48 protein-coding genes and 3 pseudogenes (1 of these 51 cut by a window edge) are annotated in these 47,066 nt (G+C 67.0%); 21 read left to right on the top strand and 30 right to left on the bottom strand.

Annotated elements, in window-relative coordinates:
- Positions 1-78: 78 nt before the first annotated feature.
- The gene (locus tag ACFPJ1_RS09860) at positions 79-615 is read right to left on the bottom strand and encodes a hypothetical protein (protein WP_380103153.1); all 537 of its coding nucleotides are present in this window, start codon (positions 613-615) and stop codon (positions 79-81) included.
- Positions 616-630: 15 nt separating this feature from the next.
- Positions 631-1,818, bottom strand: a complete 1,188-nt coding sequence (locus ACFPJ1_RS09855) for a hypothetical protein (protein WP_380103152.1) — start codon at positions 1,816-1,818, stop codon at positions 631-633.
- Positions 1,819-1,988: 170 nt separating this feature from the next.
- Here ACFPJ1_RS09855 and ACFPJ1_RS09850 point away from each other — a divergent pair, with 170 nt between their 5' ends.
- Together ACFPJ1_RS09850 and ACFPJ1_RS09845 are read left to right on the top strand one after the other, a co-directional pair.
- Entirely contained in the window at positions 1,989-2,252 is a 264-nt protein-coding gene (locus tag ACFPJ1_RS09850; RefSeq protein ID WP_380103151.1) for a hypothetical protein, read from the top strand.
- The gene (locus ACFPJ1_RS09845) at positions 2,240-3,400 is read left to right on the top strand and encodes a TolB-like translocation protein (RefSeq protein ID WP_380103150.1); all 1,161 of its coding nucleotides are present in this window, start codon (positions 2,240-2,242) and stop codon (positions 3,398-3,400) included. The genes ACFPJ1_RS09850 and ACFPJ1_RS09845 overlap by 13 nt, the downstream gene beginning before the upstream one ends.
- 251 nt (positions 3,401-3,651) lie before the next feature.
- Here the strand turns inward: ACFPJ1_RS09845 and ACFPJ1_RS09840 are convergent, their stop codons facing one another.
- Entirely contained in the window at positions 3,652-4,317 is a 666-nt protein-coding gene (locus tag ACFPJ1_RS09840) for a hypothetical protein (RefSeq protein ID WP_380103149.1), read from the bottom strand.
- A 225-nt stretch (positions 4,318-4,542) separates the two neighbouring features.
- On the opposite strand from ACFPJ1_RS09840, the gene ACFPJ1_RS09835 reads away from it, so the two are divergent.
- The 3 genes and pseudogenes from ACFPJ1_RS09835 to ACFPJ1_RS09825 all read left to right on the top strand — a co-directional run bounded on the left by ACFPJ1_RS09835 (position 4,543) and on the right by ACFPJ1_RS09825 (position 7,325).
- Positions 4,543-5,841, top strand: a complete 1,299-nt coding sequence (locus tag ACFPJ1_RS09835; RefSeq protein WP_465261068.1) for an IS701 family transposase — start codon at positions 4,543-4,545, stop codon at positions 5,839-5,841.
- Between the two features lie 652 nt (positions 5,842-6,493).
- Positions 6,494-6,682, top strand: a pseudogene (locus ACFPJ1_RS09830) (hypothetical protein); the annotation flags it as partial.
- A 19-nt stretch (positions 6,683-6,701) separates the two neighbouring features.
- Positions 6,702-7,325, top strand: a complete 624-nt coding sequence (locus ACFPJ1_RS09825) for a diacylglycerol/lipid kinase family protein (RefSeq protein ID WP_380103148.1) — start codon at positions 6,702-6,704, stop codon at positions 7,323-7,325.
- A 165-nt stretch (positions 7,326-7,490) separates the two neighbouring features.
- Here the strand turns inward: ACFPJ1_RS09825 and ACFPJ1_RS09820 are convergent, their stop codons facing one another.
- The 8 genes from ACFPJ1_RS09820 to ACFPJ1_RS09785 form a co-directional block, all read right to left on the bottom strand.
- Positions 7,491-8,153, bottom strand: a complete 663-nt coding sequence (locus ACFPJ1_RS09820) for a phosphatase PAP2 family protein (RefSeq protein WP_380103147.1) — start codon at positions 8,151-8,153, stop codon at positions 7,491-7,493.
- A 467-nt stretch (positions 8,154-8,620) separates the two neighbouring features.
- Positions 8,621-9,307 (bottom strand): AMP-binding protein, encoded by a 687-nt coding sequence (locus tag ACFPJ1_RS09815; protein WP_380103146.1) that lies wholly within the window; start codon positions 9,305-9,307, stop codon positions 8,621-8,623.
- 13 nt (positions 9,308-9,320) lie between these two features.
- Complete coding sequence (locus ACFPJ1_RS09810; protein ID WP_380103145.1) at positions 9,321-9,677, bottom strand: DoxX family protein; 357 nt, start codon at positions 9,675-9,677, stop codon at positions 9,321-9,323.
- Entirely contained in the window at positions 9,674-9,877 is a 204-nt protein-coding gene (locus ACFPJ1_RS09805; RefSeq protein WP_380103144.1) for a hypothetical protein, read from the bottom strand. Before ACFPJ1_RS09805 ends, ACFPJ1_RS09810 begins: the two co-directional genes overlap by 4 nt.
- A 115-nt stretch (positions 9,878-9,992) precedes the next feature.
- A complete protein-coding gene (locus ACFPJ1_RS09800) occupies positions 9,993-10,439 on the bottom strand; it encodes a hypothetical protein (RefSeq protein WP_380103143.1) in 447 nt (148 codons plus the stop codon).
- A gap of 576 nt (positions 10,440-11,015) precedes the next feature.
- Complete coding sequence (locus ACFPJ1_RS09795; protein ID WP_380103142.1) at positions 11,016-11,897, bottom strand: CorA family divalent cation transporter; 882 nt, start codon at positions 11,895-11,897, stop codon at positions 11,016-11,018.
- Between the two features lie 9 nt (positions 11,898-11,906).
- Positions 11,907-12,251 carry a TetR/AcrR family transcriptional regulator C-terminal ligand-binding domain-containing protein gene (locus tag ACFPJ1_RS09790; protein WP_380103141.1) on the bottom strand — a complete coding sequence of 115 codons (345 nt, stop codon included), beginning with the start codon at positions 12,249-12,251 and terminating at the stop codon, positions 11,907-11,909.
- A 90-nt stretch (positions 12,252-12,341) separates the two neighbouring features.
- On the bottom strand, positions 12,342-13,613 hold the full coding sequence (locus ACFPJ1_RS09785; protein WP_380103140.1) for a PucR family transcriptional regulator: 1,272 nt from the start codon (positions 13,611-13,613) through the stop codon (positions 12,342-12,344).
- 181 nt (positions 13,614-13,794) lie between these two features.
- On the opposite strand from ACFPJ1_RS09785, the gene ACFPJ1_RS09780 reads away from it, so the two are divergent.
- From ACFPJ1_RS09780 to ACFPJ1_RS09760, 5 genes are read left to right on the top strand one after another with little or no spacing between them, the layout of a single operon-like run.
- Positions 13,795-15,267: a class I adenylate-forming enzyme family protein gene (locus tag ACFPJ1_RS09780; protein ID WP_380103139.1), complete on the top strand. Its 1,473-nt coding sequence runs from the start codon at positions 13,795-13,797 to the stop codon at positions 15,265-15,267.
- 18 nt (positions 15,268-15,285) lie between these two features.
- A complete protein-coding gene (locus ACFPJ1_RS09775) occupies positions 15,286-15,789 on the top strand; it encodes a DUF3556 domain-containing protein (protein WP_380103138.1) in 504 nt (167 codons plus the stop codon).
- A complete protein-coding gene (locus ACFPJ1_RS09770) occupies positions 15,786-17,474 on the top strand; it encodes a PHA/PHB synthase family protein (RefSeq protein WP_380103137.1) in 1,689 nt (562 codons plus the stop codon). The genes ACFPJ1_RS09775 and ACFPJ1_RS09770 overlap by 4 nt, the downstream gene beginning before the upstream one ends.
- Before the next feature lie 36 nt (positions 17,475-17,510).
- Positions 17,511-18,317 carry a poly(3-hydroxyalkanoate) depolymerase gene (gene phaZ / locus ACFPJ1_RS09765; RefSeq protein ID WP_380103136.1) on the top strand — a complete coding sequence of 269 codons (807 nt, stop codon included), beginning with the start codon at positions 17,511-17,513 and terminating at the stop codon, positions 18,315-18,317.
- Between the two features lie 10 nt (positions 18,318-18,327).
- The gene (locus ACFPJ1_RS09760) at positions 18,328-19,500 is read left to right on the top strand and encodes an acyl-CoA dehydrogenase family protein (RefSeq protein ID WP_380103135.1); all 1,173 of its coding nucleotides are present in this window, start codon (positions 18,328-18,330) and stop codon (positions 19,498-19,500) included.
- A 556-nt stretch (positions 19,501-20,056) separates the two neighbouring features.
- Here the strand turns inward: ACFPJ1_RS09760 and ACFPJ1_RS09755 are convergent.
- Positions 20,057-21,088, bottom strand: a complete 1,032-nt coding sequence (locus ACFPJ1_RS09755) for a phosphotransferase family protein (RefSeq protein WP_380103134.1) — start codon at positions 21,086-21,088, stop codon at positions 20,057-20,059.
- A 389-nt stretch (positions 21,089-21,477) separates the two neighbouring features.
- On the opposite strand from ACFPJ1_RS09755, the gene ACFPJ1_RS09750 reads away from it, so the two are divergent.
- From ACFPJ1_RS09750 to ACFPJ1_RS09735, 4 genes and pseudogenes are all read left to right on the top strand, one after another.
- A complete protein-coding gene (locus tag ACFPJ1_RS09750) occupies positions 21,478-22,350 on the top strand; it encodes an SDR family NAD(P)-dependent oxidoreductase (protein ID WP_380103133.1) in 873 nt (290 codons plus the stop codon).
- Between the two features lie 19 nt (positions 22,351-22,369).
- The gene (locus ACFPJ1_RS09745) at positions 22,370-22,843 is read left to right on the top strand and encodes a MerR family transcriptional regulator (RefSeq protein ID WP_380103131.1); all 474 of its coding nucleotides are present in this window, start codon (positions 22,370-22,372) and stop codon (positions 22,841-22,843) included.
- 219 nt (positions 22,844-23,062) lie between these two features.
- On the top strand, positions 23,063-23,455 hold the full coding sequence (locus ACFPJ1_RS09740) for a VOC family protein (RefSeq protein ID WP_380103130.1): 393 nt from the start codon (positions 23,063-23,065) through the stop codon (positions 23,453-23,455).
- Between the two features lie 201 nt (positions 23,456-23,656).
- Positions 23,657-24,091: pseudogene (locus ACFPJ1_RS09735) on the top strand (hypothetical protein); the annotation flags it as partial.
- Between the two features lie 794 nt (positions 24,092-24,885).
- Here ACFPJ1_RS09735 and ACFPJ1_RS09730 read toward each other — a convergent pair.
- Positions 24,886-25,197 carry a hypothetical protein gene (locus ACFPJ1_RS09730; RefSeq protein ID WP_380103128.1) on the bottom strand — a complete coding sequence of 104 codons (312 nt, stop codon included), beginning with the start codon at positions 25,195-25,197 and terminating at the stop codon, positions 24,886-24,888.
- A gap of 97 nt (positions 25,198-25,294) precedes the next feature.
- Here ACFPJ1_RS09730 and ACFPJ1_RS09725 point away from each other — a divergent pair, with 97 nt between their 5' ends.
- Positions 25,295-26,734: a M28 family metallopeptidase gene (locus tag ACFPJ1_RS09725; RefSeq protein ID WP_380103127.1), complete on the top strand. Its 1,440-nt coding sequence runs from the start codon at positions 25,295-25,297 to the stop codon at positions 26,732-26,734.
- 167 nt (positions 26,735-26,901) lie between these two features.
- Here ACFPJ1_RS09725 and ACFPJ1_RS09720 read toward each other — a convergent pair whose 3' ends face one another.
- The 3 genes and pseudogenes from ACFPJ1_RS09720 to ACFPJ1_RS09710 form a co-directional block, all read right to left on the bottom strand.
- Positions 26,902-27,417, bottom strand: coding sequence for a TraR/DksA family transcriptional regulator (locus ACFPJ1_RS09720; RefSeq protein WP_380103126.1), 516 nt, complete (start codon positions 27,415-27,417; stop codon positions 26,902-26,904).
- A gap of 538 nt (positions 27,418-27,955) precedes the next feature.
- Positions 27,956-28,153, bottom strand: a complete 198-nt coding sequence (locus ACFPJ1_RS09715; RefSeq protein WP_380103125.1) for a hypothetical protein — start codon at positions 28,151-28,153, stop codon at positions 27,956-27,958.
- Positions 28,154-28,723: 570 nt separating this feature from the next.
- Positions 28,724-30,094: pseudogene (locus ACFPJ1_RS09710) on the bottom strand (IS1634 family transposase).
- 258 nt (positions 30,095-30,352) lie between these two features.
- Here ACFPJ1_RS09710 and ACFPJ1_RS09705 point away from each other — a divergent pair.
- Positions 30,353-31,426, top strand: a complete 1,074-nt coding sequence (locus ACFPJ1_RS09705) for a hypothetical protein (protein ID WP_380103124.1) — start codon at positions 30,353-30,355, stop codon at positions 31,424-31,426.
- 760 nt (positions 31,427-32,186) lie between these two features.
- On the opposite strand, the gene ACFPJ1_RS09700 is transcribed toward ACFPJ1_RS09705, so the two are convergent.
- Entirely contained in the window at positions 32,187-32,516 is a 330-nt protein-coding gene (locus ACFPJ1_RS09700) for an MDR/zinc-dependent alcohol dehydrogenase-like family protein (RefSeq protein ID WP_380103155.1), read from the bottom strand.
- Positions 32,414-32,827, bottom strand: coding sequence for a hypothetical protein (locus tag ACFPJ1_RS09695; protein ID WP_380103157.1), 414 nt, complete (start codon positions 32,825-32,827; stop codon positions 32,414-32,416). The genes ACFPJ1_RS09700 and ACFPJ1_RS09695 overlap by 103 nt, the downstream gene beginning before the upstream one ends.
- Positions 32,828-33,129: 302 nt before the next feature.
- Between ACFPJ1_RS09695 and ACFPJ1_RS09690 the strand changes: the two genes are divergently transcribed.
- From ACFPJ1_RS09690 to ACFPJ1_RS09675, 4 genes are all read left to right on the top strand, one after another.
- Positions 33,130-33,672, top strand: coding sequence for an adenylate kinase family protein (locus ACFPJ1_RS09690; RefSeq protein ID WP_380103122.1), 543 nt, complete (start codon positions 33,130-33,132; stop codon positions 33,670-33,672).
- A 545-nt stretch (positions 33,673-34,217) separates the two neighbouring features.
- Positions 34,218-35,351 (top strand): glutathione-independent formaldehyde dehydrogenase, encoded by a 1,134-nt coding sequence (locus ACFPJ1_RS09685; protein ID WP_380103154.1) that lies wholly within the window; start codon positions 34,218-34,220, stop codon positions 35,349-35,351.
- Positions 35,352-35,505: 154 nt separating this feature from the next.
- Positions 35,506-36,648: a site-2 protease family protein gene (locus ACFPJ1_RS09680; protein WP_380103121.1), complete on the top strand. Its 1,143-nt coding sequence runs from the start codon at positions 35,506-35,508 to the stop codon at positions 36,646-36,648.
- On the top strand, positions 36,648-37,133 hold the full coding sequence (locus tag ACFPJ1_RS09675) for a phosphate-starvation-inducible PsiE family protein (RefSeq protein WP_380103120.1): 486 nt from the start codon (positions 36,648-36,650) through the stop codon (positions 37,131-37,133). Before ACFPJ1_RS09680 ends, ACFPJ1_RS09675 begins: the two co-directional genes overlap by 1 nt.
- Here ACFPJ1_RS09675 and ACFPJ1_RS09670 read toward each other — a convergent pair.
- From ACFPJ1_RS09670 to ACFPJ1_RS09625, 10 genes are all read right to left on the bottom strand, one after another.
- The gene (locus tag ACFPJ1_RS09670; RefSeq protein ID WP_380103119.1) at positions 37,114-37,317 is read right to left on the bottom strand and encodes a YebC/PmpR family DNA-binding transcriptional regulator; all 204 of its coding nucleotides are present in this window, start codon (positions 37,315-37,317) and stop codon (positions 37,114-37,116) included. The two genes, ACFPJ1_RS09675 and ACFPJ1_RS09670, sit on opposite strands and share 20 nt — an antisense overlap.
- A 156-nt stretch (positions 37,318-37,473) precedes the next feature.
- Positions 37,474-37,635: a DUF1918 domain-containing protein gene (locus ACFPJ1_RS09665; protein WP_380103117.1), complete on the bottom strand. Its 162-nt coding sequence runs from the start codon at positions 37,633-37,635 to the stop codon at positions 37,474-37,476.
- 52 nt (positions 37,636-37,687) lie between these two features.
- A complete protein-coding gene (locus ACFPJ1_RS09660) occupies positions 37,688-38,140 on the bottom strand; it encodes an Hsp20/alpha crystallin family protein (RefSeq protein WP_380103116.1) in 453 nt (150 codons plus the stop codon).
- 207 nt (positions 38,141-38,347) lie between these two features.
- A complete protein-coding gene (locus tag ACFPJ1_RS09655) occupies positions 38,348-38,557 on the bottom strand; it encodes a UBP-type zinc finger domain-containing protein (RefSeq protein WP_380103115.1) in 210 nt (69 codons plus the stop codon).
- A gap of 334 nt (positions 38,558-38,891) precedes the next feature.
- Positions 38,892-40,046 carry a baeRF10 domain-containing protein gene (locus ACFPJ1_RS09650; RefSeq protein ID WP_380103114.1) on the bottom strand — a complete coding sequence of 385 codons (1,155 nt, stop codon included), beginning with the start codon at positions 40,044-40,046 and terminating at the stop codon, positions 38,892-38,894.
- A 606-nt stretch (positions 40,047-40,652) separates the two neighbouring features.
- On the bottom strand, positions 40,653-41,978 hold the full coding sequence (locus tag ACFPJ1_RS09645) for an NAD(P)/FAD-dependent oxidoreductase (protein WP_380103112.1): 1,326 nt from the start codon (positions 41,976-41,978) through the stop codon (positions 40,653-40,655).
- A gap of 216 nt (positions 41,979-42,194) precedes the next feature.
- On the bottom strand, positions 42,195-42,473 hold the full coding sequence (locus ACFPJ1_RS09640; RefSeq protein ID WP_380103111.1) for a thioredoxin family protein: 279 nt from the start codon (positions 42,471-42,473) through the stop codon (positions 42,195-42,197).
- A 15-nt stretch (positions 42,474-42,488) separates the two neighbouring features.
- Entirely contained in the window at positions 42,489-43,418 is a 930-nt protein-coding gene (locus ACFPJ1_RS09635; RefSeq protein ID WP_380103110.1) for a DnaJ C-terminal domain-containing protein, read from the bottom strand.
- Positions 43,419-43,422: 4 nt separating this feature from the next.
- Positions 43,423-43,737 (bottom strand): Hsp70 family protein, encoded by a 315-nt coding sequence (locus ACFPJ1_RS09630; protein ID WP_380103109.1) that lies wholly within the window; start codon positions 43,735-43,737, stop codon positions 43,423-43,425.
- Positions 43,738-43,857: 120 nt separating this feature from the next.
- A complete protein-coding gene (locus tag ACFPJ1_RS09625) occupies positions 43,858-44,313 on the bottom strand; it encodes an Hsp20/alpha crystallin family protein (RefSeq protein ID WP_380103108.1) in 456 nt (151 codons plus the stop codon).
- A 329-nt stretch (positions 44,314-44,642) separates the two neighbouring features.
- Between ACFPJ1_RS09625 and ACFPJ1_RS09620 the strand changes: the two genes are divergently transcribed.
- Positions 44,643-46,517, top strand: coding sequence for a glycoside hydrolase family 15 protein (locus tag ACFPJ1_RS09620; protein WP_380103107.1), 1,875 nt, complete (start codon positions 44,643-44,645; stop codon positions 46,515-46,517).
- A gap of 158 nt (positions 46,518-46,675) precedes the next feature.
- On the opposite strand, the gene ACFPJ1_RS09615 is transcribed toward ACFPJ1_RS09620, so the two are convergent.
- Together ACFPJ1_RS09615 and ACFPJ1_RS09610 are read right to left on the bottom strand one after the other, a co-directional pair.
- A complete protein-coding gene (locus ACFPJ1_RS09615) occupies positions 46,676-46,882 on the bottom strand; it encodes a cyclic nucleotide-binding domain-containing protein (protein ID WP_380103106.1) in 207 nt (68 codons plus the stop codon).
- Positions 46,879-47,066, bottom strand: the 3' portion of a protein-coding gene (locus tag ACFPJ1_RS09610; protein ID WP_380103105.1) for a UBP-type zinc finger domain-containing protein. Its footprint extends 76 nt past the window's final position; only the last 188 of its 264 coding nucleotides appear in the window; its start codon lies off the right edge, out of view; it ends in the stop codon at positions 46,879-46,881. The genes ACFPJ1_RS09615 and ACFPJ1_RS09610 overlap by 4 nt, the downstream gene beginning before the upstream one ends.

Below are 47,066 nucleotides of genomic sequence, written 5' to 3'. Positions count from 1 at the left end.
CGAGCGGTGGCCGCCTCGCGTCCGGGACCGCCGCGCCGCCAGATCACGAACTACGGCTGCCGTACTAGCCACCCGGCACTAAGCCACAGCCCCGTTCCGAAGGTCCACGCGCACTTCTGAGCTGTCCATCTGGGAGATCAACACGCTTTCACTCTCCCAGCGCACATCGGTGACGACCTCCAGATTCACCCGCCAATCAATCTCACCACTACTGCGCACAGCGAAGAGTCCGACTTCAGCGAGAACAATTAGCCTATCCAGATAAGAAATGAGCCTGAAACAGTCGAATCTCGAATCGAGGCCAATCTCACGATCGATGGTCATATTGGGCGAGATTCGATACAAGTGCGAGTTGCAGCCAACCCAGCGCGCTCCGCCCCATTCGCTACCAAAGATCGTGGGGGACTCAAATTCTGAATCCATTTGAATCCCTACAGTTGGCTCCCGGCCGCCCTCCCCGGCATCATCCGCAGACGAGAACACGTACACGGGACCCGAGCCGGATCCGTACTCGTTCGCGATCTCCAGGTCGGCGGACGATCCGGCACGCGCTTCTCCGGAACTCGACCAGACCGAACACTCCATTGCACTGCTACCGAATGAGATCGTGAACATCGGCACGACCATCACCTACTTTCGGTATCTTGAGTTCGACCCGTACAACTGCCCGGTGATCAGTCTATTGCCATCCCAGATCGTCTCCGTCTTGAGCATACCATCGGGTCCCTTCAGGAGGCCCTCTCTCACAATGCGCCCATTGTCCTGAGTCCGCACCACAGAGCCGGGGTCATTGAACACCTCGTCCAGATGCTTCGAGAAGATCGCACGTCCTGCGGCGCTATCTCCAATCCCAATCCGGTTCAATTGGCTGGCCATGTCGCCGCTTCGTTGAATGTTGTGAGCAGTCCCAGTGGCATTCCCGAAGAAGTACTCCAGTTTAGTGCCGATTTCAGGGCTTGCGGCTTTGGCCGCGTCATCGGCTAGCTTGGCGGCGGCCTTTTCGGACAGAGTGACCGCCGCTCGATCGGCAACCTTGACGCCAATGCCAACTGTCCCCGTGGGGACGATTGCCGAGCCGAACCAGCGGCCGGCTTCATAGGCGGTGCTGTCGGTGTTCGCACCGAATTTCGAGGCCACGTTGTGGTAGATCTGGCTGTCCGCCGTGCCCGTTGCCTGGCGGATGCCATTGAGAGGGCTCACCTGCTCGCCTGTCTCGATAATTCCCTGTACTGTACCGGCGCCGATGTTCTTCCAGTTTTCCACGAGCTGCTGGTTGTGCTCTTCGTCAGACGTCGTGATCGGCAGATGGAATGCGTACGGATCGCCACCCAAGCCGTCGGAACTGTCATTGATGTGGCCGTCGAGTTCGATGCGGCTGACTGGGTTGCCGCCGCCGAACATGTAGCGGTTGGTGTTCCATGGGTGCGTGCCGAGCCCGATGTCTTTGAGTGCGCTGTCATACATGTCGCGGGTGAGGAACCGGTTGAGGCCATACATGGCTGGACAAACGATCCGGCTTTGGGGATCGGTCGCGGATGCCTCGGCAGACGTCATCGACGACGCCGTGTGGCAGGTCGACGGCACCGAGGTCGCCCGCGGCCTCGATGCATTCGTGACCCTCGAGCCCGGTGAGCCGACGATCACCTTGCGAGTCGGCAGGGCCAGAGTCAGTGCAACGGTCGTCGCGACATCCCCGACAGACGAATCGGAGCCGCCAGCCGGATAGCGACCTTCAAGCTCTCCCCAGTAGACGGCGAGCGGATACCGCACGCGACGCAAGGCGGCGGATGCGCGACAGCAGCACATGGCTTTACGCATTGTTTTCAACGAGAACCGATGGGTGACGATGCTCAGAGCTGAGAACTGCTGGACAGCAAAAGCGCAGGTCAGAGGCTAGTTTCGACAGATTATGGCATTTGGCCAGTGTTCTGGCTGGTAATCAGCGGTTACGGGGTTGGCCTCAGATTTCGTGGGGTCGAGCTCGACGCATGTGGATGGTCCAGGACTTCGCGGCCGGACTCATCGATGGCGTCGAACTCGGTCCCGGCATCGATCACGGCGTACAGATCACGGAGATCATCTGCGCCATCGAGGACTCGATCAACACAGGACGAACCGTGGACCTGAGCGACACGAGCGGTGATTTCATGGTGGTGTGGAGCACGATCAAGGAGAGGTCCTCGAAGTCGGGAAGGCTTCGAGACGTGGGCGCCGAAGGGCCGGATGGATTCTGGTCCTGGTGGCGCTGCTGACCCTGATCGTCCTCCGCGCCTCGACGGATCGTCCGCAACATCAGGCCGCGCCGAGTCCCACCCCGTCCGATCTGATCAACACAACCCCGGACGGACGGTCGGCGCGGGTGTGGCCGACGGCGCCCGGCGCGTGTGGAGCGGACACGCTGCTGCCTATCGTGTCGAGTGCGCCACCCGCGGAGCACACCGGGATCCAGGTGCTCCTGGGTGGAGACCGGCTACGACTCGTCGACTTCGACAGCGGCCGCGCGACGACCTTGCCTGACGCAGTCGTCCGCCCAGGCGAGTACGCCGCTGTCCTGGCCGGTGATCCGGTCACGGCGTACGCGACAACCGGGTCGTGCAGCGAGACGGCTCCCTACGCGATGTTGCGCATCAGCGTCGATCACCGGGTGAGTGTCATCCGCCCACTCGGTCCCACCGAGGGGGTGCTGACCGATCGCAATCGGGTCTGGATCGCTTCCTTCGCCAGTGACATCGACAACCCCTACGCGACGATCGCTCCGGTCGCCGGCGGGCAGCGGGTGCGGCTGCCGCTCGGCTTCTACGCATCCGCAATCGTGGGCGAGACGATCGTCGGGCTGATGCAGCCCGATCCGTCGATCTCACCGACGTGGCTTGCGCTCGTCGATGCACGGACCGGTCGGTTGCAGGCCAAGCTCGAACAACACGTGGCGCCGCTCGCGGCCGGGGCAGGCCAAGTCTTCTGGACCAGCGGCTGTCAGGACGACGCGTCACCGTGCACGCTCCACCGCCGGTCGATCGCCGGCGGGGAGACCCTCGGATCCCCCCTTCCACGCCCCGCCTGCTGCGGTGTCGTCAGCCCTGACGGTACGAGGGTTGCCTTCCTGATCGAACGGGCATCGACAGAGTCACGGTTCGACGGCCACCCGCTCCCGCCCATGGACATCGCGATCATGCAACTCGACACCGGCCGGCTGAGCATCATGCCGGGGATCGAACTGCCCGCCAAGTCGCAACCCGGGCTGGCCTTCGCCGGCCGTGGTGACTGGTTGGTGACCGCCCTCGACGCGGGATCCCGTACTCGGCTCCTCGCCTGGCGGCCCGGACTGCGGCAGCCGTACGAGACGAACGCGCTTCCGGGCCTTGTCCATGACCCGCCGACGCTCGTTGTCACCAGCCACTGACCACCTCGTCGTCGTGGTCGCGACGCCCTCTCCCACCCGGCGCACCCTGTAACAGCGCACCTGACGCCCGGCGACGCACGCAACCCCACCAGACCAAACCGAGTCACCCGTTCAGCCTCAAGCGTGTGGTTAAGGTGCGTGTCCCCCCTCGGACACCGACCTTAACCACATGCGTGGTTGGGTTCATGGAGACCTCGGCCATCCGTTCTCGGTGGTCGAAGGTGATCGCGAGATCGAGGGCCTTGTAGAGATCAGCAAGGTCGCCTCGATCCGCTCGATCGAGTACTCATGTCACCGAGTTCAGCGACCATCTCGCGGACTTCATTCGCACTGAATCGTTCTGTGACCTCGATCGCATCCATTCCAGCCTGGGCGGCACGTTTCTCAGCGACTGCGGCGTTGTCCTGACTCGTCAGCTGCTCCGGGTCCCAGCCAGCCTCGAGCGCCCGCTGCAGCCGCGCCATTTCGGCCTCCGCCGCGCCGATCCGACGCCTGAAGGCAGCCTCCGCCACCTCGGCCGGATCCGGCCCTTCCTGAGACCCGACCAGCGCCGCGACGGTGCTCTCCAGATTCCGCGGGCTGAACAGCCCACCGATCCACCGGTTCACCTCATTGGCCAGGTGATCCTCCCGCAGATAGACAGTCGGAGGATGATCTAGCAGTTCCCGGGCGCCGGGAACCAGGGTTCGTGCGGCGCAGCGATAGAACGTCGCATGAGAACGCTTGGCGCCTTCCATCTTGCGACCACATTCTGCGTGCCTGATCGCGCCGCGGAACAGGTAGGTCGCCGCCGCCACCACTCGCGTCCGATTCGGCGACGACCGGCCGGCACGGCTGGCGCCCGCGCGGGCCCGCAGTTCCAGCTGCACTCGCGTGAACTCTTCTATCGAAGACGATCGCCGGGTGGGCAGGCTCACGTGAGCGCACGACCTTGGACTGCGCTGACCGCCTGAATCGCACGGACCGTCATCGCCCACGTTCTAACCCAAGGTGAAGCCCACGTTGGCACCAGCACCAGAGCCCGCTTCATCGGCAACCTAGTACTCCAGCCGTAGTTCGTGATGTGGCGGTGTGGCGGTCCGGGACGTAGCGCAGCCACCGGTTGATGATCTCGGGTTGTGTGGACTCAAGACGGTCGCGCGGTGGCTGCGTGCCATAGCGTAGACCCTGATCGTTGGCAGCGTGGTTTCGACGAGCTGGCAGGGCGGATCGCGTGCCGGTTCGCGCGGGTCGAACCGCGTCGGCGGGTCGGGTTGTTCCTGCTGGGGTTGCTGGCTGGGCTGCCGCGGGTGAACTGCTGGACGATCGCCGAGCACGCTGGTGAGGTGTCCCCGGACGGCATGCAGCACCTGCTGTCTCGCGCGGCCTGGGACGCCGACGCGGTGCGTGACGATCTGCGGAGTTATGTCGTCGATCACCTGGCCGATCCCGACGCGGTGCTGGTGGTGGATGAGACCGGCGACCTGAAGAAAGGCACTCACACCGTTGGGGTGCAGCGTCAATACACCGGGACCGCGGGCCGGATCGAGAACGCCCAGGTCGGGGTCTACCTGGTGTATGCCGCCAAGGGTGGGCATGCGTTCATTGACCGGGCGTTGTACTTGCCGAAGTCGTGGACCGCAGACCCGGACAGGTGCCGTGCCGCGGGGGTTCCCGACGACATCAGGTTCGCCACCAAGCCCGCGCTCGCAGCCGAGATGATCACCCGCGCGCTGGACGCCGGTGTCCCGGCCTCATGGGTGGCTGGCGACGAGGTCTACGGCGCAGACTCCAAGCTGCGCTCAGGTCTGCACGAGCGCCGGATCGGTTACGTGCTTGCGGTGGCCTGCGACCACCAGATCACCACCCCGGCCGGCAAACACCAGGCCAAAGCGCTGGGCCGCCGGTTGCCGTCACGCGCGTGGAACCGGCTCAGTGCCGGTGTCGGCGCGAAGGGTCATCGCTGGTACGACTGGGCGCTGATCGACATCACCGACCCCGAGGTTCCCGGCGATCACGCGTTGCTGGTCCGCCGCTCGATCAGCACCGGTGAACTGGCGTTCTACCGCTGCTACACACCCACCCCAGTACCGCTGGCGACCCTTGTCGCCGTGGCCGGGCGCCGGTGGACGATCGAGGAGTCTTTCCAAGCAGGTAAGGGATTGACTGGCCTGGACGAGCACCAGGTCCGTCGCTGGACGTCGTGGCACCGGTGGACCATCCTCGCGATGCTCGCCCACGCTTTCCTCGCTGTCACCGCGGCAACCGCACGAGCCGACACCACTGCGCCGCCTGGGCTCATCGCGTTGACCGCGAACGAAGTCAGGCACCTGTTCACCAACCTGCTCGACCACGCCCGCCGCGACCTCGCATACCTGCTGCACTGGTCACGGTGGCGACGCCGCCACCAAGCCCGAGCCCGCGACTGCCACCACCGCCGTCAAGCAGTCCAACTCGCCTGATCACGAACTACGGCTGGAGTACTAGTTGCCAAAGATGTGACACCGACGCGACTCGCGGCTACTACCTACCTTCGGCCCGACGAAATCGTAGAGCTTTCGCGGGCACGAAGTACGAGCCGACCGGCTCAGGACGCTAGGCGCAACTCGAACTCGATCGCGGTGAACTCGACTCACCTGGCCCGCCGCCACACCGGAAGCAGTAGGCGCGCGAGTCGGAATCGACAGCCAGCCCCGCACGGCCAAACCAGGCAGCCCTCTGATCGAATTTCCCACTTCAACAATTCCATACCGAAGACTCAATCTGATTCCGCCGCTAGCCTGACCACGACATTCTTTGGGCCCGCTACTTCGCACCACCACAACGCACCCGGGTGCGAAGGCACCGGCGATGTCGGCTGACTGTGTTGCGATGAACTGATCTCGGGGCACTACCAGTCGATTGCAGGATGTCGTCTGCGGAACGGTTTTGGGGTTGTCGTTCCAGGTCTCGGCCCAGCTGCGAATATCGGCGGCGAGCTCTTTGACGGTGCGGTGGGCTGAGCGTTGCACTGCACCACTGGTTACGCCGTCTTCGGCGTGGAAGTGGGGGCCGGCATCCCGTCATCGATGGCAGGTGATTTGCGACTGGCACGCTTACCGTCGTTGCACAAGAATGTTGGGGATGGTGTCGGAGTTGCCGCGTCCTGGCTGGCGGTCCTCGGATCCCCCGCAACGGCCGGTGTGGTTTATCAACCCGAGATCTGGCGGGGGCACTGCCGCACGCGCTGCGGTTGCCGAGCGGGCACGCGACCGAGGGATTGAGACCGTCATCTTTGCGCCGGGCCAGAGCCTGGAAGCGCTGGCCCGGGAAGCTGTGGCCGATGGTGCGGACGCGCTGGGGGTTGCCGGTGGCGACGGGGTCGATGGCGGTTGTGGCCGCGGCGGCCGCCGCGCATGGGCTTCCGTTCGTGTGCGTGCCGGCCGGGACGCGCAACCACTTCGCTCTCGATCTCGGAGTGGATCCTCACGATGTGCTCGGCGCGCTCGAGGCGTTCGCTGGCGGGATCGAGCGCCTGATCGACGTGGCGGACGTGAATGGTCGCCTGTTTCTCAACAACGTCTCGCTCGGTATCTACGGCGACGCCGTCCGCAGTCCCGGCTACCGCGATGCCAAGATGCGGACGCTCCTGGAGACCGCCGAGAAGGTGCTCGGCCCACGCGCAGAGGTGCCTGCGCTGCGCCTGGTCGACGATATGGGGCGCGAGCACCAGCATCTCGCGGTTGTGCTCGTGTCGAACAACCCCTACACGCTCGATCGCCCGGTGCCCGTCCGGCCCTCGACAGCGGCCGACTCGGGATCATCGTTCTCGACGCACCCAGCGCTGCCCCGCACCCCCCGCGGGCTGCCCCCCACACTCCAGGGCGAGCGTGGAGCGCACCACGTCTGGACGTCAGCGCGCTGCCACCGGTACACGCAGGGATTGATGGCGAGGCGATCGATCTAAGCCCGCCGCTGCAGTTCACTATCCGGCCCAGGGCTCTGCGAGTCCGAATCTCGCCCCGCCTTTGAGGCATGCCACCATCGGCGCCGTTGTCGCCTCCCAGGCAAACGCGTCCGCTGCCAGAGGGCTGATACGCCGAGGAGGTGCAGGCTCCGTTAGGGCTGCCGGTTACGCACGTTTCGCAGTTCGGTCTTGCAGTCGGTAGATGCGGTCGCATCCTGCAGCGACTGTCGCTGCGGTTCCGGCCCCCACGATGGAACCGATGATCACGTCACCCGGATAGTGCACGCCGGTGTGGACTCGCGAGTAGGCGACGCCGCCCGCCAGCAACCGGATCGGCACGGCCAGCCCCGGCAGGTGACGGCCGACCGCGTAGGCGAACGCGAACGCCGACGCGGCGTGGCCGGACGGGAACGAGTCGGATTCCGGCATCGGTACACGGCGAGCCGCAAACATGGCGTAGTCGGCGCGATCCGGGCGCCGCCGCTGGGCAAGCGGCTTGATGCCGAGATTGACGGTCGCCGAGGTAACTCCGATCGCCAGCACGCCCTCCAGCGCCGCGCGGCGTCCACGCCTGCCACCGAGCCCGGCGATCACGGCGGCGATACCAAGCCATAGCCGCGAGTAGTTCGCAGCGTTCGAGAGCCGGCGAACGGGGTCGTCCAGCTCCGGGGTGGGGGTATCCGCCACAGCCTCATACACGGCCCGGTCCACGGCCGCCAGTTCACCCAACGCCGCGACCCACACGGATTCGGCGCCCCGCCGCGCCTCAACCCGCCGCGCCAGCGCGTCCGCGACGCTTTGTTGCTGTGTGTCTGCGTGGGAGGACATGGGGAGGAGCCTTCGATTCAGTGGTGGCCGGACACGAGGTGCAGCCCAGCACCAAGGCTAGACCAAGGCTAGACCGGACCTGGCGGTCAGCGCCTACGGCCACCCCCAGCCGAGGCGGCGCCGCCGAACGCAAGCCCCGTCGCGGCACCCCGCCGCTCAGTCGGCGACAGGCGCCGATCAGCTCGAGCCCGAGCCTCTCGTCCAGGCCGAGGACCCCGTGCAGTGCAGCCTGGTCGAGGAGATCGCCTCGCAGCGGTGTGTGAGGCCAACCATCCTCCGATCGCGTTGGGTAGCCGGCCGCGGCCAGCCTGGGGTGGCACGGTCGGCTATGCACTGCCACCGCGAACTTGCCCAAATGAGTCGCGGGACCTTCTGCCGTACTCGCTAGCCAGTGGCTGGGCGCGGCCGTCCTGCGCCGGGTAGAAGAGCACCGGCGAGACAGAGACAGGATGCCGGCGAACACGTCGTTATGGCCGCGTCAGCCTCACCGGGGCTGGCCTGCGAGTCGTCGGTGTCGGCAAGGACGGCAGCAGCGCGGGTGGCGTGGATCGTGTCCCTGTCCGCTCGCCGCTGAGGACCCTGGCGGCGTTGATCAGGGCCCGCGCGGTGACCGCCTGGTTGCGGTTGAGGCCGCCGTGCGTGAGTTCGGCGGCCGTCGGCTTGCCGGTGGCGCCGAAGGTGTAGAGGATCACTGCGATGTCGTCGTCGGAGCGGCTGACCGGGTCGGTCGCGGGCGGCGTCGCCGCCAGCGCGGCCTGGAAGTCCCAGTCTCCGGGCGCGACCGCCAGGCAGTCGCCTGCGGCCTTCGCACCTGCCTCCGCCTCGGCGGCACGGTCATGCCAGGCAAGTAGCAGTTTGGCGCCGGAGTCGCGGAGGTAGTACTCCACCTCGCGCTCGGTAAGCAGCGGGTTCATTGGCACGACGACCCCGCCGGCCCGGAGGATGCCATAGTACGAGATCGCGAACTGCAGGTTCGGGAGCATCAGCCCGACGCGGTCGCCGGGCTCCAGTCCGTTGCCGCGCAGCAGCGTGACCATCCGGGACGCGGCGTCGTCCAGGGCCGCGTATGTCAGCACGTGGTCATCCATCCGGACGGCCGGGTGGTCTGGGTACATCGAGGCGGACTCGGTGAGGTTCTGGCTGAAGTTGGTCATGTCGGCCTCGTCGTCAGATCTTGCCGAAGGCGAGCCACAGATAGGCCACGAGCAGCACGGTGACGACGAGCGCTGGTGCCAGCTCGGCTACGCCGTCGTGCTGGCGCAGGTGCGCGCCGAGGGCTCCAACCATGAGAAGCAGCAAACCCGCCGCGGCGAGCACACCGAGCGGGGGTATCGCGAGGCCGAGCAGGACTCCTGCGGCACCCGCGACCTCCAGGACCCCGATGCGCTGGTAGGCACCGACACTGAAACCGACATGCGCGGCCCGGGCCTGCATCGACGGTACGGCTCGGATCTTGCTTGCGCCCAGCACCGCAAAGGCGACAGCGATGAGCGCGGCCAAGGAAACAAGGAGCGGGGTAGTCATGGCCGCACCTCCGACTTCCAGGGAACGGTGAATGCGTCGACAAACGCGTTGCCAGCTGCTTGGTCGACCTCGTCCCGGTCCAGATCCGGCTTCTCGAACTCCAGCCAGGCGAGCCCATACACCTTGACCGCCGACGCGTCCTGGGCGCGGTACCGGATTGTGTCGCGCAGCAGGTCCGGGGTCATCACATCACTAGTCATTGCAAACCTCCGTTAGGTGATGCCGTGCGGGCAAGGCGTCAATCATTCCCGCCCGCGGCGGCATGAGTGCTGTAAGGAGAACTGGGACTCCGTGGCCACCAGTTCGATTGAGGGACTACGAGTTGTCTGCGGCCTTGGCGAGCTTGTCGGCGTAGGCGCGGGCGTCGATGGCGCCGAGCATCGCCAGCTGCGCGCTCTCGACCGCCCAGTCGGCGAAATCGAGGGCTTTGGCCGCGTCGGCTTCTGCCCAGTCCGCGTCGTCATCGGCGACCTTGGCGTCCACCTGGCGGGTCCGCTTGTCGATGTTCGCCTTGACGTCGCTCATCTTGGCCGCGGCGTCAGCCTTCAGCTGCGCCCACTTCGCCCGAGCGCTGTCGGCGGCCTGCGATGCCTCCTGCCGTGCGTTCTCGCCTGACTGGTCAAGGTTGGCTTGAGCTCGATCGATCCGCTGCCTGAGTTGTGCGTCGGACTCGGTCGCGGCAGCCTGTACCGCCGACCTGGCCGTCGCGGCCCGCTGCTGCAAATCATCCAGCCGCGCGGAGAAGTCCGTGTGCTGCGTCATGAGTTACCACCTTCGTTGGATTCTGGGCCCTATGAGGACCTCTTGTAATGCTTCGCCAGTACTGACGATATCGTCAGTTATGACAGTTTGGCTAGTTGAGACGGCGAAGATGTGACGAAATCGTCAATCCGTGCGGCTGGCGCGTGCCGTGCGCCAGCCCTCGCTTCCATCGGGGCGATGTGGACGACGACCTGCGGTGTGCTGGTGTCGCGCCGGCATCAAGCGATCAGGCCTCAGGCAAGCGAGATGACTCGTGATCGCAGAAATGAACCGCGGCGACCTCGGCCACCTCGGCCTGCGCCAGCCCGCGCCCACGGTGACCGTTCATGGCGTTGTCCCACACCAGCCAGTCGCTGACCCGTCACCAGGCCGGCTCCGCCAGCTGGGCCGTGTCTTCGGGGGCGAGCTCATCGCCGAGCAGGACTGTGGCGCTGCATAGGCTGCACATGATGGGCCGTGCGCGGTGAGGCTGGCAGTTCTCGCAAGTGCCAGCGCATCGACCACGACGCTGGGCTGATCCGGGTGCGACTTGCGGCGTGGCAGCGTCGAAGGTCACCCGGTGTCGCATGATCGGCGTCATGTGCCGCTGATCCGTCGAGCGGTCAGCACCGTGAGGCCGACGAGTGCGAGCGGCGCGACGATGCCGAGGACCGCGAAGGCCGCCGCAGATCCGATGTGGTCGGTCATCCAGCCGAAGTTCATCCCGAAGAACCCGGAGCTGACGGTGAGTGGCAGGAAGATCACCGTCACCAGTGTGAGCCGTTCGCTGATCACTGCGGAATATCGGTCGAGTGTGTCGCCAAGCAATGAGTAGACCTGTGCCGCGGCGGCCGCGCTCGCCTCGAAGATCACTCCGGACTGCCGTAACCGGCGTCGGCCGGCGCGACTCAGGGCATCGGCCAGAGTGTCGTCCACGGTGCACATGACGTGGTGCGCGTTCCATAGCTGCTGGAGCGCGAAGAGGCGGTGCCGCAGCCCGGAGACTGTACGCCGTTGCGCGTCGGCGGCGAGACCGATCGAGCGCTGATCGAGCCGGTTCGCCTCCGCGGAGAGGTCCTGGACGGCGGCGGCGGCCTGGTGGGCCAGCATCGAGAGCACTGCGAGCATCGCTTCCGCCGGCCCGCGGCGTACCCGGGACACCGCCTCGCGCATTACCGGCATGAGCGACTCGGGGCACACCGCCACCAGCCCGCGCCTGCCGACGTGCAGGTGCACCTCCTGGCTGGTGTAGTCCTCAGCCGTAGCGAAAGCGATCACCGAGATCCGTCGACCGGCCGCCTGCGCGACCGGCCGGCGATGCGACGAGGCCAGTGCTTGTTCGGCGGTGGCGGCGTCGGCGCCTACCCAGGTGGCCGCCGTGATCACCTCCCGGAGCGCGGAAGGGGGCACCACCACGCAGACTCCGCCCGCTGGTGCGATCCCGTACCGCTTGACTGTCGTGCCGTCGATAACCTCCACCGCTGTAACCTACGATCTGTCGGCTGCTCGATGGCTGCCTACCGTGTAGCGGAACACGCTGACCCCCGGACGGCTGACTGCCCGTGGCGTCGGTGAGTAGGCCCGCCAAGCGATGTCGACGACCGCGTCGACGGTCCTGTCGTCGAGCGGATGTCCGACGAGGAACCGCTGGTAGAACAGCGGCCCGATGGCGGCCATGGCGAACCTCTTGGCCGTGACGTCGGGACGCAACAGTCCGCGCTCGGTCGCCTCGGTCACCGCCGGGCGAAGCCCGTCGATCATCGGCGAATCTCGAGTTATCAGCCGGACCCGGCCTTTCCTCCAGGTCGAGTCGAACTCGAGAGGAACTGCCATGATCACCTATCTCCTTCCGTTCGTCGGAGTGTTCTCGCTTTCTGTTCCGTTGGTGGGTGCGCGACTGCTTGTACAAGGTTACGAATGACCTCAGTGACCGGTGGCGAGGACCGAGCTGCCGAGCCACCGGCAAGCGACAAGCGCGAGCTCCAGCTCCAGACGCTCGTGGTCCAATGATCTTCCGCGTTCATCGACGGCCCGATCGATCCGGTACTTGACCGTGTTCTTGTGCAGGTGGACACGCTCCGCGGTCGCGGTGTAGCTCCCCTTCTCGGCGAGGAACACCTGCAGCGTCTCACGCAGCCGGGCGGCGTTCTCGGTATCGGCGGCAAGTTCCCCGAGGGCCTTCGCAACCAGCCGTCGGGTGCCGTCGAGGTCGGCGACGAGCATCGCGGCCGCCCGCACCTCGGCATCGACGAACGACGTCATCCGCCTCGCGCGATCCTGAGCAGCCACCGCAACCCGCTGCGCCTGAGTCGCTTCCACATGGGTCACTCGGAAGCCCGCTGCACCAGCCGCCGGCGATCCGGTAGCGACCCTCAGCTCGCCAACCGCGTCGTCATACTCCAGGCGCTCCAGGTCGTGGACCTCGACGGCGCGTCCCAACGGCACCCAGCCCCAGCCGGTCGATCGGTCCCTCGGCACGAACAGCGGTTGCCCGGCGCCGCCTGCCGCCTTGGTGAGCTGTTGCAACAGGCGCTCTAGCCGACGTAGTTCGGCGTCCGCGGGCGATCGCGCCGTGCTCCAGAGCACCACACCGAGATGGTTCTGCCGCAGCCTGTACCCGAGAGCGCTTTCCGCCGCCACGAGGTCGGTCCTGTCGCCCCGCAGCAACTCATCGAGCATCGCCGCCCGCACCGTGTTGCGGTTGGCCAGCCAGCGAACACGTTCCGACTCGTACGCCGTGACGACCTGCTCAGATATCCGGTCGATGTACTGGAAGGTCTGGTCCACCAGCAGCCGTCCGGCGGCGAAGGCGATACGTGGGTCGGGCTCCGTTGCGGCGATCTCGTCGAAGGCCCAGTCCAGGACCTGCTGCTGGCCGAGCCGGTAAGCGCGGACGAGTGCGGTGAGGGAGACTCCTCGTTGAGCCAGTCGACGCGCGTACTCCTCAGCCGCTGACGGAGCGGAGATCTCGTCGATCGCGATCTCGTAGCGCAGGATGTGAGCGATCGTCTCGATATTGCTCTCGATGCTTGCCGCCAGCAACTCGAGCTGCAACGCGTCGCCCTGGAGCTCGGTGATCGACGCGGCCAGCACCTTGTGCAGTGTCTGGGTCAACGCCGGCAGTTCGGCCCCCATCTCGGTGGCCACCTTGGCGACCCGCGCCAAGGCGTCGGCATGCAGCTCGTCAGAGGCCACGGCCCCTCCCCTCTTGTGCTCCGATTGTGCGCCGGGTACGGCCCCATGTCAGCCCGGGAACACGAACCCGGGCCGGAGCTTCGTGTTCCGCGCACAGTGCCGGCCATGCCGTCCGTCCTTACGGTCAGTGGTATTGACCTCGCCCCGTGATCCCACGCTTCCAGACCTGTTCGGAGTAGCCATGACCATGAGAGACCTCGACTATCTTCCCTGGCGTTGGCCGTCGTCGTACGACCATCGCCAGAGCGTCCGCGATGATCGCCACGATCTGACGTACGCCGAGCTCGCAGGCTGGGTCGACGCAGTTGCGACCCAGCTGGCCCTCTACGGAGTCAGCTCTGGATCCGTGGTGGCGATCATGCTGCCGAACCGCGTCGAGTTGCTGGTCGCGATGCTCGGCGCTTGGCGGCTCGGCGCCGCAGTGACCCCTATCAACCCGGTTTTCACCGCGAACGAGGCCGACTACCAGATTGGGGACGCGGACGCGACTGTCGTGGTCAACGTCGGTCCCGACGCGCCGAACGGTGGTCGGCCCAACATCGGCATCGACGACCTGTGGCGCAGGCGGCCAGACCCCGGGGTTCTCCCGGTGGCGATCACCTCGCCGGACGATCTGGCCTTGCTGATCTACACCAGCGGCTCGACCGGACGGCCGAAGGGCGTCATGCTGAGCCATGCCAACCTGAGCGCGATGGCGGCGATGATGACATCGCATCTGCACATCGACCAGCGCGACCACTGTCTGCTGGTGTTGCCGCTGTTCCACGTGAACGCGATCTGCGTCAGCTTCCTGACGCCCATCTCGGTCGGCGGCCGGCTCACCATGCTGCAGCGATTCCAGCCGCTCGAGTTCCTCGCCGCGATCGAGAAGCATCGCCCGACGTACTTCTCCGCCGTCCCGACGATCTACTCACACCTGGTCTCCCAGCCTGCCGACGTGGTCGCCGACACCTCGTCCGTCCGGTTCGCGATCTGTGGTGCCGCGCCGGCTGCCGAGGAGCTGCTCACCGCGACCGAGCAGCGCTTCGGGATCGGCCTGATCGAGGGGTACGGCCTGACCGAGGGCACCTGCGCGTCCACTGCGAATCCACCCGACGGCCCGCGGAAGGTCGGCACGGTCGGCGTCGCGCTGCCCGGTCAGCGGGTCGCGATCATGTCGTCCGACGGCTCGCTGATGCCGACCGGTGAGCGCGGTGAAGTGGTCATTCAGGGCGCCAACGTCATGCAGGGCTATCTGAACCGCCCAGAGGCGACCGCCGAAGCGCTCGGTGACGGGTGGCTGCACACCGGTGACGTCGGCATCCTCGACGACGACGGCTACCTGCGCATCGTCGATCGGACCAAGGACATGATCATCCGCGGTGGCGAGAACATCTATCCGAAAGAGATCGAGACCGTCCTGCACGGCCATCCCGCGGTGCTCGAGGCCGCGGTCGTCGGCGGGCCGCATCCCATGTACGGTGAAGTGCCGGTCGCCTACGTGACGACGTACCCGAAGGCGGAGCTCGACGTCGACGAGCTCTACGTGCTGTGTCGATCGCAGCTGACCAAGATCAAGGTCCCGGTGGCCATCCACGTCGTCGACGCCATCCCCAAGAACGCCGTCGGCAAACCCGACAAGCCCGCCCTGCGGCGAACCCTGCAGCAGATCTGACGTCGACCAAGGGTCATCATGGGATTCACAACAGGCAGCGCGCCGCCGGTCGATCCGGAGAACCTGTACTCCATGCCCTACCTGGAGCGGATCAAGATCTTGTCCCGGTTCTGGGCGGAGCACGGCTTCGGATCACCGCGGATCTTCCACCTCATCTACATCGTCAAACTGGTCTTCCTCTACGTCCTGGGCGGCTACCTGATCGCGTCGCTCACCGCGGGCTTCAACCCTTTACGCCCCAGCGCCTTCTGGACCGAGCCGATCTTCTACCAGAAGTTGATTCCGTGGACGGTCCTGCTCGAGGTGCTCGGCGTCGCCGGATCCTGGAGCCCGTTGGCCGGCCACTTCACGCCGTTCACCGGAGGCTCGCGCACCCACGCCCGGGTGGACACGATTCGTGAACCACCGTGGGCCCGCGTCGTACCGCTCCGCCGCGCTGGCGAGGTTGCGATGACGACAACAGGCCCGGCCGGTGCATGTCCGGGCCGGGAGACCGCCGTACCCGAAGGAGTGCTGTCATGACCACCCAGTCCGAACAAGCCGACCTGCTGGCCGAACCGCTCGACTTCCTGCTCACCACTGCCGCGACCGGACCACTGCGCCGGTTCCTGCCGAACAGCTCGTGGGTGCGGATGGCAACAGGGTTGGCCGCCCGGCCCGGCACCGTCGCCCGGCGCAGCTCGGACCTGGCCGCCGAGTTCGCCCGGGTCATGACCGGGAACTCCGGCCGCGCGCCATCCAAGCGGGACCGCCGGTTCGCGGACCCCGCCTGGAGCCAGAACCCGCTGCTGCGCCGGATCGTGCAGGCCTACCTGGCCCTGCAGGAGACCGTCGGCGTGTTGCCCAACGACGCACAACTCGACTGGCGCGACACCGAGCGGATGACGTTCGTGCTCGACAACCTCATCGGAGCGCTTGCCCCGAGCAACAATGCGCTGATCAGCCCGGTGGCGTGGAAGGCGTTGATCGACACGGCCGGCCTGAGCTCGGTGGCCGGCGTCCGCAACCTGGTGCGGGACCTGTCCACGCGCCCTCGAGTGCCGAGAATGATCGAGCCGACGGCGTTCACCGTCGGCGAGACGGTGGCTGCGACGCCGGGTGCGGTGGTGCACCGGACCGAGGTGTTCGAGCTCATCCAGTACACCCCGCAGTCCGCGAACGTCCGCACCGTGCCGCTGCTGATCGTGCCGCCCGTCATCAACAAGTACTACGTGGTCGACATCGCGCCGGGGCGCAGCCTGGTGGAGTACTTCCTCCAGCAAGGGCAGCAGGTGTTCACCATCTCCTGGTGCAACCCCGACGCCCGCCACCGCGACTGGGGCATGGACACCTACGGTGAGGCCATTCTCGACGCGATGGACGCCGTGCAGCGGATCTGCCGCAGCGAGGCCACGAACCTGTTCGCCACCTGCTCCGGCGGCATCCTCGCCTCGATGGTCATGTCCCACCTGGCCGACCGCGGAGAGCTGGACCGGGTCGCGGGTCTCGCCCTCGCGGTCAGCGTCCTCGACCAGAGTCGCGCCGGGCTGGTCTCCGCCGTCGTCGACGAACGGGTGGCCGCCGCGGCGATCGCAGCCTCAGCGTCCAAGGGATACCTCGACGGCCGAACCCTGGCCGAGGTGTTCGCCTGGCTGCGCCCGGTCGACCTCATCTGGAACTACTGGGTCAACAACTACCTGCAAGGACGGCCGCCGTCGCCGTTCGACGTGTTGTTCTGGAACGCCGACACCACCCGGATGACCGCTGCACTGCACCGCGCCTTCGTCGAGCTCGGGATGTCGAACAGCCTGACCCATCCGGGCACGGTGACGATGCTGGGTACGGCGGTCGACCTTGGCAAGGTGACCACTCCGTCGTACGTGATCGCCGGGATCGCCGACCACATCTGCCCCTGGCAGTCCTGCTACCGCAGTACCCAGCTACTCGGCGGCGAGAGTCGGTTCGTGCTCTCGACCAGCGGCCACATCGCGTCGATGGTCAACCCGCCCGGGAACCCGAAGGCGACCTTCCAGGTGAACACCGGCAACCCGCCGGATCCGGACGAGTGGTTGCTGACGGCCGACACCGTTCAGGGTTCCTGGTGGCCGGACTACATCGCGTGGCTCAACGAGCACGGTGGCAAGCTGAAAGCGGCACCCACCACGCTCGGCGGCGCCGGGATGGACCCCTTGGAGCCCGCACCCGGCAGCTATGTCTTCCAGACCTGACGACTCCATCCGACGCGACGACCTCGAGGAGTCGACGTGCGCACCCAGCACCTGCAAACCCTCAGCGTCGCCGGCCAGCGGATCCGGTACGACGTGCGGCCCGGCGATCGCCGCAAGACACCATTGCTGCTGTGCTGCGGGATCGGCGCGGCGTTCGAGGTGCTCCAACCGGCGGTCGACGCCCTGGATCCCGACCAGGAGGTGATCCGCTTCGACGTGCCGGGGGTCGGCGGGTCGCCTGTCGGGCCCCTGCCCTACACGTTCCCGATGCTGGCCTGGATGGTGGATCGGATGCTCCGTCAGCTGGGGTACGACCAGGTCGACGTACTCGGCCTGTCCTGGGGAGGGGCCCTGGCTCAGCAGCTCGCCGTACAGCACCGGCGTCGCGTTCGGCGACTGGTGCTGGTGAGCACCGCCACCGGGATGCTGATGGTGCCCGGCCGGCCCGCCACCCTGATCAAGATGATCACGCCACGCCGCTTCCGCGACCCGGAGTACGCGGCCGGCGTGGCGGGACTCCTGTACGGCGGCAGCGCCCGAAAGCACGCGACCGACATCCGCCGGATGTTCAAGACCCAGGCACACGCCGGGTCACGGCGCGGATACCTTTTCCAGCTGCTCGCCGGGGCCACCTGGACCAGCCTGCCCTTCCTGGGGCTGATCCAGCAGCCGACACTGGTGTTGAGCGGCGACGACGACCCGATCATCCCGGTCGCGAACGCCCGCATCCTGGCCGGCCTGATCCGACGGGCCGAGTTGCACCTCTACCACGGCGGGCACGTCGAGCTCGTCACCGAGGCACCCACCCTGGTGCCGGTCATCTCCGAGTACCTGTCCCGTTGAGGAAGCCGCCATGACCACCGACCCGATCGACTTCTATGCCCTGGAGACGCTCCTCGACGACCACGACCGGAGTCTGCTGCACGCCGTCCGCGACTTCGGCGACAAGGAGGTGACGCCCATCATCAACGAGCACTGGACCAGGGCCAGCTTCCCGTTCGAGCTGATCCCGGCGCTGCGCGAGCTCCGCATCGCCGGTACGCCATATACCGGCTACGGCTGCCCAGGTCGCAGCTTCCTGACCGACGGCATGATCGCGATGGAGCTGGCGACCGCCGACCCGTCGATCGCCACCTTCATCGGGGTGCATGGCGGACTGGCGATGGGTTCGATCTACCTGTGCGGCTCCGAGGAGCAGAAGCAGCGCTGGTTGCCGCCGATGGCTCGGTTGGAGTCGATCGGCGCCTTTGGCCTCACCGAGCCGGGCGTCGGCTCCGGTGCATCCCGCGGTCTGCAGACGAGGGCCCGCCGGGTCGGGGACGAGTGGGTGCTGGACGGCCAGAAGAAGTGGATCGGCAACGCGACCTTCGCCGATGTGACCGTGATCTGGGCCCGCGACGTCGAGGACGGACAGGTCAAGGGCTTCCTGGTCGCGAAGGACACACCAGGCTTCTCGACCACGAAGCTCGAGGACAAGATGGCGCTGCGCGTCGTCCAGAACGCGCTGATCACTCTCGACGGCGTGAGGGTCCCGGCGGAGAGCAAGCTGGCCGGAGCGAACTCGTTCCGCGACACGGCGAAGGTGCTGCTGATGACGCGCGCCGGGGTCGCATGGATGGCGGTCGGCTGCGCCCGAGGCGCCTACAGGCACGCGCTCGCGTATGCCAAGGAGCGCGAACAGTTCGGCCGACCCATCGCCGGCTTCCAACTGGTCCAGGACCTGCTCGTCCGCATGCTGGCAAACACCACCGCGTCGGCCACACTCTGTGCGCGGCTGTCTCAGTTGCAAGACGCTGGTTCGGCGTACGACGAGCACGCGTCGCTGGCAAAGGCCTTCTGCACTGTGCGGATGCGGGAATCCGTCGGATATGCCCGTGAATTGATGGGCGGCAACGGCATCCTGCTCGAGCACAACGTCGGCCGGTTCGTGGCCGACGCCGAGGCGATCTACTCCTACGAAGGCACTCGCGAGATGAACACGCTCATCGTCGGCCGCTCCATCACTGGCCGCTCGGCGTTCGTCTGACCGATCAGTTCGGCGCGTCGTCTTCCGAGAAGCCGGCGGCCGCGAGCAGGCGGCGGAGGCCGACCACGCCTCGATCTCCATGTCCTTTTGTGAGGGGATGTCGAAGAAGTCGGTCTCGGACCCGACCGTGATCTCGACCTTGCCGTCGTGGCGGCGCTCCACGGTGACGACAGCCTCCAGCAATGACACCACGTCGTGCCACTCGATGCATGGTGCCACGACCGCACCGCTTCCACGCCACGCTTCTCCCCGAGCTGGTAACCCGCGCTGTTCGAGGGCGATGAGTTGCCCTTCATCGCTCCTGTTCGCGGGCGTGTTGAGCAGCGTAGGCCTGATAGTCGGATCTGGCTCGAGTGGCGTGCTGCATGGCAGCTCGTGGGCTGATGCCGAGACGCGTGAAAGGCGTACTTGGCACGAAGCCATCCCGCAGCGACGAGCTGTCGCATCAGATGCAACTCATCGTCCTTTACCGGAGACGCTGCGTATTTGAGTTCGCGCGTATTCGTCCGATCTGGGGTGTCCGCAGGCCGCCCCATTGACCGGCCACCGGCGGCTACTACCAGACGAGCCCATCTAGATGGTTATGGCCGGAAAGCAAGCGAGCGATGCGGCCCTGCGCCGCTTCGCGTATGTCAGGCTGGAGGTGGTGTGCGTACAGCGCGAGCTCCCCGTACATGTCATAGAAGTTCAACCGCTCGCGCAGATGCTCGCGCTCGAACAGCTCCGGATACGCGCCGTGCAGCCATCCGGGGACCTCTGTGAGTGTGGTCTCGTCGAGCCCTTGTTCGTCGGGTGTGGGTGGGTACTCTCGCGCCTTCGCGCACCAGCGCAGGATGGTATCGAGCTCGACATCCGCTGGCTGAGCCAACGCCTCCGCGAAGTCGATAAGACCGGTGACGCGTCCTTGGTCGACGATCACGTTGGATCCATGTAAATCACCATGGACGAGGACGGGTTCGTCGGCGGCGAACAACGCCAGCCGCTCCTGGATCCAATCGGCGATGTCCGCGAGCAGGCGCGAGTCATGACTGGGCAGTCGCCGGGCAGCCTCGACCTGCTGGAGCGTCGCGCTCACTACGGGTGGGTGGAACGCAGGCCACGGCTTGCCGGCGAGCGCGTCGGCCAGCCAGGGCGGCAGCAGGTCGGCCGGGACAGGAACGCGGTGAAGTGCGCGCAACGCAGCGCCGAGGCTTTCGATCATTGCTTGGCGCGTGTGCGAGTCCGCCGCCGGCCATGCGTCGTACAGGGTTCGGCCGGGCAGGCGTTCGGAGATGTACCACGGCCCGTCCGGGCCGTCGCCGTAGGCGAGGTGTCGGGCGTGTGGGACCTCGCTGCCGGCGAGCAGGTTGACGACTGTAGCCTCGTGGCGATACGCGTCGCGGAATTGTCCGTTGTTCAGCCGTACGACGTATTCGTCGCCGACCCACACGCGGCTAACCCAGCCGGCCTTTGGAAGAAAGCGCCCGGTTGCTGGCAGACCAGCGGCCGCCAGCGTCCTCCGCAGCGCCGGATCGGTAGCCCAGGCGAGAGTCTCCACGGAGGGCCGACGCTGCCTGAACCCGCCATCCCTCCAGTCGACGTCGGTCATGAGCGCGAGCCTATTCGTCAGGGGCCTGCGGCGATACGGGTTTCCTAACTAACCCGCCGCCGCCAGAGGCAGGTGACCCGTGCAATACGTCCCTAGCGGCTTCCCGGTGATAACTGCCCATATCGCAGGGAACCGCGCGTCGACCGCCCGAAGCCGGAGGACATCGCGAGTGCCCTGGGTTCTCACGCCGAGGTCGCGTTCGCATCGGCGCCCTCCCCGGCGTGCACCGCGTCCAGTACAGAGATCGTCGCGCGCTGGATCAAGCGAGCCGGCCCGCTCCTCATCCCGCGTCCCTGACGCACACGGCACGCTCGTCCAGCGGCGGCGCGGCCTAGCGGTTCCCTGTTCCGCTTGCATTCGAGCGCACTCGAATCCATAGCGTCAGGGTCATGAACACCACAGGCGAGACCAGGACATGGATCATCACCGGCGCGAGTTCGGGCCTCGGTCTGGCGCTGGCCGAGGCGGCGCTGCGGGCCGGGGAGCGGGTGGTCGGGACGGCGCGGCAAGTCGGCCGGTTCGATGCGCTAAGGGCCCGGTACGGGGAACGGCTGCTGGCGGTCGAACACGACGTGCGGGACACCTCTGCGGCTGCCGAAGTCGTGCAGCGCACGGTGGAAGTGTTCGGGCGGGTCGACGTGCTGGTCAACAACGCCGGCGCCGGGCAGGTTGGGGCTGCCGAGGAGGTGACCGACGGCGAGTTGCGGGACATGCTCGAACAGCACTTGTTCGGGCCCGCGGCCTACGTGCGGGCGGTTCTGCCGCACATGCGGGAGAGCGGCTCGGGTGCGATCGTGCAGATGAGCAGCCAGGGCGGGCGGATGTCGTTCCCTGCGGTCGGCAGTTACTCGGCCGGCAAGTTCGCTCTGGAAGGCTGGTCCGAGGCCCTCGCGGGCGAGGTCGCGCCGTTCGGCATCCGGGTACTGATCGTGGAACCCAGCCGTTTCCGGACCGAGTTCAACGCGACCGGCGTGCTCCGCGCCGCGGAACAGGACACGGCCTACGACGGGGTGATCGGTGCGGTGCGTGCGAACATGGCCGAGGCCGACGGCATTCAGGAAGGCGACCCGAACAGCGCGGCCAGAGCGATCCGCGACGTGCTCGAGGCCGCGGACGCGCCACTGCGGTTGCCGCTCGGGGCCGAAGCGGTCCACAACCTGACCCGCGTCTATCAGCGTGCGCTGGACGACGTCCGGAGGTGGGCCGTCGTCAGTGAGTCGGCGGACTTCCCGGGCATGCCCCCGGCCGTGCGTGCGTTCTGAGCCTCCTACCCTGTCAATCATGGCAACCGACGCGCTGGTCGAACGCATCCTCGCCATTGGCGACGACCCGTCCACGCCCGTGGTCGATGTGCTGCACGGGTTGGTGGACGACTCCACCATCGAGGCCTCGGCGGCGCCGAAGAGTGTCGCCGAGGCCGCCGACCTCGTCGGCCTGTCCGCGCACACGCTCCGCTACTACGAGCAGCAGGGCCTGGTGCGGCCCGCCCGCAACTCCTCCGGGTACCGCGAATACTCCGCGTCCGATTTGCGCCGCCTTGTCTTCCTGATCCGGATGCGCCTGTCCGGCATGACCATGCAGGACCTCAAGCTGTACATCGCGCTCGTCGAGCAAGGCGCGAGCACCATCCCCGAACGGAGGCGGATCATGCTCGATCAGCGCGACCGCATCAGGCGACAACTTCGCGAACTCACCCTCGCGCTGGAGACCACCGAGTACAAGATCAGCGCCTACGACGGCCACCCCGAAGGCTGACGACCACCACCCCGGACGGGCACGAGCAAGGGGCGGCGCCGGCGCGACAAAGCCTTGAATGGCGGTGACGAGACGCACGCTGTGCGGGACGGTCTGCTGATTACCGGGCAGCAGCAGTACTCCGGAGCCGCCGCCGCGCGGCTGGTCATCGAGGCCCTGGGGCAATGACCCGGTCCGCACCGCAGTCCACCCTCTCGACGACCGGCGAAAGGAGATCTCATGCTCGCGAAGTCCCCGATCGACGTGATGCTTACCGCCACTGATCTCGCGGCCGCGAAGAGGTTCTACGGCGACATGATCGGGCTCGAGGTTTTGATCGAGACCGAGGAACTCGTCACGTTCCGGTGCGGCGGGGACAGCCGGCTGGTGCTGACCCGGAGCACCGTGCGGACCGACGAGCAGCAGACGAAGGCGAGCTGGCGGGTCGCCGACGTCGCCGACGAGATCACCGACTTACGTGCTCGCGGCGACAAGGTCGCCGAGTACGACGAGCCCGGTCTCCGGACGATAGATGGCGTCGCCGATGTCGGCTTTGCGCTGGTGGCATGGTTCGTCGACCCAGGCGGAAACACCATCGGGCTGCTCCAGTTCAAGGACCAGGGATTGGCGTGAGCCACCACGACGCGACAGGGCAGGACGGACCAGATCGACACGGACCGGAATCCGCCGGACGAGAAGGCGGCTTCGGCATCTCGGCGGACGGCACCCGCGGTCCGGTCACGACCGTGGTGACCCGCCGGGTGAAGCCGGCCACGAGCAGTTCTACGAACTGTTCCTCGAGGGCATCATCACGGCGGCAACCGGTTCCCGGGCCACCTGGGCGTCGAGGTGTTCCGCCCCGAAAGCGCGTCCGTGGGCGAATACCGCGTCGTCTACCGCTTCGACACCGCCGAGCACCTGCGCGCCTGGCTCGACTCCACTGAGCACGCCGCCTGGCTGGAGCGCGCCGAGCCGCACGTGACCGGCCCGATTCGCCGCCACTACCTGACCGGACTCGAGACCTGGTTCACCGATCCGGCCCGGCCCGGCACCCCACCACCACCCCCATACAAGATGGCACTCGTCACCTGGATCACCATCTTTCCCTTGATCACGCTCGTGGTCGTCATCCTCAATCCGTTGCTCAACGGGCTCCCCCTCGTTCTCAGGCTGGCGATCACGACCGCCGTCACCGTGCCGCTCATGACCTGGGTCGTCATGCCCCGCGTGACTCGACTTCTCCGCGGCTGGCTGTACCCCCTCAGCTGACAGCAAGGCGTTACTCGCCGGGTGGGGCCGACACAGGGTTCCTGCACGGAGTCGCGCCGGCGCTCGAACTGTCCAGTACTCGTTACTGCCGAGCACCTAATCACAAGTGCGAGGCCGCCATACGCGGTGTCGTCTGCAGGCGGAAACCGTCGCATAGCGCCTGTCTCCACTGCCAGATCTGCCTTGAGATGACTGGGTTTCATTGACACAGCCATTGACAGACAGCCCGGTCCTGATCGGGCACCTACGGCGATCCGCACATCGGTCATGCCAGGGAGCAATCGGTGGCGGTCCGACTGAGGTGATGCCGGCGAACTGGCTGGAGCATTCCTCGGCCCTCGGGGCGTTCACCTCGGCGGAGAGAGGGCCGACATTTGGCTGGATCGACGCGACGTGACGACGCACATCGACGCAGCGGTGCCCGCTGAGACTTGACACCACGACTGACCATCTACCGCTGCCGGGCGCCACGCATCCACGGCTGACCCCGCGTCGCGCTGCCCCGGATCGCTGGGTCCGCAGGTCCACTCCCCCGACCACGAGCCGATCGAACGCGACGTAGCTCGCCGGCCTCGTCGCCACCAGATCGCGCGCCTTGGCAGGTGACGTGACCAGCCGGCGCTGGAGGGCATCGAAGCTGAGCCGGCCGTCGACCAGGATCACAGCTCCCCATCGACACCTGGACGAGCAGCTGGTCGGCCGCAGCGGCGATGTCGGGGAAGTGCGCGGTCAGGTCCTTGCCCTGCCGCGAACAGGTGCGCGCGCCCGCCCCGGCGCGGACGATCACCGCGCGGCTAGTGGGCATCTCCGTTAGTTCGTCGGGGGTCATGCCGCTTCGTTGTGGTGGGGTGTGAGACGAGCTTGTCGAGGATTTCGAACACCCGATCGATGTCCAGGCTCAGCGGATCCGTGCTCTCCGTCGCGGTCGCGTACGGCCAGGCGGTGAGCACCAGTACCGCGACCAGCGTGACGCAAGCAGCGGCGGCAACCGTCGCGAGCAGCACTGTCTGCGAGGAGGTCGTCTCGACGTCGGAGGACACGAGGCCTGTCCCACGAGGCCCGCTGAGCCGATCGATGCCGGTGCCACGAGCGCGCGCCAGCCGCATGAGAGCTCCGCGCTTGTCCTGACTATGTCGTGGCCTTCAGCAAAGTCACCGTCACCCGCTGTGGACAATGAAGGGCAAGGAGACGTACAAACGCACCATGGATACCGTGCCAAGCGCCGGTCCGAGCCGACGCACCCTCCTGTCCACCGCACTCGTTGCCGCATCCGCCGGGGCAGCGACACCGCTGATCGGCACCGCTCTGGCCTTGCCCGCCCACGCGGAAGTAAAGCCACCGGCCCTACCTCCCCCGCCGACGGCGCAGCCGCCGGACGCGGAGCTCAAGTCACTGCTCGCGCAGGTCGACCCGGCCAGGCTCGAGGCGACCATCCAGAAGCTGGTGTCGTTCGGGACGCGGCACACGCTCTCCTCGCAGGACGACCCCAACCGTGGCATCGGGGCCGCGCGGGACTGGCTGTTCGACACACTGCAGGGGTACGCCGCCGCCTCGGGCGGTCGGCTCACCGTCGAGAAGCAGTCGTTCGTCCAGCCGGCCGGCCCCCGAATCCCGGCGCCGACCGTCATCACCAATGTCATCGCCACACTGCAGGGCGCCAGCGAGCCGAACCGTACGTACGTCGTGACCGGGCACTATGACTCACGTGTCACAGATGTTCTGAACTTCAGCAGCGACGCGCCGGGGGCCGACGACGACGGATCAGGGGTCGCCGTGGTCCTAGAGCTGGCCCGCATCCTGTCTGCTGCCCGCCAGCCGGAAGCGACGATCGTCTTGGCCGCCGTTGCCGGCGAGGAGCAGGGGCTCTTCGGGTCGGCGTTCATGGCGGCGCAGATGAAGGCCGCCGGCACCGACGTGCAGGGCATGATCAGCAACGACATCGTCGGCAGTAGCACCGCGGACGATGGCACCCGCTACAAACACCTCGTGCGGCTTTTCGCTGAGGGCGTCCCGACCTCGGAGACGGCGTCGCAGACGTCGATCCGCCAGGCCATCGGAGGCGAGAACGACGGGCCGTCGAGACAGCTGGCCAGGTTCATCCGCGAGGTCTCCGACACCAGCGTCACGGGCATGGACGTCCGGACGATTTACCGGCGCGACAGGTTCCTACGTTCGAGCGATCACGTCTCGTTCCTGCAACAGGGCTATCCCGCCGTGCGGCTGACCGAGGAGGCCGAGAACTTCGCGCACGAGCACCAGGATGTCCGCGTCGAGAACGGCGTGCAATTCGGCGACCTGATCCAGTTCTGCGATTTCGACTACATCGCGGGAGTGACACGGGTCAATCTGGCGACGTTCTGGTCCCTGGCCAACGCACCCGGCACGCCCAAGAACGTGCGCATCGACACCACCCAGCTCACAAACGACTCAACGTTGCGCTGGGTTGCTGACAGTGCTGCCGACCTTGCCGGCTACCACGTGGTGTGGCGGGAGAGCACGGCGCCGGAGTGGGAGCGCGCGGTCCCGGTCGGCGACGCCACCGAGGTGACGCTCGACATCTCCAAGGACAACGTGCAGTTCGGGGTGCGTGCCGTCGACACGAAGGGCCATCACAGCCCGGCCGGCTTCCCCACGCCGGGCTAGCAACTTCACCACCAACCGGCCGACGCGGCGACGAGGCATCGCTGGTGGTACCGGCCGCTCGGCCCGGGCCGTCATCGACCGGATCCGCTGCCGGTGCGCGGTTATCCGCGTCAACTGCTCCAGGAGCGGATCGCCGTCATTGGCTGGAGCCATCCGCCTTCGCCGATTCACCAGTTCGCCGGTGGGTCGCTGGCCGGGAAGGAGTCGATGCCCCACACGTCCACGATGTCCGCCCTAGGCATCGGGTTCCGGTCCTGCGGTGGCGGCGACGTCGGCGGCGGGACCACCGTGTTCGTGGGCTCCCCCGCGACGGGGTCCGGTTGTGAGCCTTGGGACTCCTCGCGGTACTGGCACCGCACGCAGAGACTGGCCATCGGGATGGCCTCCAGCCGGTCGGAGGGAACGGTGCGATTGCACCGTTGGCAGATGCCGAAGGAGCCGATGGAAAGCCGGAACAGAGCGGCGTCGATTTCCGCCAGGAAGGTTCTGGCCGCCGTCATCAGCGTTGATGTCACCTGAGCCAAACCAGCACTACTGGCAGTCGCGTTATCGCATGCCAACTGTGTGAGCTGCTCGAGACGAAACCGCCGCTGCTGCTCGAGCTCGACGCGGAATCGCTGCGAGTCAACAATGCGGTGGCCACGCGTTGCGCTGGCAGGAGCGGCCTGGTCCAGATCACTCATCGAGTTCTCCGCATGCAAATCTCGTCAGCGGGGTCGTCCAGGTCGTCCGACACCATCGCCTCCTGTGTGCATGGCGCCCACCATGCCGCCTTGCGCGCGGACCGAGTACGTGTACGCCCGGCCAAGTCACGGCTCGCCCCTTGCCGGTTATCGGCAACCTCGCAGCCACCGCTCCACGCTGCGGACTGCACATCAGATGTCAGGCGTCGCAGCACGTGCGTTGACGTGCTGCGGCATTTCTGCGCCAGTCAGCTCTACCTGGCCGGGATGGACCTGCTCGCGATCCATGAACTGCTCAGCCACGCCCGGATCGCCACGACGACGTGCTCGTGCATGTCCAGCGAACAGGCGTTTAGGACGCCTCGGTGGCCAGCCAGCAGCACGGACTGGTCGTGTCGGCCAGCAAGAGGTCCGGCCTGTGGTCGACCGACACTTTGACTAGCGTCAAGCTCGCCCACCTGGACCGGACGTGATCCGCGCCGGGCTCGGATGCGGCGTCGACGTACTTTCGGTGACGGCGGCGACGAAACTCAACGTCTCAAAGGGGCTCGAACGTCAGCCGGAAGATTTCGGGCGCATCGCCATACCACGGCGCGACCTTCTGGACCGGCCGTAGCAGCCGCTCAGAGGACCAGACCGCCGAATAGCCCAGCCGCTCCGCCTCCCGAGCGACCTGGGCGATGTTCGCCGATGATGCCAACGGCCCGGACGTCGGTAGTGCGATGCCTAGCTCCATGGAGGGCTCCTCAACAAGGGGAATCTGGGTAACGAAGGTCGAATTTCGCCGCCAACCTAAGGCAGCCGCAAGCGCACGGCATCGGCAACGACTACCCATCTGCGCCGGAAGACCAGCCACGCCCTCGATCGCCGAACAGGGAAGGACGTCCAGTTGATCACTCCATTCGCCTCTGGAACCTCTCGATCGCGCGACACCACTGGCGGGACGGCCTCAGCCCGGCTGAGCTGTGGAAGGGGAGGATCCTCGAGCTACGGCGCCACCACGCGGTCTCCGCACAGGCGTTGGCAGTCATTGCCCATGGCAACGCTCCGCCCGGGAGTGCCATCGATCGTGGGCTGCGGCCCGTACGGTCCTTTCCGCCCGAGGACTACTGGGCAAGACAACCAATCAAGCTGCAGTACCTCGCGCTCAGGCCGTCGATGGTCGGTTTCGTCACTACACGCGCCAATTGCCGGCGCAGTGAGGGGTCCGACGGCCCGCTGAGGCTTCGCGGGCCGTCGGGCAGGTTCAGATGGTGGTCTTCACGAACTGGTGGCCGCTGGTGTTCTCGATCAGGACAAGGCCTGATCAGGTGATGAGGGCGAGTGCGTCGCGTAGGTCGGGTGGGAGCGGGTCTGCGGCGGTGAGGATCTGTTACCTGGCGCGCGGATCTGGACGGTGCGGTAGCGGCGTGCGGTGCGGACGAACTTCTTGATCGACCAGCCGGTGCGGTTCTCGATCAGCCGGGAGATCGCGAGCGCTGCGAACACGATGGTCAGGTGCGCCTCGATGGACTCGCGTTTGTGGTGGTAGATCGGCCTGGCTTGCAGGTCGTGCTTGGACATCCGGAACGACTTCTCGATCTCGAAGAGCCGGTGGTAGGCGCCGATCACGAACTCGGGCGAGGGGTTGTCGATGCTGGTGATGTAGGCCTTCAGCCCAGCCAGGCCACGCACCTTGGTCTCGAGTGCACGGTTCACGCTCTTCCTCGCTCCGGCAAGCGGGATGAACCGATTCTGCTTCACCGGGACCTTCCGGCGTCGGCCTGCTCGGCCTTGGTGACCTGTCCGTCGATCCCCCGCAGGGTGCGGCGGGCCCGGTCGGCCTTGTACTGGTAGTAGACGACCTTGTCGCGGCGCCCGTTGGTCTTCTGCTGCTCGGTGGCCGGCCAGGGCTGGGTGAACACGTGCCCGTCAGGGATCGGCTCGTCAGGGTGCTCCTTGTGCCACTTCTTCACCTGGTAAGGGATCTCGGGGATCTTCGCGCCGATGACGAAGGTCAGTCCGGCGTCCTCGATCGCATTCTGGTTGGCTTCGGAGACCATTCCGGCTTCTGCCACGACGGTGATGTCGGCGAGCTGGTGGGTGGCCATGAACGACTTCAGTGTCGAGATCATCGTCTTGGTCTCTGCCTTGTTTCCCTCGAAGTAGAGCGTGCTCACGTCGTACAAGACCAGCGACGCCGGCCCTAGGGCCGCGTGCCGGGCGCACGCCGCCGCCAAGCCCGCTCGCCACGATGGTGTCGCGTAGCCCGGCAGCCGCCGCTTCAGCGTCGCGTACGAGGCCGGCTGGATCCCGACCTCCGCCAGTACCCGCAGACTGTCCTGCTTGCTGGTGGGCTCGATAATCCGCGCCAGCACGAGTTGGCGGAACACCTCATCGCCACCGGCCGCTTCGTCGAACCCGAGCACGTCGTAGGCACGGCACAGCGCATCCCACAGATGCGCCATCCGCGACGCGGTGATCTCCAACGGACCCGCCCCAGCCGCCTCAAGCCCGAGATCGAGCTCCAGCTGATCCTGCGCCAGGCGTTGCCGGGCAGCAGCCTTGAGTGCCTCGAGCTCGGCCTCGTCGTGCGCCGACCCAGATGCTCGATGTCACGCGACCCGCGCCGCGTCGAGTGCACGATCTGCACCGCGGTCGCTCCCGACGCGGTCTTCACCGTGCGCACGTACGCCACGGGCAGCGGCCTATCGGCCGGATTAGTGTGCAAATCCAGGTACCCAAAGCGAAAATCCCAGGTCACCGGCCCGCCACGCCGCCAGACCTCAGAACGTCAGCCAAGTCAGATTAGGGCAGTGATCCGGCCCCGCCGACGGGTCCTTGCCACATCCATGCCGCCGGATCGCTCGCTATTGCTTCACGACGCGCGGCGAGCCGACACTCGCACCATGACGCAGGAAGCTCGGAATCATCGGCGCAGCCCGGCAACTTTCCCATGAGCACGGACGACGTGGCGATCGGGCTCGTCTCGGCTCCGGGTACGGCCACCGAGATCGCGTCGACCCTCGCCGAAGACCTGCAAGGCGAGCTGAGTGTGCATCTGCCCGCCGTCCAGTGGCGGGTGCCAACGGTGGTCGACGCACTCGTGCATCCACCTGCCGACGACGCCGCCCTTGTCGCCGCGGCAAGGGACCGGCTCTTGAAGGAAGACTGGGATCTGGTCGTCTGTCTCACCGATCTGCCGCTGAAGGCTCACCGGCGACCGGTGGTGGCGCACGCGAGCCCACTTCACGGCGTCGGTGTCGTGTGCCTGCCGGCGCTCGGCGCCATCGGACTGCGTCGACGCACCCGTGACACAGTCGTCGGCCTCGTGCGCACCTTGCTCGGGGACACGGACGACCACGCCCTGTCGGGCCCTGTTGCCGGTCTCGGTCGCCGCGCCCGCGAGCTCGGAAGGAGCCAGCAGCCGGAGGGAGACGGCAGCGTCATGTTCACCGCGAGGGTGCTCAGCGGGAACCTGCGACTGCTGTTCGGAATGATCCGGGCCAACCAGCCGTGGAAGCTTGCAATCGGACTGTCGAGAGCGCTGATCGCCGCTCTCGCAACGGGAGTGTTTGCCCTCGTCACCCCCGACATCTGGCAGCTGAGCGACGCGCTCGGTTGGATCAGACTCTCGGCGATCGGGGTGGGGTCTGTCGCAGCGATCACCGTCGCGCTGATCGCCGGAGCTGGTCTGTGGGAACACGCGTCATATCCGGTCGGTCGCAAGCAGGTAACCCTCTTCAACCTGGCCACCACGGCAACGGTGGTGCTGGGTGTGCTCTCCCTCTACGCCGCACTCCTCCTGCTCGCAGTGCTGACCTCACAGGTTCTGGTGCCTTCACAGCTGCTCGAGGAGGGCATCGGGCATGCGGTTCGAGTTGGCGACTACATGAAGCTGGCGTGGCTCACCAGCTCCCTCGCAACGGTGGGCGGAGCCCTCGGGGCGGGTCTGGAGAACGACGAAGCGGTTCGGGCCGCCGCTTACACGTACCGGCGGGATTGGGGTAAGGGCCTGCGGGAGGGGTGAGCAGCACCTGTCAGTGTCGTCCGGCAGTAGCGAGGAAGTCGTGCACCTGGCGTACTGCGATCGCACCTTCACCAACGACAGAGGCCACACGCTTCACCGAGCCGCTGCGCACGTCACCGGCCGCGAAGACGCCGGGACGGCCCGTCTCGAACCGGTCGATCGGATAACAGCCCAGGCCGTCATCAATCGGCCTAGCTGGTAGGGAATTCCTCGAGACAACCAGCACCTGGCCCGCGCTTGAGTAGATGATGCTCCTGAGAAATCTGCTTCTATAGAGAGCGATACCAGATCCGAACCAACAGAGCAGTTGGCGAGCCGCCGCCTGGCGCCTGCGTCGGACAGAACAACCACTACTCGCAGCTGCTTCGCATCCTCAAACATGGCAGGCCGCTCAGGGGTGCTTCAGCCTGAGCTCTGTGGTCCCCCAGAACTTCAGCAGAGCAAGTCCTGATGAGTAGGTCTGGCTTGTCGTGACCAACTGCCTTTACAGATGGGACATCGGCGACGTGCTCGCCCAGAGAGAGGCACCGTCCAGGACCGCACCGAACGTGATTGTTCTCAGTAAGAGCAAATCTGGCAGTTTGCGGGCCTGCGGCCGATCAGGCACGGCGGATCGGCCGAGCGTCGCTGCACTATGTCGGCGAGGAGACGTTCCATTCATCGCAGGCGTACGACGCGTTTGCCAACGCCTCCGCCAGTTCGAGTGACCGGTGGGCGGAGCTGATCACCTCCAGCTCGTACACGCTGTCGATGACGGGGGCTACGTCTTTGTCGTCACCATCTTTGCCAGCGCATTCAGTAGACCCGGGTTCGGTGGGCTTTGTATGAACCGCACTCGCCTCCCCCATGGGTCCGCGAGGCCAGCATGTACGCCGCTGGTCCGAGACCGCCCGGACTCAGGGCGCCCGTCCGACCGCCCGACCGCCCGACCGCCCGACGCGAGGAGGCGACGGTATTCACGCATGTTCTTCGCAACCGGGTCGAAGATCACGTCGAACGTCCCGAGGTCTCGGGGATCGGCAGTGCGGTAGTCAAGGGCCTCCGCCGCGCCCAGCTCGCGGACCCGTTCGAGGTGCTCGGCTCTTGCCAAAGCGGTGGCCCTGCCTCCGAGCGCCCGGGCAATCTGCACTGCCGCGGAACCGGTACCACCAGCGGCTCCACGTACAAGGACTCGCTCCCCCGGCTGGAGGCTGAGGCCATCACGTAGGACACCGAGCGCAGCTTCACCGAGCCTGACGACGCCGCCGCGCCGAGCGAGTCGATCGTCAGCGGGCGCAATGCCAGTTCCCCCGCGCTGACCAGCGCGTACTCCGCGGCTGCGGCCAGTGGGCCACGCCGCAGGCCATTCAGGAAGCCCCACACCCCATCGTCGGCCAGAAATCCCTCGACATCATCGGCCACGCCGACCACCTCACCGGCAAAGTCGAAGCCCAACCGCGGGGGAACTTCCGACCACTCACGATCGACGGCGAGCCGCTGCGCACGGCGACGTCTGCCGCGTTGACGCTGCTGTAGTCGACTTTGATCAGCACGTGGCCGGCGCCGCATGGCGCGGACCGGTACCTCTCGCACCCGCAGTACCTCCGGTCCGCCGTACTGGTCGTATTGCGACGCTCGTATCTTCGTCCCGTGATCGATCGCTCCGCCTTCTGTGGCTCGAGAGCGTTTCCGCTTGTTGAGGTGCCGGGTTACGGAGAGGGCGAGTGGTGGCAAGTAAGCGCGCAGCCCTTGGACCGGCGTGGGCGTACGGCGCTGTGCGCGCCCACAGCCCCGGGCCCGCTGATGGCTTGCGTTGCGCCGAGGCGACGGCCGGGACACCGCTGGGCAAGGAAATCGCTACCTACCTTGACCGGGGCGAGCTCGTCCCAGACCAGCTAGTGACCGATCTGATCCTGCCCGCAGTACTCGCGGCCGCGCAGCGCAACGGCTATATCCTGGAGGGTTTCCCCCGTTCAGTGGGCCAGGCCACCCGTGCCCTGGCCGGACAAGCAGGAACCAGGCCGGACGTGGTGATCTTCCTCGATGCACCCCGCGACGTGCTCATCGAGCGCACCCTGGCTCGAGCGCAAGCGGAAGGCCGAAGCGACGATACCGAGGACATCGTCACCCGGCGGCTCCGCGTCTTCGACGAGGTAACTAGGCCGCTGGTCGACTACTACGGCAGTCAAGGGCTTCTGCACACAGTCGATGCGAGCCAGAACGTCGACGACGTGACGGAAGATATCCTGTCCGCCCTAGCACCGTAGAAAGGCGCCTCAAGCCCAGGTTCACGCGAGCCTTCCGAGGGAGCACCGTAGAGGTGTGGCGTCACAGAGAGGCGAAGCGCGAAATCCTAGCGCCTGAGATCTACTGCTGCGGCACATCCAAGGTGCCCGTTGGTCTATCGCCCGGCGGTCACTGGCCTGGCTCGGATCCGCCCTCGGCGAACTCCCACCATGCCAACGGCAGCCAGTCACTGCCGACGAACGCATCCACACTCGCCCCACGGCCCGTAATCAGGACACTGGTCCCCGGGGGGTACACGACACCTGACAGGCCTGGGACGGAAACGAGCAAGGTCCCGATCCGCCGCGACATCTGCTGCTCCTCACCTGTATGGGGGATGACACTAGCCACATGAGGGATGACTCTCGAGGCTTCCCGGCAGTCTACTTTGTGCAGCGCATGCCGGCTGCGAGCGATCCCGCCGCTCCTACACGCTGCAGGGTCGGACTTTCGCTCGGGACCGGTTCCGGAGCAGACAGCCGCGCGTCGAATCAGAGGTCTGCATCGAGGATGGGAGTTGCCCGACATGAAGGCTGTTGTCTACAAGGCACCGTTCCAGGTAGCGGTCGAAGAGGTGGAGGATCCGCGGATTGAGCACCCGAGTGACGTGATCGTACGGATCACGACGAGCGCGATCTGCGGTTCGGATCTGCACATGTACGAGGGGCGGACCGCGGCCGAGCCCGGCATCGTCTTCGGGCACGAGAATCTGGGCATCGTCGAGCAGGTCGGGTCCGGGGTCACCTCGCTATCGCAGGGCGATCGTGTCGTGATGCCGTTCAACGTCGCCTGCGGCTTCTGCAAGAACTGTGTCGACGGCTATACCGGATACTGCCTGACCGTGAACCCCGGATTCGCCGGCGGAGCATACGGCTACGTGGCCATGGGCCCGTACAAGGGCGGCCAGGCGGAGTACCTGCGTGTCCCCTACGCCGACTTCAACTGCCTGAAGTTGCCCGCGGGCACCGAGCACGAGGCCGACTTCGTACTGCTCGCCGACATCTTCCCGACCGGCTACCACGGTTGCGAGCTGGCCGCGGTCTCCCCGGGCGAGAGCGTCGCCGTCTACGGCGGCGGACCGGTCGGCCTGATGGCCGCCTACTCCGCGCTGCTCCGGGGCGCCTCCATGGTCCTGGTCGTCGACCGGGTACCCGAACGGCTGCAGAAGGCTCAAGATATCGGGGCCATCCCGATCAACTTCCAGCAGGCCGACGCGGCCGAACAGATCAAGCAGCACACGAACGGCGAGGGCACCGACAAGGGGGTCGACGCCGTCGGCTACCAGGCCCAGACCTCCACCGGAGACCGCGAGGAGCCCGCCGTGGTCCTCAACTCGCTCATCCAGTCCGTTCGAGCGACCGGAAGGCTCGGAGTGCCGGGGCTCTACCTACCGGCCGACCCCGGCGCGCCGGACGAAGCCGCAAAGCAAGGGATGCTCCTAATGGCCGTCGGCAAGCTCTTCGAGAAGGGCCTGCGCATCGGCACGGGGCAATGCAACGTGAAACGCTACAACCGGCAACTCCGCGACCTCATCATCACCGGCCGCGCAACGCCGAGCTTCGTCGTCTCCCACGAGCTGCCCCTCGATCAGGCACCCACCGCTTACGAGAAGTTCGACAAACGCGTCGAGGGCTACACGAAAGTGCTTCTGCACCCATAGCGGTAAAGCACAGCGATGCTTCTGACCGCCAACGCCAGCAGCCGGTGCAGGGCACAGCTTCGTATCCGCGCTCGCTGGCTGGGCGCCATTCCATACGTTCCGGTCGGATGATCAGTTGCTGAAATCGTCTCTGCCTCTTGGTCGAATCGCTGGCGTGCGGGTTCAGGTCGACGTCAGTGCGATCTTGATCGTCGCGATCCTGATTCTCAGCCTCGCGTCCGGCCGCCTCCCCGCCGTCCTGCCCGGCAGAAGCACCGTCGCCTACCTGGCCGCCGCCATGGCCGCGGCCATCCTGTTCCTGGCTTCGGTGCTCGCCCACGAGGTGACACACGCGGTCCTCGCTCGCCGCAACGGAATCCAGGTCGAGAGCATCAGGCTCTGGCTGCTCGGTGGCGTCGCCCAACTCAAGGGAAATCCCCGCTCGCCCGGCGCCGATCTGCGCATCGCGGCGGTGGGACCATTGACAAGCCTGCTCCTGGGCCTCATCTACGGCGCACTGGCGGTCGGCCTCTCGCTCGCCGGCGGGGGCGGCCTGCCCGTCGCCGTCCTCGGCTACCTCGCCGGAGTGAACGTCGTGCTGGCCATCTTCAACCTTATCCCCGCGGCACCCCTCGACGGAGGAAGAGTGCTGCGCGCCGTACTGTGGATGATCTGGCGAGACCAGCAGCGCGCGGCCTTCGCCGCAGGTCGCGCCGGACGCATCTTCGGCTACGTCCTGGTCGGCCTCGGATTCTTTCAGGTCGCCTACGGTTCTGGCTTCTCCGGGCTGTGGCTCGTACTGATCGGGCTGTTCGTCGTCAACGCCGCGGCAGCCGAAGAGCAGCATGCCCGGCTCGGCTCCCTGCTCCGCGGCATCGTGGTCGGCCATGTCATGACGCCGAATCCGGTCGTCGCCGATCCGGAACAGACCGTGGACGAGTTCATCCGCCGCATCGCCTTCGCACACCCGTTCTCCGGCTACCCGCTGACGGATCCGACCGGCCGGCTCATCGGTCTTGTCACCACCAACCGGGTCCGCGCCGTCCCAGTGGACCGCCGGGCCACCGCCAAACTCCGCGAGATCGCCTGCCGACCGGACGAGGTACCGACCGCCCGACCCGATGAACCATTGGCGGACCTGCTGCCGAGGATGGCCGGATGCGCCGACGGGCGCACCATCGTCACGGACGAGAACGATGCCGTGGTCGGCATAGTCTCCCCCAGCGATGTCAGCAGAACCATGCAACTGGCCAGCCTCACCCGTCCCCACACCCCCGCGCGCGGCGCCGGTCGGTGGCCGGCCCGCCCAGGAACCTGATGCGTGCCCATCGCAGCGGCCTGATCGCCCAAGTCGTCCGCTCCCTGCGGACGATCGAGGACCTCGTTCACGTGGCGGTCGCGGTGTTGTTGTCCGTCCTGGCACTGGTGTTGCTGATCGACGTGATCGACAGTGTTGTGGTGGCCCTGAGAGGCCCGTACAGCGCGCTGGATCTGGTCTTGTCGATCCTCGACAAGACACTCGTCCTGTTCATCGTGGCCGAGCTACTGCATACCGTGCGGATCACGATCACCGAACGCCACCTGCGGGCCGAGCCCTTCCTTGTCGTCGGACTGATCGCAGGTGTCCGCCGCCTCCTACTCGTGACGGCCGAGGCCGAGCGGTCGTTCCGGTGGAACCCGCAAGGCATCGAACTGCTCATTCTGATCGGGCTCATCCTCGCGATGGCAGTAGCGATACTCCTGCTGCGCCGCTCGCCGCCCGTGGAGGAATCGACGGGCCCGGTCAGCCCACCTGCTCCATGACCTCGTCGGAGACGTCGAAGTTGGCGTAAACGTTCTGTACGTCGCTGTCCTCGAGCGCCTCGATCAGGCGGAAGATCTTGCTCGCGCCATCCGCGTCCAGCTCGACCGTCATCGACGGCACGAAGGAGGGCGTCGGCTCACTGTGGTCGACGCCCGCGTCCTGCAGCGCGGTACGGACCTTCACCAGGTCACCGGCCTCGCCGACACCTCGAAGCTGTCGCCCAGATCGTTCACCCCCTCGGAGCCGGCCTCGAGCACGGCCTCAATCACTTCGTCCTCGGTGAGCTTCACCCGCATCGTGCTGAGCCACGAGCCCAGCCTCGACGAGTGACCCGCCCGCTCAGTGCTTTGCGAGGCCGAACGCGGGCCACTGCACGACCTGGGCGTCCAGCCTCGGGTAGACCAGGGCCGGACTCGGATTGTCGATCCATCGGACCAGGCACGGCGGTGCTCCATCGCTGCCGCGAACCTCGAGGATGGTGCCGTCCCGCACCGGGCCCACGACCCGTCCGTCCGTTCACGTGGATGTGGTCGCGCTGACCTGCGCGTGCACGCTACTTCACCTCCACCCGCCGGCGCTGGTCGTTCTTGCTCTTGGGCACCGTCACCCGGAGTACGCCGTCGTGCAGCGAGGCATCCACGGTGTCCTCGTCGATGTCGTCACCCAGGACGATCTCGTACCGGAAGCGGCCCCACGAACGGCTCTGGCGGCGAAGCCATCCGCTTCGTTTCTGCTCGGGCCGCTCGCCGGTGATCACGATCCGGTGGCCTTCGACGTCGATGCTGATGTCCTGCTTCTTGACCCCCGGCAGCTCGACCTCCAGGACGTAGGCGTCGTCGGTCTCCTCGACGTCGGCCAGCGGGGTGAAGCCGTCGGCGAGCTTGGCCGGGAGATCTGCCCACTGGTCGTCGAACAGCCGGGACAGCTGCTGCGTCAGCCGGTCGAACTCCCTGGCGGGCTCCCAGCGAGCCACGTCATTCCTGGTGCTTCGTGCGGGCAGTGCCATCGGAGTGCTCCTTTCCGTCGCTGCCGCCATCGTTCGGCGCGGACGCCCGGGAAACATCCCCGGTCCGCGCAGTCTTCGTTCCTCGGGTGCCGGCTCAGCCGCGGGCCAGGAACTCGTGCACCAGCCGGACGGCCAGCGCGCCGTCACCGACGGCGGCGACGACCCGCTTGACCGATCCACCGGACCGAGGCTGTTCGGGCGCGGACATCACACGTACGCCTCGTGGGCGTAGCACCAACGCCAGTTCTCGCCTGGCTCGAACGACTGCACGATCGGATGCGTGTGCGACGCCGCATGGGCACGGGCGTGCCGCATCGGCGAGGAGTCGCAGCAACCGACGTGCCCGCACGTCAGGCACAGCCGCAGGTGCACCCAGGCGATGCCGGCGACCCGGCCGAGCCGGATGGACGCGTGCATGGCTAGGGCTGTTCAGCGACGCTACCTGCGTGCTCTCGACGAAGCCGCCGGCAAAGCTGCCGAACGAAGGGGGTCGTCTTTCGCCACGGTCTCCACCCGGGCGTCCGCAGCGACGCCGATCGTCGTCAGCCGTTCGGCGAACTCGTCGAGCTGCGCATGAAGTGGCCGGAACCAGCGTGCCGGTCCATGACTCCACTCCTAGCTCGGGGATCTCTCGGAATTGCCCGGGCAACTTCATCGTCGCGAGCACATCCGGCTGCATCCCGCGACCGCGTAGGCACTGGATCACTTCTCTCGACGACCAGTACGACGTCCGTCGGCCGCGCCACCATGCTCAGCCCGCCCCCGGCACCGGCGGCAAAGGGAAGCGCAGCGACGCGGCGACCATGTGCTGCTTCAATGTCGTGTCCGCCAGAACATGCTCGATCGAACCGCCGGCCGCCATGACCGCCTCCACCAGCTCGTCGATCACGTCGGGTGTCCGTCGCGTCCGCATGCCGCACAGCGGGCAGGTCTCCCCCGCCGTCGCCAGCCACCCGGACTCGTCGCACACCACTCCCGGCGCGGTGGCGCCGTCCTGCACCAGCAGGAGCTGAACGGCGGCCGCAGAGCCGGCCCACAGGCATTGACCCAGACCGGCCGCGGCCGCGTCCCCGACCGCCACCCGCTCCATCACTTCGGCGACCAACCGCCGCTCCTCCTCACGTTCGTAGCGATCGACGATGCCCTCGGCGGTCCGCCGGATCTCAGCCTCCCTGCCGGTCGCCTCGTCGATGTCGAACGTCCCGGCGACCTTCGGCCGGATGGCCTTCGGGAGGAACTGGAGGAAACCGGGCACGTCCTCCGGATGCCCCCCGACGATCAGGAGTTCGTACCCCTCCGCACGGAACAGGTCGTCCAGCAAGGTTGCGACCTGGTGGAAATGACGTCGGGTCAACGTGTCCGCCTTGTTCCGCACCCGATGCTCGACCAACCCGTGCCAGCCCGAGAAGTCCGGTTTGCGCAACGTTCGCGCACGAACGTTCCCGACCGGATGCATCTCGCCGAGGTAGAGCTCCCAGAGTCGTGCCGTCGCCCGGTCGACGGCGGCGACACAGGTTCTGTGGTACTCGTCGAGCACGGCCACCATCGGCCGCACCCACGGTGTCAGGTCGACGACGACACGATCACTGACCGTCCGGGGCAACCGGAGCTCCTCGAACAATCCCGCGGCGCTGCAGGCGAACGTCACGAGGGTGCCTGGAACCACGAAGTCGTCCCGTACCGTGTCTTCGATCCGGTTGATGTCGTTCCGCAACGACAGCCGCGCCTCGTGTCCGAGCGAACGGTCCTCGGTGAGCGGGCGGATGTCGTGCATCAGTGAGGACAGGCGCGTCCGGACGGCACTACGGGACCCAGGGCCTTCGTCCACGCCGACGTAGACCGACAGCACCGGTATGCCGCCTGAGTCGAAGCGCAGAACACGGTCGACCGTCTCGGCTGTGACCATCGCCTCCACCCCCAAGGCCGAGCCTGCCGCGGTTTCGGCAGTGCGGCAATCCTCGCTCGCGACCGCACGACCGAGGATCCCCGAAACACGTAGTTCGCGGCTCGATCATTCGCCGGTCGATGGTTCAAAGTGAGGACGACGCAGGTCAGCTCCACCCAGGATCGGATGTCGAGCCCGCGAAAGGCATGCCGCAGGTGCGACTCGACCTGTGCGGAGACAGCGAGAACTCGCGGGCGACGGCGCGGTTGGTGAGTCCGTTCGCGGCCCGTCGCGCGACGCGAAGCTCGCCCCCTGTGAGGCTCGCCCAGCCGAACGCCGGCGGGCCGCTGCGCCGGCGATCGTTCCTGCGCTCAGCCGGTCGTGTCGGCCAGCCGGTCGCGGGATCCGCGCCGGGACGACCGAAACGTCGTCAGATCTGAGGCCGATGCTCACCCGGAGCAGGTCAGTTGACGACGCCGCAGCCACCGGCAGGTCCTGCCCTGTGCTCGCGTGCCGCCGTCAGAATCGCCGGACGGCTGCTGCCACAAATCCCCCGATCATGTAGTCCGAGTCCCTGTGTGTCGCGGACGCCGAACCATCCTTGGCCGACGTGGGGCCGTCGGCCGGTCAGTGCACGGCGGCGTGCTCGTGTGGCCTGACTTCCGTCCCCTCGGAGGAGTCGCTCGTTTCGCGTACTCCACCCAGCGAGACCAGGTCGCGACGGAACAGTGACGCCAGCGCCCAGTCCAACCCGATGCGAACCTTGCGATTGATGGTCGGTATCTGCGTCAGGTGATAGGTGCGGTGCAACACCCACGCAGGTAGGCCCCCCAGTTGCATGCCGTACAGCTCTGCCACTCCCTTGTGGAGGCCAAGGCTTGCGATGGAGCCGGCGTACCGGTGGGCATAAGGCCGTGCGGACTCTCCGCGGAGCACGGCGACGAGGTTGTCAGCGAGGTGCCGGGCCTGGCGAACTGCGTGCTGGGCCGTGGGCGGGGTCGGCACTCCCCGGTTCGTGAGATCAGGAACGGCGGCACAGTCGCCCGCGCTCCACGCGTCCTCCGTGCCAACGACGCGGAGGTCCGTTCCGACCCGGACACGCCCTTTCTCATCGAGGGGCAGGTCGGTACTGCGGAGCATCGGGTGCGGCTGCACGCCTGCAGTCCACACGAGCGTGCCGGCGTTGAACTCGGTGCCGTCGGAGAGCCGGATCCGCCTGTCGACGGCGGACTCCACCCGGGTGTTCAGGCGCAGGTCGATGCCTCGTCGGCTGAGCTCTGCGGCGGCGCGGCGGCCCACGCCCTCTCCTACGTCGTGAAGGATCCGTCCGGTGAGCTCCACGAGCATCCATTGGAGGTCGGCTGGCCTCACATGGCGGTAGTAGCGGCAGGCAGAGCGGGTCATGTCCTCGAGTTCGCCGAGCGCCTCGATCCCCGCGAAGCCTCCTCCTACGACGACGAACGTCAGGGCGCATCGGCGTACATCCGCGTCACGCGTCGTTTCCGCGAGGTCAAGCCTGCTGAGTACGTGGTTGCGCAAGGCGATGGCCTCCTCGGCCCTCTTGAAGCCGATGCCGCACTCCTCAAGGCCGGGAATGGGCGGCAGACGTGTGACAGCGCCCACTGCGAGGACCAGGTGGTCATACGAGACGTCGTAGGAAGGGCCTTCCGACGGCTGGACCGTCACGCAATGGTCCCGGTGAGCCACTCGGGTGGCCCGAGCGCTGAGCACCTCTACCCCGGGCAGCACTCGGCGCAGGGGAATGACGACGTGGCGCGGCTCAAGAGTCCCGGTCGCTGCTTCGGCAAGGAAAGGCTGGTATGTCATGAAGTTTCGCGGGGTCACGAAAAGCAGTTCGGCCTCACGGCGGAGCCGGCGTTGGAGCTGGCGCGCGCTGAACAGGCCAGCGAACCCGCCGCCGACGATGACGATGCGTGGGGAGGTTGATGTCATGGCGGCGAGACTGGCAAGACGGAGATCGTGACGCATCCCCGCTCCACGTAGTCCTGTGCACCGATTCGCTGACCTCGTCGATGATGAACGAGAGCCGATGGCAACTAGCCAGATATCCTTTGCGACCGAAAGACCTTGCTCGGTGGGACGGAGGCTGCTTCCGGCCGCAAGCCGGGGATGCGGGGTACAGCCCTGTGAGGCCGCCAGAGAACACGGTCAGGCCTGCAGCAGCGAGCCGTGCGTCTGTCCACCCGTCCGCCCCTCGCGGATCACCAGAAGAGTCGGTACGGACTGCACGCTGAAATGCTCCGAGAGCTTGGATGCTTCGTCCACGGTGACCTGGACGGGCTTTACCGTGCCCGCCAGTTCGCGGGCTACTTGCTCGAGAGCCGGACCGACCATTCGGCATGGGCCGCACCACGGTGCCCACAGGTCGACCACGACCGGAATCCTTGACTTCTCCACGACATCCGGAAAGTTTGTCGTCGCCGGCATGCGCGAGCGCGCTGCTCATGACCGGCTCCGCGGATCGAACGTGGACGTGGCGGCCAGCTGTTCGAACAGGCGCTCCTCCTCGTCGGTCAGCCGGCTGGGCAGCACGATGCGAACCTCCGCGTACAGGTCACCTTTCCGGCCGGGCGGGCCCGGCATTCCGCGGCCGCGTAGGCGCAGGCGTCGCCCGCTCGACGTACCTGGTGGGACTCGCACCTTTGCCTCGCCTCCCGGCGTGTCCACGGCGACCCTGGCGCCCAGGGCTGCTTCCCATGGCGTCAGCGGCAGCTGGACGTGGATGTCACGTCCCTCGACCCGGTATCGGGGATGTGGAGCGATGCGTACGACCAGGTAGAGGTCACCGGCGACGCCACCGCCGATTCCCTGCCCGCCTTGATCGGCCAGCCTGATGCGCTGACCGTCGATGACCCCGGGAGGGATGGTCACCTCCACGCTGCGCGTTCCCTCGGGCCCCGCGATGGTGAGCCACCGATGCACGCCGTTGTACGCATCTTCGACCGACAGTTCCAGCTCGAACTCCTGGTCCGCTCCCGGGATGGACCCCCACCTCCGCCACCCACCAGACCCGAACATACCTCCGAAGAGATCGTCGAAGTCGATGCCATCCTCGTCGAACCAACCCCGCTCACCTGCGCCGGGGCGTGCTCCGGCGCGCGCGGTCCCCGCCCGGGCCCACGTCTCGGCGTCCACACCCTCCGGAACTCGGCGAAAGTCGTGCCCGAACGCGTCGTACCGCTTGCGAAGCTCGGGGTCGGACAGCACGTCGTAGGCCTCGGAGACCTCCTTGAACCGCTCCTCCGCTCCCGGGTCCTTGTTGATGTCCGGGTGGTAGGTGCGGGCGAGCTTGCGGTATGCGCGCTGGACCTCGTCAGAGGTGGCGTCGGGTCGCAGCCCGAGCACCTCGTAGAAGTCACGACGTTCCGCCATCGGACTACGGCTTGGCCGAGTAGATGGTCCACTTGGGGTTCAAGATCGCCTGGCGCCGCGCCAGTTGGCCCACCAGACGCTCACCCTGCGCAGTGAACGCGACGACCGACGGCGTGGTGCGTGACCCCTGGGCATTGGGAATCACCTTTGGCTGACCGGCCTCGACGGTCGCGGCCGTCGCTCGTGATCGGCCGCTCCCCCGAGCAAAGTTCCCGTCACCCGAGAGACGATACGTCCAAGCTGGAGGCGACCGTCGCGGACCAGGGCAGCCCCCGACCCAGCGCCCATTCACGTGGATGTGATTGCCGACCTTTTGCATGAATCACTTCTCCCGATTCATCGCAGGCGAGCAGCACGGGCGCGGACCGCGGGCCACTCCGCCCGCGGCCCACCATTTCCGTCCTGTGACGAGACAGGCGCCGAGCCCGGTGCGCTGCGCCTACTTCACCTCCACGTGGCGGCGTTGACCGGTGGAACTCTTCGGCACTCGCACCTGAAGAACCCCGTCGTGAAGCGTGGCTTCTACGCCATCCTCATCCACTGGATCCGGCAGGACGACCTCGTAGCGGAAGCGCCCCCTCGAGCGGTTCTGGCGGCGCAACCAACCAGTCCGCTTCTGTTCCAGGCGCTCACCGCTGATCACGATCCGTCGGTCTTCGACGTCGATGTTGATGTCCTTCTTCTTGAGGCCTGGCAGCTCGACCTCCAGCACGTAGGCGTCGTCGGTCTCCTCCAAGTCGGCCAGAGGGGTGAAGCCGTCCGAGCCGAGCAACGACGGCAATTCTGGCCACTGCTCCTGGAACAGCTGAGACAACTGCTGAGTGAGCCGGTCGAACTCGCTCGCCGTGTCCCAGCGGGCGACATCGTTTCTGGCGCGTGGTGCAGGCAGCGCCATGCTCTGCTCCCTTCCTTCGTGCGGGCCGGCAGGATTGCCAGGCCGCACGTGTAAGGCTGCGACGCTGAAGCAGCTCAGCACATCCCGGGTCCGCGCAGTCGTCTGATCCGGGGACCGTGACCGGTGGCGTACTCGTCCGCTTCTAGGTGCGCGCCGGCCCGCTGTGCGCCCAGGCGCAACGGTCGTGCAGCGAGCGCCGGCGTCACCGCCCGTCGCAACGCCGAGCTCGCCGCCCGACTGGCCCGCTGAGCCGTCTGCTCGGCACCGGCCGAGGCTGCCCACGCCCGGAGTCGCTGTCGCTGGGCCGGCCGGCAGGCAAGACTGGGCAGATGGATGGCGAGCGGGTGCTAGGACGGGGACAGTTCCCGCCGATCGGCGACTACGCGTTCCTGTCGGACTGTGAGACGACAGCCCTGGTCGGCCCGGACGGCGGGGTGGAGTGGCTGTGCCTGCCGCGGATGGATTCGCCGAGCGTGTTCGGCGCGATCCTCGACCGCGATGCCGGGTCGTTCCGCGTCGGCCCGGCCGGCGTCGAAGTACCGTCGGCCCAGCGCTACATCCCGGGCACGCTGGTGCTGGAGACCAGCTGGTGGACGCCCGGCGGCTGGCTGGTGGTCACCGACGCGCTGCTGATGGGACCGTGGCATCACGAGACGGAGCGGTCGGCCACGCACCGGCGGTCGCCGACCGACTACGACGCGGACCACGTGCTGCTGCGCCGGATCCGCTGCGTCACCGGAGAGGTCCAGGTCCGGATGGACTGCCACCCGGTGTTCGACTACGGCCGCCTGCAGGCGCAGTGGAGCTACTCGAGCGAGGGCTACCACGAGGCGGTCGCGACCGCGGACGGCACACTGCGCGACCTGCGGCTGACGACCGATCTCAACGTCGGGTTCGAGGGGCCGACGGCGACCGCGCGGACGCTGCTCAAGCAAGGCCAGGACCGGTTCGTCGCGTTGTCGTGGAGCGAGCACCAGGCGCCACGCACGATCAAGGAGGCAGATGCCCGACTGCGCTGGACCTGCCATCACTGGCAGCACTGGCTGGACAACGGACGGTTCCCGGACCACCCGTGGCGAGGCCATCTGCAGCGCAGCGCGCTGACGCTCAAGGGCCTGACCTTCGCCCCCACTGGCGCGGTCGTCGCCGCGGCGACCACCTCGCTGCCGGAGACGCCGGGCGGGGTGCGGAACTGGGACTACCGCTACACCTGGATGCGCGACACCACCGGCACGCTGTGGGCCTTGCTCGTGCTGGGCTTCGACTGGGAGGCGGGCGACTTCTTCCAGTTCGTCGCCGACATCGCCACGGCCGAGGGCGGCGACCTTCAGATCATGTACGGCGTCGACGGCGAGCGGGTGCTGACCGAGTCCGTGCTCGACCACCTGTCCGGGTATGACGACTCGCGGCCGGTGCGGATCGGCAACGCGGCGTACGTCCAGGACCAGCACGACGTCTGGGGCGCGGTGGTCGGCGCGATCGCCCTCTACACCGGCGCCCGGCACCGGGTCGACGACCGGCTGTGGACGATCGTCAAGACCCAGGTTGAGTGCGCGCTCGAACGATGGCGAGAGCCCGACCATGGCATCTGGGAGATTCGGGCTGCACCGCGGCACTTCACCTCGTCGAAGGTCGCCTGCTGGGTCGCGGCCGACCGCGGCGCACAGCTGGCGACCGGCCGAGGCGAGGTAAAGCTCGCCGCCGAGTGGCGAAGGGCAGCCGACGAGATCCGCGCTGACGTGCTGGCGCACGCGGTCGACGAGCGTGGCGTCTTCGTCCAGCACTACGGCACCACCGCCCTCGATGCGTCGGTGCTGCTGATCCCGCTGCTCGGGTTCCTTCCCGGCACCGACGAACGGGTCCGCGCCACCGTGCTGATCATCGCCGAGGAGCTCACCGAGGACGAGCTGGTGCTGCGCTACCGCGTCGACCGGACCGACGACGGGATGGTCGGTGATGAGGGCACCTTCACCATCTGCTCGTTCTGGTTGGTGTCCGCGCTGGTTGCGATAGGTGAGCTGGACCGCGCCAGCATGCTCTGCGAGAAGGTGCTGTCCTGCGCCAGCCCGTTGGGACTCTACGCCGAGGAGATCGACGCCTTCAGCGGCCGGCACCTCGGGAACTTCCCGCAGGCATTCACGCATCTTGCCCTGATCCATGCGGTGACCGCCGTAATCCGGGCCGAGGAGCACGCCGGCTGGTGAGTAGGCTTCTCCGTCTCGAGGTCCTCGATGACCACCTCCTCCAGCGCACGGCGGCCACGAAGCAAGCTCGCAGACGTCGCTGTGCAGCAGCACCTGGATGCGTGGGGTCTGCACGACCCGGTCGGCGAGGTACCGGGTCACCCCGGCATAGGTTCGCCTCAAGCTCGGTCGCGGTCCTGAACCACCGAGACCCGGCCCTCCAGGATGACGACGAAGTCCTGCACGTCGTCCCCGGCCAGCAACACCTCGCCGGCCCGCGTCGTACGACGGGTGCCGTACCTGTGCAGCTCAGTGAGGTGGGCTTCGCCGAGCCGCGGGTAGGCGCCGTACATGTCAGGGGTCTCGGCCGGCTCGGCCGCGGTCACGCGTAGGCCTCGTGGACGTAACACCAGCGCCAGTTCTCGCCCGGCTCAAGCGACTGTACGATCGGGTGCCCTTGGAACACCGCGTGCGCGCGGGCGTGCCGCATCGGCGAGGAGTCGCAGCACCCCACGTGACCGCAGGTCAGGCAGAGCCGCAGATGCACCCACGCGGTGTGCAGCTGCAGGC

Source organism: Kribbella qitaiheensis, assembly GCF_042657745.1.
Taxonomy (GTDB): domain Bacteria; phylum Actinomycetota; class Actinomycetes; order Propionibacteriales; family Kribbellaceae; genus Kribbella; species Kribbella qitaiheensis.
This window is presented reverse-complemented; position numbering and strand designations above follow the sequence as displayed.

What these genes read in the sequence shown, in the direction of transcription:
- ACFPJ1_RS09760 (WP_380103135.1), top strand. Translation starts at nt 18,328, where the DNA reads ATGACCACCGACCCGATCGACTTCTATGCCCTGGAGACGCTCCTCGAC.
- ACFPJ1_RS09740 (WP_380103130.1), top strand. Translation starts at nt 23,063, where the DNA reads ATGCTCGCGAAGTCCCCGATCGACGTGATGCTTACCGCCACTGATCTC.
- ACFPJ1_RS09770 (WP_380103137.1), top strand. Translation starts at nt 15,786, where the DNA reads ATGACCACCCAGTCCGAACAAGCCGACCTGCTGGCCGAACCGCTCGAC.
- ACFPJ1_RS09705 (WP_380103124.1), top strand. Translation starts at nt 30,353, where the DNA reads ATGAGCACGGACGACGTGGCGATCGGGCTCGTCTCGGCTCCGGGTACG.
- ACFPJ1_RS09650 (WP_380103114.1), bottom strand. Translation starts at nt 40,046, where the DNA reads ATGGTCACAGCCGAGACGGTCGACCGTGTTCTGCGCTTCGACTCAGGC.
- ACFPJ1_RS09640 (WP_380103111.1), bottom strand. Translation starts at nt 42,473, where the DNA reads ATGCCGGCGACGACAAACTTTCCGGATGTCGTGGAGAAGTCAAGGATT.
- ACFPJ1_RS09750 (WP_380103133.1), top strand. Translation starts at nt 21,478, where the DNA reads ATGAACACCACAGGCGAGACCAGGACATGGATCATCACCGGCGCGAGT.
- ACFPJ1_RS09620 (WP_380103107.1), top strand. Translation starts at nt 44,643, where the DNA reads ATGGATGGCGAGCGGGTGCTAGGACGGGGACAGTTCCCGCCGATCGGC.
- ACFPJ1_RS09825 (WP_380103148.1), top strand. Translation starts at nt 6,702, where the DNA reads ATGGTGCGGACGCGCTGGGGGTTGCCGGTGGCGACGGGGTCGATGGCG.
- ACFPJ1_RS09790 (WP_380103141.1), bottom strand. Translation starts at nt 12,251, where the DNA reads ATGGCAGTTCCTCTCGAGTTCGACTCGACCTGGAGGAAAGGCCGGGTC.
- ACFPJ1_RS09635 (WP_380103110.1), bottom strand. Translation starts at nt 43,418, where the DNA reads ATGGCGGAACGTCGTGACTTCTACGAGGTGCTCGGGCTGCGACCCGAC.
- ACFPJ1_RS09855 (WP_380103152.1), bottom strand. Translation starts at nt 1,818, where the DNA reads ATGCGTAAAGCCATGTGCTGCTGTCGCGCATCCGCCGCCTTGCGTCGC.
- ACFPJ1_RS09630 (WP_380103109.1), bottom strand. Translation starts at nt 43,737, where the DNA reads ATGCAAAAGGTCGGCAATCACATCCACGTGAATGGGCGCTGGGTCGGG.
- ACFPJ1_RS09850 (WP_380103151.1), top strand. Translation starts at nt 1,989, where the DNA reads ATGTGGATGGTCCAGGACTTCGCGGCCGGACTCATCGATGGCGTCGAA.
- ACFPJ1_RS09675 (WP_380103120.1), top strand. Translation starts at nt 36,648, where the DNA reads ATGCGTGCCCATCGCAGCGGCCTGATCGCCCAAGTCGTCCGCTCCCTG.
- ACFPJ1_RS09780 (WP_380103139.1), top strand. Translation starts at nt 13,795, where the DNA reads ATGACCATGAGAGACCTCGACTATCTTCCCTGGCGTTGGCCGTCGTCG.
- ACFPJ1_RS09715 (WP_380103125.1), bottom strand. Translation starts at nt 28,153, where the DNA reads ATGGAGCTAGGCATCGCACTACCGACGTCCGGGCCGTTGGCATCATCG.
- ACFPJ1_RS09755 (WP_380103134.1), bottom strand. Translation starts at nt 21,088, where the DNA reads ATGACCGACGTCGACTGGAGGGATGGCGGGTTCAGGCAGCGTCGGCCC.
- ACFPJ1_RS09805 (WP_380103144.1), bottom strand. Translation starts at nt 9,877, where the DNA reads ATGACTAGTGATGTGATGACCCCGGACCTGCTGCGCGACACAATCCGG.
- ACFPJ1_RS09860 (WP_380103153.1), bottom strand. Translation starts at nt 615, where the DNA reads ATGTTCACGATCTCATTCGGTAGCAGTGCAATGGAGTGTTCGGTCTGG.
- ACFPJ1_RS09820 (WP_380103147.1), bottom strand. Translation starts at nt 8,153, where the DNA reads ATGTCCTCCCACGCAGACACACAGCAACAAAGCGTCGCGGACGCGCTG.
- ACFPJ1_RS09745 (WP_380103131.1), top strand. Translation starts at nt 22,370, where the DNA reads ATGGCAACCGACGCGCTGGTCGAACGCATCCTCGCCATTGGCGACGAC.
- ACFPJ1_RS09625 (WP_380103108.1), bottom strand. Translation starts at nt 44,313, where the DNA reads ATGGCGCTGCCTGCACCACGCGCCAGAAACGATGTCGCCCGCTGGGAC.
- ACFPJ1_RS09725 (WP_380103127.1), top strand. Translation starts at nt 25,295, where the DNA reads ATGGATACCGTGCCAAGCGCCGGTCCGAGCCGACGCACCCTCCTGTCC.
- ACFPJ1_RS09645 (WP_380103112.1), bottom strand. Translation starts at nt 41,978, where the DNA reads ATGACATCAACCTCCCCACGCATCGTCATCGTCGGCGGCGGGTTCGCT.
- ACFPJ1_RS09800 (WP_380103143.1), bottom strand. Translation starts at nt 10,439, where the DNA reads ATGACGCAGCACACGGACTTCTCCGCGCGGCTGGATGATTTGCAGCAG.
- ACFPJ1_RS09815 (WP_380103146.1), bottom strand. Translation starts at nt 9,307, where the DNA reads ATGACCAACTTCAGCCAGAACCTCACCGAGTCCGCCTCGATGTACCCA.
- ACFPJ1_RS09685 (WP_380103154.1), top strand. Translation starts at nt 34,218, where the DNA reads ATGAAGGCTGTTGTCTACAAGGCACCGTTCCAGGTAGCGGTCGAAGAG.
- ACFPJ1_RS09810 (WP_380103145.1), bottom strand. Translation starts at nt 9,677, where the DNA reads ATGACTACCCCGCTCCTTGTTTCCTTGGCCGCGCTCATCGCTGTCGCC.
- ACFPJ1_RS09730 (WP_380103128.1), bottom strand. Translation starts at nt 25,197, where the DNA reads ATGCGGCTGGCGCGCGCTCGTGGCACCGGCATCGATCGGCTCAGCGGG.
- ACFPJ1_RS09655 (WP_380103115.1), bottom strand. Translation starts at nt 38,557, where the DNA reads ATGCACGCGTCCATCCGGCTCGGCCGGGTCGCCGGCATCGCCTGGGTG.
- ACFPJ1_RS09720 (WP_380103126.1), bottom strand. Translation starts at nt 27,417, where the DNA reads ATGAGTGATCTGGACCAGGCCGCTCCTGCCAGCGCAACGCGTGGCCAC.
- ACFPJ1_RS09775 (WP_380103138.1), top strand. Translation starts at nt 15,286, where the DNA reads ATGGGATTCACAACAGGCAGCGCGCCGCCGGTCGATCCGGAGAACCTG.
- ACFPJ1_RS09660 (WP_380103116.1), bottom strand. Translation starts at nt 38,140, where the DNA reads ATGGCACTGCCCGCACGAAGCACCAGGAATGACGTGGCTCGCTGGGAG.